Here is a 56,876-nt window from a genome sequence, read left to right on the forward strand (position 1 = left end):
AGGTGGGCGGCGGGGGCGACGGCCCGCAGGCCGGCGAGGGTCTGCGCGCCGCCCCCGGCCCCCCGCCCGCTCCCCGTGCGCCTGCTGTGCGCCCGCGAGTCTGTGGAAGGCTACCCGGGCCCCTGTCACTTCCCTTGCCCAACAGGCGAGTTGAGGAGCCAGCATGCCGCATGGACACGGCCCGCACGACGACCGGCAGCCCGGACACAGCGATCCCTCCCTCTACCGCACGCCCGCCGAGGCGATCGCCGCGCCGCCGGAGAAGCTCGCCTACGTGGCGGGCTTCGACCGCTCGGCGCAGCGGCCGGACGCGCTGATCACCGTCGACACCGACCCGGCGTCGGCGAGCTACGGGCGCGTGCTCAACTTCACCGACATGCCCGGGGTGGGCGACGAGCTGCACCACTTCGGCTGGAACGCCTGCTCCAGCGCGCTCGCGCACGCCGGCCACCACGACGCCGAGCGGCGCTACCTGCTGCTGCCGGGCCTGCGCTCCTCGCAGCTGCACGTCCTGGACACCCGACCGGACCCGGTCCGGCCGCGGCTGGTGAAGACGGTGGCGGCGGAGGAGCTGGCGGCCCGAGCCGGGTACTCGCGCCCGCACACCCTGCACTGCGGGCCGGACGGCGTCTTCCTGTCCTGCCTGGGCGCGGCCGCCGGAGGCGACGGCCCCGGCGGGGTCGCCCTGCTCGACCACACCACCTTCGACGTGCTGCGCCCCTGGGAGACCGAGCGCGGCCCGCAGCACTTCTCCTACGACGTGTGGTGGCACCTGGGCACCAACGTGGGCGTCACCAGCGAGTGGGGCACCCCGTGGATGGTCGAGGACGGCGTGGTGCCGGAGCTGCTGCTGGGCCGCAAGTACGGGCACGCGCTGCACTTCTGGGAGCTGGACTCGGGGCGGCACCTGCAGCGGATCGACCTGGGCGACCAGTACCAGATGGTGCTGGAGCTGCGCCCGGCCCACGACCCGCAGGCCGAGTGGGGGTTCGCCGGGGTGGTCACCAACGTGGAGGACCTCTCGGCCTCGGTCTGGCTCTGGTACCGGGACGGCGAGGCGTTCACCGCGCGCAAGGTGATCGAGATCCCCGCCGAGCCGGCGAAGGCCGAGGACCTGCCGCCCGTCCTGCAGCCGTTCGGCGCGGTGCCGCCGCTGGTCACCGACATCAACCTGTCGGTGGACGACCGCTGGCTGTACGTCTCCGCCTGGGGCACCGGCGAGCTGCTGCAGTACGACGTGGCGGACCCGTTCCACCCCCGCCTCACCGGATCCGTGCGGCTCGGCGGGGTGACGGCGCGCACCCCGCACCCGGCCGAGCCGGACCGCCCGTTGAGCGGTGCCCCGCAGATGGTCGAGATCAGCCGGGACGGGCGGCGGCTCTACCTCACCAACTCGCTGTACGGGGCGTGGGACGACCAGTTCTACCCGGACGGCGTCGAGCCGTGGATCGTCAAGCTGGACGCCGACCCGGAGCTGGGCGGGCTCACCGTGGACCCGCGGTTCTTCCCGCACGGTGAGGACTTCCGGGGGCTGCGGGTGCACCAGACGCACCTGGCGGGCGGGGACGCCTCCTCGGACTCGTACTGCTACCGGTAGGCGTACTGCTGCCGGTGGGCGTACTGCCACCGGTGGCGGGGGCGGGCGGACCGGGGCTCAGAGGCGGCTGAGCACCGGGTCGTGGTGGATCCGGGTGGACGGCAGACCGGAGGCGGCCAGCCGGGTGCGGACCTCGTCGACCAGGCCCGCCGGGCCGCTGACGCAGGCCAGGTGCTCGGACCAGTCACCGGCCCGGCTGACCGCCTCGGCCAGCCGCCCGCCCGGGCCCGCCGGACCGTCGGCGGTGTCGTCCGCGACCGGGATCAGCTCCAACCAGGGCTTGCGCCCGCCGAGTTCGGTGAGGGCCGGCCAGTCGTAGAGGTCGGCCCGGGCGCGGGCGCCGACGAACAGGTGGACCCGGCGACCGCGCGCGGGGTGCTCCACCAGCTGCTCGACGATCGCCTTCATCGGGGCGAGCCCGGTACCGCCGGCCACCAGCAGGAGGTCCCGGGTGTCGTCCTCGGGCATCAGCGTGCCGCGCGGCGGGCCGAGCCGCAGCCGCTCGCCGACGGCGGTGTGCTCGACCAGCGCCTCGCTCACCCCGCCCGGCCCGGTGCGGCGGACGTGGAACTCCAGCTCGTTGTCGGCGCGCGGCGCGCAGCCCATCGAGTACTGCCGCCAGGTGTGCGGCAGCATCGGGTGCTCGACGGTGCCGTACTGCCCGGCCCGGTACGGGTACGGCTCGCCGGTGCGCACCCGGAGCACGGCGAGGTCGGCGCGGCGGCGCTCGTGGCCGACGACGGTGGCGTGCCAGTACGGGGGTTCGGTGAGCGCCGACTCCGCGCCCGCCACCATGGAGCGGACGGCGAAGCGCAGCATCCGCACCCAGGCGGCCTCCAGTTCGTCGGTCCAGTGCGCGCCCGCCCGGAGCCGCAGCGCCTGGCAGAGCGCCTCCTCGAAGGCCTCGTAGTGGACCGGGCGCACGCCCAGCTTGCGGTGGTCGCGGCCGAGCTGGCCGAGCGTGGCGGCGAGCCGGTCGGGCCGGTGCAGGTGCTCGATCAGGTAGTCGAACATCCGCTCCAGGTGGACCTGCTGGAACTCCATGGACTCCGGGAACAGCCCGCGCAGGAAGGGGCGGCGGCGGAACATGAACGCGTAGAGGTGGTCGATCAGGTCGGCGAACGGGGTGACCAGGCCGAGACCGCCGAGGATCAGCCGCTGGTCGGCGGCGGCGTCGTGGTCCCGGGCGTAGGCCTCGTGCGCGGCCGGGGCGTCGTGCGTGCCGCTCGTGCCCGTGGCGCCGTGGGCGCCGTACGCACCGTGGGCGCCGTAGGCCTTCGCGGACGGCTGGGCGCCGGGGCGGGGGCCGGGAGCGCCGCCCGGGAGCGCGGGCGCTGCGGCGAAGGACGGCGCCGGCGCCAGGATCTGCCGACGCAGCCGCATGGCGTGGTGGCGCGCGATCAGCCGGTCGTACTCGGTGGTGCCGCTGGGGGTGTCCGTGTCCATGATCCGCAGCCTAACCAGCTGTCAGCAACCTTCTGGACGACGGCTGTTCACCGTCCGGACGGCCTCCGGGCCGATTTCGGGCAGGGGGTGGCCCGGATCGGCGACAGGTCCAGTAAACGGCCGCTCGCGGGATCCGGACAGGGCCGGTGGTCCCGGGTCCACCGGGACCACCGGACCGGGTGGGGCCCCGGGAAGAGGACTACCGACCTGTCGACGGACCGGGTCCGGGCTCCGGCGCGGATGCGGGTGCGGGTGCGGGTGCGGGCGCGGGTGTGGGTGCGGGTGTCCGCCCCTGTGCCGGGCCGGGTCGCTGCTCGGTGGCCGTCCAGCTGGCGAGCAGGCGCAGGCACTCGGCCGAGGCGGAGCCCGGATCCGCGTGGTAGGCGACCAGCACCTGGTCCGGGTCCCCCGCAGGGCGGAAGGTCTCGTAGCGCAGGGTCAGCGGGCCGACCACCGGGTGGTGCAGCTCCTTGAGGCCGTGGCCCTTGTCCCGGACGTCGTGCGCGGCCCACAGCCGGCGGAAGTCCTCGCTCTTCACGGACAGCTCGCCGATCAGCGAGGCGAGCCGGGGGTCGTCCGGGTCGCGGCCCGCGTCGAAGCGGAGCATCCCCACCAGGTCGGTCGCCTTGCCCTCCCAGTCCACGTACAGCTCACGGGCGGCCGGGTCCAGGAAGACCAGCCAGGCCAGGTTCCGCTGCTCCGGCGCGAGCGCGGAGACATCGCCGATCAGGGCGTTGCCGAGCCGGTTCCAGGCGATCACGTCGAGCCGCCGCCCGAGCACGTACGCCGGGACGCCCTCCATCGCGTCCAGCAGTTGCTGCAGTTCGGGCCGCACCTGCTGCGGACGCCGCGTGCGGGCCCGCCCCGCGCCCCGGCGGAGCGGCTGGGTGATCCGGCGCAGGTGGTCGCGCTCGGCGGAGTCCAGGCGCAGGGCGCGGGCGATCGCGTCGAGGACGGCCGTCGAGACGTTCTCGCCGTGCCCCTGCTCCAGCCGCACGTAGTAGGCCGTGCTCACACCGGCCAGCTGGGCCAGCTCCTCGCGGCGCAGCCCGGGCACCCGACGTCGGCCGCCGTATTCGGGCAGCCCGACGTCGGCGGGCCGCAGCCGCGCCCGGCGGGACCGCAGGAATTCGCTGAGCTCGGTGCGCTGGTCCATGCCAGCAGTATGGGCCCGAGTCCGGGGAGGCGGCGGTGCGGAGGGTGATACTGCCGATGGTAGGAACGGGGAACCTACGACGATCACTGGTCTGGCCGGGCGTGAACGGCGCGCCGAGCCTTGAGGCATGACGAACACGACGATCACCGACGCGATCACCGGCACGATCACCGACGCTGACGCCGAGGCCGCTACCGACGTCGACGCCGAGGTCGGCACCGAGAGCGCGGCCGGCGTCTCGACCGCCGGGGCCGGGCGGACCGAGGCCTACGCCGCCCCGGCCCCCGGGGCGCCGCTGGAGCGGACCACCGTGCCGCGCCGGGCGCTCGGCGCCCACGACATCCTCATCGACGTCCGCTACGCGGGCATCTGCCACTCGGACATCCACCAGGTCGGCGAGGAGTGGGGCCCGGGGATCTTCCCGATGGTCCCGGGCCACGAGATCGCCGGGGTGGTCGCGGCGGTCGGCGCCGGGGTCTCCCGCTGGTCGGTCGGCGACCGGGTCGGCGTCGGCTGCTTCGTCGACTCCTGCAGGGAGTGCGACAACTGCCGCGCCGGGCTGCAGCAGTACTGCACGGGCGAGGGCGGCACCGTCTTCACCTACAACGCCCTCGGGCGGGACGGCGCCCCGACGTACGGCGGGTACGCCCGCCAGCTGGTGGTCGACGAGCAGTACGCCCTGCGCATCCCCGACGCGCTGCCGCTGGACACCGCCGCGCCGCTGCTCTGCGCGGGCATCACGCTGTACTCCCCGCTCACCCACTGGGGCGCCGGGCCCGGCCGCAAGGTCGCCGTGGTCGGCCTCGGTGGCCTCGGCCACCTCGGGGTGAAGATCGCCCGGACCAAGGGGGCCGAGGTCACCGTGCTCAGCCAGTCGCTGCGCAAGCGCGAGGACGGACTGCGGCTCGGCGCCCACGACTACCGGGCCACCTCCGACCCGGCGACGTTCACGGAGCTGGCGGGCCGCTTCGACCTCGTGGTCAACACCGTCTCGGCCGATCTGGACCTGAGCGCCTACCTCGGACTGCTGCGGACCGACGGCACGCTGGTCCAGCTCGGAGCGCCGGAGAAGCCGGTCGGCGTGGGCGCGCACGCGCTTCTCACCGGGCGCCGGTCGATCGCGGGCTCGATGATCGGCGGGCTGCCGGAGACCCAGGAGATGCTGGACTTCTGCGCCGAGCACGGCATCGGCGCGGAGATCGAACTGATCCGGGCCGACCGGATCAACGAGGCGTACGAGCGCGTGCTGCGCAGCGATGTGCACTACCGCTTCGTCATCGACGCGACGACCATCTGACGCGGGGCCGTCCGGTCCGGACGGGCCCGTCCGGACCGGCCTGGTCCAGCCCGGCCCGGCCTGACAGCGCGCGTACGGCGCCCCGTCCCCGGTGCTCTCCCATCGCCGGGGGCGGGGCGCCGGTCCTGGGCCGGCCGTCGGCGGGAGTCGGGCGTCGGCCGTCGGCCGTCGGCCGTCGGGCGAGTCGCTCGCCGACGGGGGGTGCTCGCCGACGGGGGCGGTCGCGGCCGTGCCGGACGCGGGGTCTGCGTCGGGCGCCGGCCGTGACCGCCTCAGACGCCGGCCGGTCCGGCGGCCTTCCGGCGGGCCTGGCCCCGGCGCAGCAGGCGGCGGCGCGGGGGCTGGTCCGGTATCCAGCCGAAGGTGAGGCAGCTGCCGATCACGCCGAACAGCATGCCGATCAGGAAGCCGCCCAGGTTGGAGGTGAGCCAACTGCCCAGCGACGCCAGCACGGCGACGATCGAATAGAACAGCCGCTGGGCCGGGTTGAACAGGATCAGCAGGCCGCAGACCACCATGACCGTCGGGACGAGGTAGCCGGACAGCCCCTGGAGCCCGATGTGCAGGACGACGGGCAGCGGGGCGCGCAGGGTGAAGAGGATCTCCGCGCCGCCGAACAGGACCAGCACTCCGCCCCAGAACGGCCGCCGTCCCCGCCAGCCGCGCCAGGCCGGGCGGGCCCGGGCGGCGGTGAGCGCTCCGGCCCGGGCGGCCTGCGGCTCCGGCACCGGCGCGGCCTCGTTCACCGGCTCGGACCCGGTGGCCGGCGCGGGTTCGGAGGCCACCTGCACGGGCGCGGGGGCCGGCTCTGGCGCCGGGGCCGGCACGGGCGCCGGCTCGGGCTCGGCCACCGTCAGCAGCCCTCGGAGCTGAAGCTCAGCCGCAGGTTGGGCAGTTTGAAGGCGCCGGCCGTGGTGGCGTAGTTGTGCTGCCGCAGGTTGCGGATCTGAACGGTGTCGGCCTGTTGCCCGAAGACTCCGGGCAGGCCCTTGACGCCGGCCTTGGTGAACGTGCTCGCGTCGCCGCCGATCTCGATGTTCTTGAACTCGGCGTCGCCGGAGAGCAGGTCGGAGTCGGTGGTGAGGTCGGTGGCGGTCACGGGCGTCCCGGCGTCACCGGCCTTGATCAGTAGGTTGATGCCGCCGAGTTCGACGCTCTGGCAGAGCTTGGTGAGCGAGGCCTCCTTGATCGCGGAGACCGCGACCAGCACCTGCCCGCCGGTGTCCCCGGCGTTGGGGCTGTCCTCGATCATGTGGTCCAGGCTGCCGAACTGTTCGAAGCCGACGCCGTCCAGGCTGTCGGCGGTGACGGTGAACGGCATGCCGGAGATCGCGAACTGGGCGGCGAGCACGCCCTGCGCGGTCAGGGTCATCAGCACGGCGCCGGCGGCGACGGCGGGAACGGCCATCAACGCGGTGCGCTTCAGCCGGACCCGGCCTCTGCGCTGCACGGGCGTCTCCGCGGTGTCGGCGGTGCTCTCGGTGTGGGCGGCGTCCTCGGACGTGGCCATGTGCGCTCCCTCGGGTGATGGGGACGGGCAGTCACTGGCACGTTGTCCTGGCGCGGACAGCGTTCTGCGGCACGGCCGGGAGGGACCGCCCCTCGGCAGCGGGGCGGGCCGGTCGGCCGCAGTGGGTAACTGGGAAGCTACTGCCCAGTATTGAAGCGGGTCAATACGGGCGCACGAAGGATCATCGTCCGCTCCCGGCGGGTTCGCCCCACGGCGTCGGGTCCAGCGACAGACGGCGCGCCGCCTCGGCCGGACCCAGGAAAGGAGCCAGGCAGAAGAGGCTCAAGGTCGGCAGGAGATCAGGGAGTTCGGCGGTGCGGTCGTTGTCGATGCAACGCTGGAGGGTGCAGTAGACGCCGCCGACCACGGCGTCCACCATCGCCTCCGCCTTCACCCCGCCGGGGAGTTCGGGCACCTCGGCGAAGAACGCCCGGAAGCGGGTGAGGAGTTGTTCGCGCTCGCGGCGCCCTGCCGGACCGACCGCGTCCAGCTCGATGACCGCCATGGTCGCGAAGGCCGGCACCCCGGCCAGCAGACCGAGCATCGCCCGCAGCGCCTCGCGGATCCCGGTGCACCAGTCCGGCGCCGCCGCGAACGCGGCCGCCATCCGGCGGATCACCACCCCGGTGCCGTGCCGGTGGGCGGCGAGGAAGGCGTCCTCCTTGCCGGTGAACAGCTCGTAGAAGACCGGCCTGGTCACCCCGGCCGCACGGCAGATGTCACTCACCGTGGCGCGCTGGTAGCCGTGCTGCGCCACGGTGAGCACCAGGCCGTCGAGCAGGCGCTCGCGCTGGGTCGCGGCGACCACCCCCGGCGGCAGCCGGCTCGGGCCGCGCTTGATCGACCGGGCGGGGTCGCGCCCGGTGCGGGCGCCGGGCAGCAGGACGGTTTCGGCGTGCCGACGGGTTTCCGGGTTCATCGCCAACTCCTGTGTTTCTTCTTGACATTGACGTGACATCCGGTTTACAACACTGGCGGGTTTCCAATCTGCGGCGGACGCCGCCGGAAGCCCGCACGCGTTCCGACTGCTCAGTATGGCGAACGCATGCCCGGCGGTGGCAGCCGCCGACGTGCACCCTGCACCGCGGGTACCCTCGTGCCCCACCCTTGCTCCACCTCCGCTCCATCCCGCCGTACTCAGCCGTACCCGACCGCCTCCGGCCCGGCCGGCCGTGCGCGGTCGGTCCGGGCCGTGCCGTACCCGCCGCACAGCGTCGTGCCGCCGGTACCGCCGCCCGTACGGGCGGGCCCGTGGCGCCGGGCCCGCCGAGTCGCCGTCCGCGGTGCCCGTTCCGCTTCATCCCGTCGTGGTCACCCCGCGGCCGACGCCGCCGCGCGCACCCCCACCCCGACCGCGCGGGCTCCCCCACCCGACTCGCCCGGAGAGGCACACCCTCATGCGCATCCGCCGTACCCTCGGAACCGCGGCCCTCGCCGCCGCCGCGGTCCTGGCCGCCGGCACCGTCGCCCCCGCCCAGGCCGCCGCCCCCGCCGCCAACGCCGTCGCCGTGCTCACCCACACCTCGCTCGCCGGCCCGAACGTCTCCGTCGGTGACGTGCTCGTCGCCAACCTGGTGGCCGGTACCACCGCCAACTTCTACTCCAGCGCCACCGGAACGACCGGCATCAAGTGCGCCACCTCCGCGTTCTCCGCGACCGTCCTGACCAACCCGGCCGCCCCGGGGGTCGCCACCGAGTCGCTCAACACCCAGTCCTTCGGCTCCTGCACCGCCAACGTCATCGGCGTGACCGGCGTGCAGAGCATCACCGTCAACAACCTCCCGTACACCAACTCGGTCAGCGACGCCCCGGGCAACCCGGTCTCGCTCGACCCGACCTCGGCCGGACCGGTGCAGACCACCGTCGTGCTGAAGACCATCCTCGGCACCATCACCTGCGTCTACCGCGCCGCCGGCGGTCTGGCCGGCACGACCAACAACGTCGGCCAGACCATCGGCTTCAACGCCCAGGCGCTGCCGAAGTTCTCCGGTCCGAGCACCTGCTTCCCGGTCGGCTACTTCAGCGCCACCTACGGCCCGGTCCGGGACAGCTCGGTGGCCGGGAGCCCGGTCGTCTACGTCAACTGACGCCCCCGCGGCGCGGTTGAGTTGGCCCGGCCGGCGGTCCCCGACCGCCGGCCGGGCATGGCCGTGCCGTGCCGTGCCCCGTCCTGCCGTGCCCCTCCGCGCCCGGGACAGCGAAGTGACCCACCGGTAGGGTGCTGGCAACAGGCACCGGACGACGGGGATGTGGGGCACGCATGGGCGGCGAGGGCACGCAGTTCTTCGAGTCGGTGGCCGACACGGCCGCCCGGCTGGCCGAGGCCGGCTACCTGGCCTCCACCGACGTGGCGACCACCGTCTTCCTCGCCGACCGGCTCGGCAAACCGCTGCTCGTCGAGGGGCCGGCCGGCGTCGGCAAGACCGAACTGGCCAAGGCCGTCGCCGCCACCGGCCGCGCCCGGCTGGTGCGGCTGCAGTGCTACGAGGGCATCGACGAGGCCCGCGCCCTGTACGAGTGGAACCACGCCAAGCAGCTGCTGCGGATCACCGCCGGGCGCGACGAGGGCTGGGACCAGGCCCGTACCGACATCTTCGGCGAGGAGTTCCTGCTCACCCGGCCCCTGCTGACCGCCATCCGCGGCGACGAGCCGACCGTGCTGCTCATCGACGAGATGGACAAGGCCGACGTCGAGGTCGAGGCGCTGCTGCTCGAGGTGCTCAGCGACTTCCAGGTCACCGTGCCCGAGCTGGGCACCATCACGGCGAGCCGCCGCCCGTTCGTCCTCCTCACCTCCAATGCCACCCGGGAGCTCTCCGAGGCGCTGCGCCGGCGCTGCCTGTTCCTCCACCTCGGCTACCCGGAGGCCGAGCTGGAGCGCCGGATCGTCCGGCTGCGCGTCCCCGGTCTGGACGCCGCGCTCGCCGAGTCGCTGGTGCGGGTGGTCGGCGCGCTGCGGGCAATGGAGCTGCGCAAGGCCCCCTCGGTCGCCGAGACCGTCGACTGGGCCCGCACCCTGCTCGCCCTCGGTGCCGACACTCTGGATGAGACGGTCGTGCGCGCCACCCTCGGGGTGGTCCTCAAGCACCAGGACGACGTGCTGAAGGCCACGCAGAAGCTCACCGTGGCATGAGCGTTCCCCCGCAACCGGCGGACGGAGCCACGGCGACGGGTGGCGCGACAGGCGGTGGCACGGCGGTCGGCGGCGCGGCGGACGGCGGCGCGGCGGACGGCGGCGCGGCGGACGGCGGCGGCGCGGCATCGAGGGCGGGTGCCCCAGCGGCGGACCTCGCCGCCCGGCTGACCGGCTTCGTACGCGCCCTGCGCGGCCACGGCCTGCGGATCGGGCCCGCCGAGACGGTCGACGCCGCGGCCGTCCTGGACGTCCTCGGCCTCGCCGACCGCGAGCAGGTCAGGGCCGGGCTGGCCGCCGCCCTGCTGCGCTCCGACGGGCAGCGCGGGGTCTTCGACGCCGCCTTCGACCTGTTCTTCCCGCTCGGCGTCGGCGACCCCGAGAGCGTGCGCCGCGCCTCCGGCCCGGACGCCTCCGACCCCGCCCTGCGGGATCCGGCGGCGCCGGAGCCGGACCAGCCTGACCTCGCCCCGCTGGACCCGGCTCACCTGGACCTGGCCCGGCTGGACCCGGCTCACCTGGACCTGGCCGCCCTGCGCGAGGACCTCCGGGCCCGGCTCGCGGCCGCGCTCGCCGCCGACGACCGGGCCGCCCAGGCCCGGCTCGCGGGCGAGGCGGTCGCCGCCTTCGGCCGGTACGGCACCGCCGGCGGCTCCGGACGCCCCGGCAGCGACGGCTGGTCCGCCTACCAGACCCTCGGCCGGCTCTCCCCGGAAACCCTGCTGGCCCGGGTGCTCGCGGCGCTGCGCGCGGGCGCCGCCGGCCGGGCCGCCCCCGGCCCCGACGACCTGGCCGATCACCTCCTTCCCGACGAGATCCGCCGTCGTATCCAGGACTTCCGTGCCATGGTCGCCACCGAGGCCCGCCGCCGGGCCGCCGAAGTCCGCGGCACCGAGCACGTCGCCGAACGGGCCGTCGCGCCCAGCACCGACCGGATCGACTTCCTCGCCGCCGGGCGTGACCAGCTCGCCGAACTCCGCCGCACCGTCCACCCGCTGGCCCGCAAGCTGGCCACCCGGCTGGCCGCGCGCCGGCGCCGGGCGGCGCGCGGCCACATCGACCTGCGCCGCACCCTGCGCCGCTCGCTGTCCACCGGTGGCGTCCCGCTGCGCCCGGCCCACCGGTTGCGCCGACCGGCCCGGCCGGAGCTGGTCCTGATCTGCGACGTGTCCGGCTCGGTGGCGGGCTTCTCCGACTTCACCCTGCTGCTGGTCCAGGCGATGCGCGAGCAGTTCAGCAAGGTCCGGGTGTTCGCCTTCGTCAACCGCACCGCCGAGGTGACCGATCTGCTCACCCGCGGCGGGGGCGACCCGGCCGCCCTGGCCCGGCGGATCCTGACCGAGGCCAAGGTGACGGGCTACCACGGCAACAGCGACTACGGCTCGGCGCTCGGCGAGTTCGCCGACCACCACCTGGACGCCGTGGGCCCGCGGACCAGTGTGCTGATCCTCGGCGACGCCCGGAACAACTACCGGGATCCCCGTACGGCCGCCCTCCAGCGCATCGCCGCCCGCGCCCGCCGGGTCTACTGGCTCAACCCGGAGCAGCCCGCCCTCTGGGGCACCGGTGACTCGGCCGCCCCGGCCTACGCCCAGGTGGTCGAGATGCACTGCTGCCGCAACGCCCGCCGACTGGGCGAGTTCATCGCCCGGCTGCTGCCGGTCTGAGGCCGGCGGGTGGGGCGGTTCGGTCCGGTCGTGCGGTCCGGTGCGGGCCGGTGCGGACCGGACCGACGCGGGCCGGTGCGGGCCGGTGCGGACCGGACCGACGCGGGCCGGTGCGGACCGGACCGCCCTCCGGTGGTCTCAGCCGTCCATCAGCCGTCCAGGTGCCGGAGGAAGTCCAGCAGGGCGGCGGTGACCTCGGCCGGGCTCTCCTGCTGCGTCCAGTGCCCGACGCCCGGGAGGGTGACCCTCCGGTGCAGCTTGGGCGTCAGGTGTTCCAGCAGCAGCCGCATCCCGTCCTCGGGGATCAGGGCCGTGACCATGTCCCGCTCCCCGGCGACGTAGAGGGCGGGGACGTCCACCGGCCGACCGGCGAGCCCGGCGAGCAGCTCGTTGTTCCGGTCGATGTTGCGGTACCAGTTGAGGCCGCCGGTGAAGGCCCGCTCGCCGTGCTCGGCGTAGTCGGCGACGAAGGCCTCGATGTCCGCCTCCGACAGCCAGGCGGGCAGCTTCTCCGGGTCGACGGTGCCGTCCAGCAGCGTCTGGCCCTCACCGACCACCCACGCCCGCGGCTCCGCGCCGCGCGGGTTGTCGCCGGAGCCGCTGTAGAGCATCCGGCGGAAGGTCGCGTGCGGGTCCCGGGCGAGTTCGGCGTCGGCGACACCGGGACGCTGGAAGTAGATCTGGTAGAAGCCCTCGCCGAACCGCTCCCTGGCCTCGGCCAGCGGCGGCAGGCCGAGGGTCGGCAGCGGCGGGACGCTGAGTCCGGCGACGCCGCGCACCAGGTCGGGACGGAGGGTCGCGGTGGTCCAGGCGACCGGGGCGCCCCAGTCGTGGCCGACGAGCACCGCGCGCTCCTCCCCCAGCGCCCGGATCAGGCCGGTGACGTCGCCGACCAGGTGGAGCAGGGTGTAGGCGTCGACCGAATCGGGCTGCTCGCTTCGGGCGTAGCCGCGCTGGTCGACGGCGACCACCCGGTAGCCCGCCGCGGCGAGCGGGGCGAACTGGTGCCGCCAGGAGTACCAGCTCTCCGGGAAGCCGTGCAGCAGCAGGACCAGCGGCCCCTCCCCCTGCTCGGCGACGTGCAGCCGAACGCCGTTCACCTCGACATGACGGTGCGCGATCCGTCCGTACGCCTGCTTGGTCATGCGGCCCTCCTCGTCGACGACTCGTCACCCGGCCGAACCGATAGCGTCCGACCGTTCGCTTCCTTCCCTGCCCACCGGGGCGCCCGGGGAACCACGGCTACCGTCCCGCCACGGCGCTCTCCTCCTTCCTCTCCTCGCTCCTGTCACTCCTGTCCGGTGCCCGTGCGCCCGCCCGTCAGGGCTTCAAACGGTAGGCGTGCAGGATCGTCTGCTCGACCGCCGAGCCGTCCGCGTCCTGGGCGGTGACGCGCAGCGAGACGTCGGCCTCCCCCTGCGCGGGCGGGTCGACGATGATCCTGTGCGCACCCTGGCCGGCTCCGCTCACGGAGGCGTTCTGCCAGCTCGCACCGCCGTCGAAGGAGACCTCGGCGGTGAGCCGCGTCGTGGCGGGCGCGGGCGCGCCGCTCTGGCGCTCGACCCTGGCGGTGACCGTGTGCCGGTCACGCGGGGCCCGGCTCTCGGCGTCCACCGGGGCGCTCAGCCGGACCACGCCGATCGGCAGGGGTGCGGTGCGCACGGACCCGCCGGGACCGGCCGCGACGGGGCCGGAGCGGAAGGTCCAGGCGGCCTCGACGGTGCTGGAGAGCGCCCAGGCCTCGGCGCGGATCGCCTTGGCCGTCAGGCGGTAGGAGCCTTCGGTGGGCGGGACGGCGAAGGTCGCGGCCGGGGTGTCGGCGGCGCCGATCCGCTGACCGTCGCGGGCCAGTTCGAGCTGGACGGTGTCGTTCATCCGCAGCGGCAGCGGGGAGCCGTAGTGCCCGGGGGCGGCGTCGGTGAACAGCTGCGGGAAGACCGTCATGAAGTGGTCGCTGGTGCGGGCCATCGAGGCGGCGCCGTCCTTTCCGGCCGCGAGGCCCGGGCCGGTGACCGCGCCGTTCCACCACTCGACGCAGGACGCGCCGGCGTCGCAGGGGACCACGCCGCTCTGGGTGACGGCCGGCGGGAAGAGCTCCCCGCCGGGGCCCGCCTCCTGGCCGAAGTACGTCTCGCGCTGCTGCCCCCGGGTGGTGAAGTACTCGGTACGGGCGGCGGGCAGCGGGAAGGTCGGCTCGCCGTAGGTGAGCCCGCCGACGCCGTCGGCCTCGGCGTAGCTGCTCATCACTCCGCTGGTGCCGGCGGACTGGGCACCGTAGAGCGTGGAGACGGTGGCGAGGTCGGCCGGGGCGACCCGGAACGCCGGGTCCGGAAGGGCTCCCGTGGTGTGCAGGAACAGGTCGTAGCGGTCGGGCAGACGGCCGTCCTTGCGGGCCGGTCCGCTCTGCAGACTCTGCACCGAGAAGTCCACCGTGCCGGCGGCCGGCCTGGCACTCGGGATCACATAGAGGTTGCCGGGCGTGCCGAGGCTGAGGACCTCGCCGGCGCACGGGGTGCCCTTCGCGCTCCGGTAGCAGAAGGCGGCCGACAGCGAGAACGGCACGGCGTCCCGGTCCGGCACGGTGACGGTGATCTGCCGGCCCTGGCGGGCGTCGATGGAGAGCCGGCTGTCGCCACGCAGCTCCAGTTCGGGCTGGAGCAGCAGGGTGCCGGTGGTGGAGCGGCCGTTCCTCGCGGGGGTGACGAGCTTGCCGGCGAGGTTGTAGCGGCCCTCCGGGACACGGACGGTGGCGGTGCCGTCGGTGAACCGCAGCTCGTACGCCGCCCGGGTGTCGAGGTCGACGAGGTGGAGCTGGGAGCGGCCGGTCAGCCAGTCACCCGGCCCGAGCGGTGCTCCGTCACGGTCGACGGCCTGAACGGTGATCTCGTGGTGCACCGCCTCCCGGCTCAGGGCGAAGGCCGTGGTGACGGACGGCGCCGCCGGGCCGGCCTGCCCGCCGCCGGCGCCCGCGCCGGTGACGCCCGCGGTGACCCGGCCGCTGAGGGTGGCACCGGCGGCGACCGCCGCCGGGTCGACCGTGACGGTGGCCAGGCCGCTGCCACCGGCCGGGACGGTCAGCCGGGCCGGGGCCACGGTGAGCGCGCCGGCCGGTCCCGCGGAGCCGTCGGCGGCGGTGACCGAGCCGGCCAGGTCGAGGGTGACCGGCTCCGTGCCGGTGTTCCGGTAGGTGATGGTGCGGGTCACCGCGGGGCCGGTCTGCCGGTCGGTGAAGCGGATCCCGGTGGACTCGGCGGTGGCGAGGACGGTCTGCGCGGTGGCGCGGGCGACGTCCAGCCGGCCGGCGCCCTGCTGGTAGCTGCTCTGGTCGGCGGCGGGCCGCGCGGAGGAGGTGAGGGCCGCCTTCAGCTGCGGGCCCCTCCAGTCCGGGTGCTGCTGCAGCAGCAGGGCGGCGGCGCCGGCGGCGTGCGGGGCGGCCATCGAGGTTCCGGAGATGGCGGTGTAGTGGTCGCCGACCGGGTTCTGCCCGGTGGTGCCGGCGGCCCGGGCCGCGACGATGTCCGTGCCGGGCGCGGTGATGTCCGGCTTGACCGCGTGGTCGCCGGTGCGCGGCCCCTGGCTGGAGAGCGGCGCGAGCCGGTCGGCGCGGTCGACCGCGCCGACGGTGAGCGCGGCGTCGGCCGAGCCCGGGGAGCCGACCGTGCCGGCCCGGCCGCTGTTGCCCGCGGCGGCGACGAACAGCGTGCCGTACCGCTCGGAGAGCGTGTTGACCGCCTGGGCCATCGGGTCGGTGCCGTCGGTGGGCGCACCGGTCAGGCTGAGGTTGACGATCGGTGCCCGGGCGGCTGCCCACTCCATGCCCTGGAGCACCCACGACTCCTGGCCCCTGCCCTCGTCGTCGAGGACCTTGCCGACCAGCAGTTCGGCGTCGGGGGCGACGCCCTTGAAGCGGCCCTCGGCGGCGGCGCCGTCACCGCCGACGATCGAGGCGACGTGGGTGCCGTGCCCGTCGGCGTCCTTGACTCCGGTGGCCCCGCCGGTGAAGTCGGAGCTCTCGCCGATCGATCCGGCCAGGTCGGGGTGGCCGCCGTCGACGCCGCTGTCCAGCACCGCGACCTTGACGCCCCGTCCGGTGAGTCCGGAGCGCCAGGCCTCGGGCGCGCCGATCTGCGCGGTGGAGCGGTCCAGGGCTGCGCCGACCTTGCCGTCCAGCCAGATCTTCGCGACGCCCGGGGCGAGTTCGGCCGTCCCGGCGGGGTCCGGGGCCACGGTGGGGGCGGCGGCGGCCGGGCCGAGCCGCTGCCAGAGCTCCCCGGTGCGCGCCTTGTCGGCGCGCAGCGCCGTGCCGTGCACGCTCTCCAGCTCGCGCACGGCGGTGGCACCCGGCGGTGGAGCGGTGGCGGCGAGGCCGGCCGGGCCCTCCCCCGGCGCGCGGCCGACGATCAGCGGCAGCTCACGGCTGCCGCCGTCGTCGTAACCCTGGGCGATCAGCCCGGCGATGTCGAAGAGCCGCGGGTCGAGCCGGCCCGCGCGCAGCGGCTGGTCGGCGTCCTGCGGGACCAGGGTGAGGCTGCCGGGGACGCCCGGCACCCGGTTGAAGGCCATCCCCTCGCGGCCCGGGCCGGGCTGGACGCCGACCGGCGCCACCGTGCCGTCGGCGCCGACCCGGGCGGTGACCCGGTCGCCGGTGATCAGGGTGACCTGGACCAGCCTCCCCGGTCCGCCCGCGCCGCCCGGTACGGTGTCGGCGGGCGGGCCGGCCGGCCGCGCCCAGGCGGCCGGCGCGGTCACCGTCCCCACGAGTACCGCTCCCAGCAGAGCGGCCGTCAGCCGCCCCGTCCTCGATGTCCTGCGCATGCGCACCCGTCCCCTCCGGCGGGGCCCGGGTCGGGCCCGGTCCCCGCGTGTTCGGTCTGTCGTGGGGACCGACGGAACGGAGGACGGCGGAGGATGTCATGAGTCGTCAGGAAAAATCCCTCGAAAAAACTTCCCGAGCCGTGTCATCTCCGGGGCCGGTCCGTTCCGTCGGTGTGTGTACAGAGACGAACGGAGGCTTCCCATGCGCATCTCTGACCAGGACGAGTTCCGCGCCTTCGCGGAGGAGCGGCTGCCCGAGCTCCGGCGTACCGCTCACTGGATCTGCGGTGACTGGCACCACGCCGAGGACATCGCCCAGATCGCGCTGACCAAGATCTACGCGACCTGGGACCGCAGACACCGGATCGACAACCTGGAGGCCTTCGCCCAGACGGTGGTGACCCGCGCCAGCATCGACCACTGCAGACGACGATGGCGCAGGGAGCGGCCGGTCGAGACGCTGCCCGACTCCGCCGGGCCGCACACCGACCCGTCGCTCGGCCTGCAGGTCAGGACGGCCCTCAACGCCCTGCCGACGCGTCAGCGGGCGGTCGTGGTGCTGAGGTTCTGGGCCGACCTGGACATCGCGACGACGGCGAAGGCACTCAACTGCAGCGCCGGCACCGTCAAGAGCCACACCGCCCGGGCGCTCGCCAAGCTGCGCGAACTGCTGGGTGACGCCGATCCGTTCGAGCAGCTCACCGGCGCGCCCGGGCCCGCTCCCGCGACGCGCGCCCAGTGAGCGCATCCCTGAAGGAAGATCCGATGAACCCCGTGAAGGACACCCCGTGAGACACGACGACACCCACGAAGACCAGGAGCACATCCGCCTCCTCCTCGCGGCCGGGCTCGGCTCGGAACCGCCGCTGCGGGGCGGCACGGTCGAGGCCGCGATGGCCGCCGGCCGCCGCCGCAGCGGGGTCCGGAGGCTGGCGCGGACCGGAGCCGGTGCGGGCGTCACCGCCGCCCTCGCCACCCTGGTGGTGTGCCTCGCCTCGGCGGCCCCGGCAGGCGGGCCGGCGGTCGCCGCCGCCGGTGCGCCGGCCGATCCGCTGGCCGGCCCGGTGGCACTGGTCGGCGAGTCCGGCGAGACCCCGCAGGCGCTGCGGCCCGATTCCTTCGGGCCCGGCGCCGACCGGCCGACCGCCTGGACCAGCCAGCAGCTCGGGGCGACGCTCGCCGGCCTGCTGCCGGCCGGTGCCTCCGATGTCCGGGCCGGGGACATCGCCGGGCGAACCTTCCGGGTCGCCTGGAGCGGTGCGGCCGGCCCGGTGGAGTTCATCGGCGGCGCCGAGCGGACGGCGGACGCCCCGAAGGTGCCGCTCTGCGCCACGGTGGCCTTCCCGAAGATCACCCCGCCCCCCGGCCAACCCACACCCGAGGAGGTGCTGCCGGCCAACCGGTGCGAGCTGGTCGACCTGCCCGATGGCGCCCGCGCCGAGGCGGTGACGCTCACCTTCCCGCAGAGCGGGCGCACCTCGCAGTACGTCCGCGTGCTGCGGGCCGACGGCCGGACAGTCACCCTCCAGCAGTTCCCGGAGCGGCCGGAGGGCGCATTGGACCCGACCGCGCTGCTGGCGATCGCCAACGATCCGGCCTGGCGGTTCTGAGCTGCCACCTCCTGCCGGTCGGCGTCCGGTCGACCGGCGGCGGGCGCAAGCAGACAGCCGACGACGGTCGGCCGGTTGCGGCCGGGGGACGGGGCGCGGGCCCGCGTCCCGTCCCCCGGCCCCGGCTCGGTCCGCCCGCTTCAGCCCGCCCCGCTTCAGTCCGCCGTCGCCCGGGCCAGCAGCTCCCGGGCGTCCGCCAGGTCCTCCGCCGTGGGCGCGTCGTCCTGGGTGAGGCGGTGCCGCCAGTAGCCGCTGAACTCGATCGACGCCTTCGGCACGCCGCGTTCCTCGACCAGGTGACGGCGGAGCCTGCGGACCGCTGACGCCTCACCCGCCAGCCAGGCGAACGGCGTACCGGCCGGCAGGTCGGCGGTGGCCACGGCCTCGACCAGCCGCCGGCCGGGCGCGGCACCGTCACGGTGCAGCCACCGCACGGTCGTTCCGGCCGGGCCGGGCAGCGGCTGCTCCTCGGCGCGGTCCGCCACCTCGGCGAACACCATCGTCGCGGTGCCGTCGGGCAGGGCCTCCAGCAGGGTGCCGATCGCGGGCAGGGCCGACTCGTCACCCACCATCAGAACCCAGTCCGCCGCCGCGGCGGCGGACCCGATCGACACCGGGGAGGCGTACAGCGCGGACGGCCCCACCATGCCCAGGCGGTCCCCGGGCCTGGCCTGTTCGGCCCAGGCGCTCGCCGGACCGGTGTCACCGTGCAGCACGAAGTCGATCTCGAACTGCCTGGTATCGGGCCGGCGCCGGCGGAGGGTGAAACTGCGCATCCACGGCCGCTCCGCCTCCGGGATGGCCAGGTACGCCTGGTACCAGCCCATGGCGTCGTCGGTCCGCCCGGGCAGGACGGGGGCCTCCTGACCGGGACGGGGAAAGCAGAGTTTGACCTGCTGGTCGGGCGAGGTACCGACGCTCGCGTCCAGTTCATCGGCCTGGAAGGTGATTCTGGCCGTTCGAGGTGTGACCCGCGCGACCTCGATGACCTGGACGCAGGTGACGGGAAGGCTCATGGCTCAACCTCCGGTTTCGATCCCCCGTTGATACCTTATGCCGTAAAGAGTTCCTCGGAGCGAGGTTACCTTATGCGATAAGGAGTTCTGTCGTGACCGTCTTCGCCGGACAGGGCGACCCGCGCCGCTCCATGGCGCTGCTGTGGCGCGCCCCCGAGGACCCGCGACCCGGACGCAGCGGTCCCAAGCCCGGACTGAGTGTGGACGCGATCGTCCTCGCGGGGATCGCCGTGGCCGACGCCGACGGGATGGCCGCGCTCTCCATGCGCGCGGTCGGCGAACGCCTCGGCCGCACCGCCATGGCGCTCTACACCTACGTGCCGGGCAAGGCGGAACTGCTCGATCTCATGCACGACCGGGTGCTCGCCGAGCTGCCCGCCTCCGACGACCCGGCCCGGGGCTGGCGGCCTGCCGTCACCGCCTGGGCCGACGAGGCCCTCGCCTGCTACCTCCGCCACCCCTGGGTCCTGCAGATCTCCCAGGCCCGCCCCGTCCTCGGGCCCGCGGAGCTGGGTGCGATGGAGACCCTGCTGCGGATCCTCCAGGGGGCCCGCCTCGATCACCGGCAGCTGCGGGGCACGGTCGCGGCCCTGTGGCAGTTCGTCCGGGGATCCGCGCAGACCGCGGCGGAGGCCCGGGCCGCCGCGGCCGCCACCGGCGTGCCGGACGAGGAGTGGTGGCACGCCCGGGCCGCCCAGCTCGCCGACCTCGCCCCTGACTTCGCCGAGCGCTTCCCGCTGCTCACCGGCCTCGAACGGTCCGGCGCCGCCGAGGCCGGCACCGGGAGCTCCGCACCGGACCGCACCCGGGAGGCCTTCCACGCCGGGCTGACCGTCCTCCTGGACGGCATCGCCGCGGCGGCCGCCCGGAGCCGGCCGGCCGAACCATCCGGCGGCGAAGCCGGATCCGGTGCCGGAGGTGAGGCCTGACACCGTCCCGCGTCTCAGTCCCCGGCGCCCCCATCGCCCCCGTCGCCCAGACGGTCCAGGAAGGCGGTGCCGAGGGCGAGCAGGATGCCCAGTCCGACCATCGTGAAGTAGCCCGCCGTCCGGTGGCCGGCGGGGACGAGATAGCGGACGAAGCCGAACACGTGCAGGCCCCACAGGTGGTCGGCGAGCAGGCCGCTGACCCCGCCGACGATCAGGACGAAGCTCACGTAACCGAGGAGGTTCTTCATGGCCACGACGTTAGGCAGCCCGGTCCGGGGCGGGATCCGACTTTCGGCGCGACCGGGCGTCACCAAAGTCGCGCGTGCGCAGCACGGGCACGGCGGCGACGGCCGGGGCCGCGACGAGAACGAAGCAGAGCGCCAGTGGCAGGTGACCGACGAGCAGGCCCACGGTCGCTCCGCCCGCGACCGACCCGGCGTTGAGGGCGGTGTTCACCCAGGCGCCGGCGCGCGTGCGGGCCCCGGCGGCTACCGCCTCGTCCGCCACCAGGTAGGCGGTGGTGATGGCGGGTGAGACGAAGAGGCCGGCGAGCGCGACGGCCGCGGCGAGCACCAGGAGGTTCGGCGCGAGGCCCGCGGCGGCCAGCGTGAGGCCGAGGCCGGCCGTGAACAGCGGCAGCCGGACGGCGTTCGGCACCGGACCGTCCAGCGCGCCCAGCCCGAGGCCGCCGACCGCGCTGCCGACCGAGAGCGCGGCCAGGATCCAGCCGACCGCCTCCGGCCGGCCCTGCCCATCGGCGAAGGCGACCACCATGAGGTCGAGCGCGCCCAGCGCCAGCCCGGTCACGGCTGCCGCGAGCACCGCGCTCCGCAGCGCCCGTCCACCACCGAGCCGACCGGCCCGCCGCCCCCGGCGATCACCGGTCCCGCTCGCCCCGCTCCCCCCGGCCGCGCCGTCCGCGCCGACCGCGCCGACCGCGTCGTCCGCGCCGACCGCGTCGTCCCCCGGTTCACCCTGATCGCCGGCCCGGTCGCCATCCCAGCCGCCGGCCGGGTCGCCCGCCGCCGCGAGCGGCGAGGCGACCAGCAGCAGCGCGCCGGTGAGCAACAGGCCCGCGCCCGCGACGACGGCGCCGGCGGGACCGGTGAGCGGCAGCAGGACGCCGACCAGCACCGGTCCGCTGACGAAGAGCAGTTCCTCGGCGACCCCGTCGAGGCTGTAGGCGCGGCGGAGCAGCGCCGGGTCGGGGAGCAGCCGGCGCCAGAGCGTCCGCATCACCGGGCCGAGCGGCGGGATGCAGGCGCCCGCCGCGGCGAGCAGGGCGGCGAGGGCCACCGGTGCGGTACCGGGTCGCGCGGTGGCGGCGGCCGCCGCGAGCACCAGCACAGTGTGCAGCACGGCCATCGGCGGCAGCGCGCGCCGGGGGCCGTAGCGGTCGACCAGACCGGCCCTGACCGGGGAGAGGAGCACGTTGGAGAGACCGAACAGGGCCATCGCCATGCCCGCGGCGGAGTAGGAGCCGGTGGAGTCACGGACGGCGAGCAGCAGGGCGAGCGGGGCCACGCCGAAGGAGAGGCGGCCGAGCAGCGCCGCGGCGAAGGTACGGGCGGCGTACGGGGCGGCGAGCACGGCGCGGTAGCCGGGGCGCCCGGAGGAGGCGTGCGCGGACACGGAGTCGGAGGAGGGCATGAGGGAACGTTCCTCGGTGGAGGCGGGCCGTGGGTGCGAACACCCGGAGGAACCGCAGGCGTGCGGGGACACCGGAGCGCCGCGCCGACGGCAGGGGTCGGGACGCGGTCGCGGCGGGTCGGCTACGCACGAGGGACGAACATGGTTCCGTACCGTACCAGCGCGGGCCCGGACGGAGCAGCGGGCAGGGCGGGGCGGCGGTCGCCCGGGTACGTTCGCCGTGTGCAGCAGAGGTCACCCCACGTCAGCACGCGCGCCCGGGCCGGAAGGCCTGCGGCGGCCGGCGCCGTCGCCGCGCTGGTCCTCGCGGCCGGTTCGCCCGCCGCGCTGTCGGCCCCGCTTCCCGCCACACCGCCCACCGCCCGGCCCACCACTCCGCCGAGCGCCACCACGGCGGCCCCGCCCGCCTCGCCCGCCCCGACTGTCGCCCCCGCGTCCCCCACGCCCCCCGCATCCCCCACCTCCCCCGCGTCCCCGCCCGCCGTCCCCTTCTCGGCGGCTCCCGCCGCGACCGGCGCCCCTGCGGCGCTCGCCCCCGGCTCGGCGCAGGACGCGACCGCCGTGGTCGGCGGCGAGCGGCTGGGCCGGCCGACCGTCCAGGTGGCGCCCCGCGCCGGGGCTCCCGAGCTGCCCGCCGGGCTGACGGGACGCTCCTGGCTGGTCGCCGACGCCGCGACCGGCGCGGTGCTGGCGGCCCGCGACGCGCACCTCCCGCTGCCGCCCGCCAGCACGCTCAAGATGCTGTTCGCCGACACCGTACTGCCCAAGTTCGACCGTTCCCTGGAGCACCGGGTGACTCCGGCCGAGCTGGCCGGGGTCGGCGCGGGCAGCAGCCTGGTCGGAATCAAGGAGAACCTTCCGTACCGGGTCGAGGACCTCTGGCGCGGGGTCTTCCTCGCCTCCGGCAACGATGCCGTGCACGTCCTCTCCCACATGAACGGCGGGCTGGCGCACACGGTCGCGCAGATGCAGGAGCGGGCCCTCGCCCTCCAGGCCCGGGATACCCGGGTGGTCTCCCCGGACGGCTACGACCAGCCCGGCCAGGTCTCCTCGGCCTACGACCTCACGCTGTTCGCCCGGGCCGGCCTGCGCAACCCGGACTTCCGCAGCTACTGCGCGACCCGCACCGCGCGCTTCCCCGGCGGGCTCGACCTGACGACCGGGCAGCGGACCGCCTTCGACATCGCCAACACGGACCGTCTGCTGGGCAAGTACCCGGGCCTCATCGGGGTGAAGAACGGATACACCACCAACGCAGGTGCCACCTTCACCGGAGCGGCCGAGCGCGGCGGGCGCACCCTGCTGGTGACGGTGATGCACCCGGAGCAGCAGTCCAAGGTCTACGACGAGGCGGCGGCACTGCTGGACTGGGGCTTCGCGGCACTCGGCAACGTCGAACCGGTCGGCACCCTGGTGGAGGAGGCCGGCGCGTCCGCTCCGGCCACCGCGACCGGGGCACCGGCCTCCGAGGTGCCGCCCTCGGACGTGCCGGCCTCCGAGGTACTGCCCGACGCCATCCGGCAGGCCGACCACACCCTGGGCCCGGCCGGCTGGACGGCGACCGCCCTCTGCGCGGCGCTCGCGCTGTGGGCGGCGGCCCGGCTCCGCGTCCGCCGGCGCCTGCTCGCCCGCACCGCCGCAGCCGCCCCTCCCACGGCACTGCCCGCCACCCCGGCCGTCCCGCCACGCCCGAACTACGCCCCCTACACCACCCCGTACACCACGTCGCACACCGCCCAGTACGCAGCCACCACCCCGCACCCGCCCACCGCCACGGCCTCGCCCTCCACCGCCACCACCACCGCCACCGCCACCGCGCCGCGCGGTGCCACGGCGGTGGGCGGGTCCACGGCGGTGGGCGGCGGCAGCCGCCGCCGGCTCGCCCGCCGGGCCCGGGGCCTCGCCCGCACCGCCCGCACCCGGCTCACCTCCCCCGGCCCGCGCCGACCGCGCTGAAGCCCGTTGCAGAAGTCTGGGTGCGGGCAGGTCGGCGTGTGGTCGGGCCTGCTGGTTTCATGCGGTGCGGGCGAAGGTGTGGCCGACGCGGGCGCGTACGCGGCGGTGTTCGGCGATGTCCTCCTCCTGGGCCCGCGGCAGGGGCGGCCGGCGCGTCCGCGGTGGGGGACGACCAGGCCGGTGTTCGGGTACGCGCCGTCCGCGAGTGCGATGGTGCCCGCGCGGGTGGCGGGCAGGCCGGAGGCCCACCAGGCGTGGGCGTCGACCTTGTTTCCCGGCACGGGGCGGGCGGTGGCGGCCACGAGGCGGGTGCCGGCGTCGATGGCGACCTGCACGTTCGCGGAGAACCGGTAGGTGCGGCTGGACGCCGCGACGGTGCGGTCGCGGACCGGGACCGGGGTGCCGTCCACGATCCACAGCCGCTCGATGCCCGGCACCGGGCATCGAGCGGCTTCGAGGGCCAGGAACGGGCCGAGGCGCTGGACGATGCGGCACACCGTCGCCGCCGGGACCCCGAGCAGCGGGGCGAGCTGCCGCGTCGTGAGGTCGTGAGGTCGGTCCGGTAGTAGACGGCCAACAGCCGGATCCGGTCGAGCTTCAGGCAGCGTCGTCGAAGTGGGCCCCGGACGGTGGATCACGGTGCGGTGGTGCGTCGTCACGAGCCGGCCCCGATGCCGAGCGGGACCTCAGAGAGCCGCCGCTCCCCGGGCCCCGAACGGGTCGCCCGCAGGTCAACCGGACGGCGCCGTCCCGGGCGTGTCGGCTGCGACGGTTCGGCGGCGGCCGGGCACCAGTAGGGTCGTGCCCGATGGATACGCAACCGCACACGACAGCAGCCGGATCCTCCGGCAGGACGCCCGGTGCCGACGGCCGGATCGACATCGACGCCGACACCGTGCGCGCCCTGCTGCGGGAGCAGCACCCGGATCTCGCGGAGCTGGCGCTGCGTCCGGTGGAGGGCGGCTGGGGACATCGGATGTGGCGGCTCGGCGAGGAGCACGTGATCCGGATGCCGCGGGACCGGTACGCGCCCGTGAGCTTGCTGAAGGAGCTTCGGTGGCTGCCGGAGTTGGCGCCGCGGCTGCCGCTGCCCGTGCCGGTCCCGTGGCGGGGCGGCGTGCCGGGGGCCGGTTACCCGTACCGGTGGGCGGTGCTCTCCTGGGTCCCCGGTGAGCCGGCGGACCACGCGCCGATCGCCGTCGGGCACGGGCCGCGCTCGGCCGAGCTGCTCGCCGATTTCCTGCTCGCGCTGCACCGGCCGGCCCCGGCCGGTGCGCCGCAGGCCGATCCGCGCGGCGGCCCGCTCGCCCCGATCACCCCCGACTTCGAGCGGCGGGTGACCGAGTTCGAGGAGCGGCTGTACGAACTGGCGCCGGGCATCCGTGCCGACGAGCTGCGCGCGGTCTGGCAGGACGCGGTGGCCGCTCCGGTCTGGGCCGGGCCGCCGGTCTGGCTGCACGCCGATCTGCACCCGGCGAACGCCGTGGTGGTCGACGGGGCACTCGGTGGGATCGTCGACTTCGACGCCCTCGGCGCCGGCGATCCTGCGGGCGACCTCGCGGCGGTCTGGCTGCTGCTGCCGACCGGCGCCGACCGGCCCTGCCTCGAACGCTGGCTCGCCGCCCAGCCGGCCGAGGAACGGGACGCGGCCGAGGCGACCATCCGCCGCGCGCGGGGCTGGGCCGTGCTGCGCAGCCTGGTTCTGCTCGGCATCGGGCGGGCGGGACTGCACGGGCTGCCGGGCGGCAAGCCGACCTGGGGGCCGGCCGGGCGGGCTGCGCTGCACCGGGTGCTGGCCCACTTCCGGCACCCCGGCAGCGTGGGGTGCGCGCGCTGACGCCCGCACGGAGGGACCACGGCGGGAAGGCGGGCCGACCTGCGCGGGCGTCCTAGAATGCCCGGCATGAGCGCCGCCACCCCCCACCCCGACCCGCGCCGGCAGAAGCGGCTCGAACGCCTCGTCAGCCTCTCCTCCGGAAGCTACCTGCTGGTCACCACGTTCAAGAAGGACGGCACCGCCGTGCCGACCCCGGTCTGGGTGGTGCGCGACGGCGAGGCCCTCGGCATCTGGACCGTCGCCGACTCCTGGAAGGTCAAGCGGATCCGCAACCGCCCCGACGTCCTGGTCGGCCCCTGCGACGTGCGCGGCAAGCCGACCGGCGAGTCCCACCCGGCCACCGCCGAGATCCTCGGCCCCGAGCGCACCGCCGCCTACCGCACGCTGCTGCGCCAGAAGTACGGCCTGGTCGGCGTCGTCACCCTGCTCGGCAGCAGGCTGCGGCGCGGCGAGCGCGGCACCGTCGGCATCCGGCTCACCCTCACCGACGGCTGACCGGCCCCCGCCCACCGACCGGCTCACACCCCGTCACCGGCCGCACCCGACACCGGCCGCACCCGACAACGACTGCCCCCAGCACCGGCCGCATCAACCCCCTCCACCCCACCCGACCCGTCCGGTTCATGACAGCCAAAACGTTCTTCCGTTGTACGTCTGGTCGTCCGCCAGAGCGCGCGGTATGGCAACGGTGGCGCTGCTACAACACACAGCGCCCCACCATCAACTGCTCGCGCGTCAGGAGGACGCCTCATGCGGCGAACCGATCGAGTCCGGCTCCGTGCGCTGGCGGTGGCATCGGCCGCCGCCGTCGTGGGAGCACTCATAGCCCTGCCGGCCGGCACCGCGCACGCGGTGTCGCCGGACATCGTGATCAGCCAGGTGTACGGCGGCGGCGGCAACTCCGGCGCCCCGTACGCCAACGACTACATCGAGCTGTACAACCGCGGCACCGCGCCGGTCACGGTCACCGGCTGGACCGTCCAGTACGCCTCGGCGGCCGGCTCGTCGTGGTCGAAGACCACGCTGTCGGGCACCATCGCCCCCGGCGCCTACTACCTGGTGCAGGAGGCGGCCGGTGCCGGCAGCGGCTCCGTCCTGCCGACGCCCGACGCCACCGGTACGATCGCCCTGGGCGCCAACGCCGGCAAGGTCGCGCTGGTCACCAACTCCACCGCGCTGACCTGCTCCACCGGCTGCGCCGCCCAGCCCGGGGTGAAGGACTTCGTCGGCTACGGCACGACCGCCGGTTCCTCCGAGGGCTCACCGACCGGCAACCTCGCCAACACCACCGCCGCGGTCCGGGCGGGCGGCGGCGCCACCGACACCGACAACAACGCGGCCGACTTCGCCGTCACCGCGCCCACCCCGCGCAACTCCTCCTCCAGCGGCGGCGGGACCGGCACCCGCATCCGCGACATCCAGGGCGCGGCCCGCACCTCCCCGCTGGCCGGCCAGGCGGTCAGCGCCGTCCCCGGTGTCGTCACGGCGGTCGGCCCGAGCGGCTACTGGGTCCAGGACCCGCAGCCCGACGCCAACCCGGCCACCAGCGAGGCGGTCTACGTCTACACCGCGGGCGCGCCGGGCGTGGCCGTCGGCGACTCGGTCAAGGTCGGTGGCACGGTCAGCGAGTTCCGGCCGGGCGGCACCGGCGGCGCCACCAACCTCACCATCACCGAGCTGACCGCGCCCACCACCGCGGTCCTCGCCCACAACGCCGCGCTGCCGGCCGCCACCGTGGTCGGTGCGGGCGGCCGGGTCCCGCCGGCCGCGGTGATCTCCAGCGTCACCACGGGCGACGTCGAGACGGCCGGCGGCTTCCAGCCGGCCACCGACGGCCTGGACTTCTGGGAGTCGCTGGAGGGCATGCGGGTCCAGCTGAACAACGCCGCCGTGGTCGGCCCGAGCAGTTCCTTCGGCGAGATCCCGGTCGTCCCGCAGGGCTCCACCACCCGCACCCCCCGCGGCGGCATCCTGCTGCAGGCGGCCGACGGCAACCCCGAGCGGGTCCTGCTGGACGACGTGCTCGCCCCGACGCCGAGCGCCACCGTGGGCGACACCCTCGCCGGCGCCACCGTCGGCGTGCTCGACTACTCCTTCGGCAACTTCAAGCTGCTGGTCACCGCGACCCCGACCGTCACCCCCGGCGGTCTCGCCGCCGAGAGCACCGCCGCCGCGGCCGCCGGCGAGCTCGCCGCGGCGACCTTCAACGTCGAGAACCTCGCCCCGAGCGACCCGCAGAGCAAGTTCGACGGCCTCGCCGCGGCCGTGGTCGCCAACCTCCGCTCGCCCGACCTGATCGCCCTGGAGGAGATCCAGGACAACTCCGGCGCGACCGACAACGGCGTCGTCGCCGCCGACCAGACGGTGGCCAAGCTGGTCGCCGCGATCACCGCGGCGGGCGGCCCGGCCTACTCCTCCCGCCAGATCAACCCGGTGAACGACCAGGACGGCGGCCAGCCCGGCGGCAACATCCGCCAGGTGTTCCTCTACCGCACCGACCGGGGCCTGAGCTTCACCGACCGCCCGGGCGCGGGCCCCACGACCGCCAACTCGGTCGTCAACAACGCCGGCACGCCCGCCCTCGCCTACTCCCCCGGCCGGATCGACCCGGCCAACCCGGCCTTCAACGCCAGCCGCAAGCCGCTCGCCGGCGAGTTCCGCTGGAACGGCCGCCCGGTCTTCGTGATCGCCAACCACTTCAACTCCAAGGGCGGCGACCAGCCCCTCTTCGGCCGCTACCAGCAGCCGTCCCGCCCCTCCGAGACCCAGCGGCACGCGCAGGCCACGGTGGTGAAGACCTTCACCGACCAGATCCTCGCCGTCGACCCGAACGCGTCGGTCGTCGTCCTCGGCGACCTCAACGACTTCGAGTTCTCCCGGACCACCGACCTGCTGACCGCCGGCGGTTCCCTGGTCGACCTCCCCCGTACCCTCCCCCTCGCCGAGCGCTACACCTACGTCTACGAGGGCAACTCCCAGGTACTGGACCACATCCTCATCTCCCCCGCCCTCGCGGCCAAGGCGTACAGCTACGACATCGTCCACCTCAACAGCGAGTTCGCCACCCAGCTCAGCGACCACGACCCCCAGGTCGTCCGCATCCCGCTGCCCTAGCCGGACCCCGCCGGCCCAACGGCCCACCACCCCGCCGGTGACGGCGCCGGTCCCTCCCCCGAGGGCCGGCGCCGTCACCGGTTCCGGCACGCCACCGTCACCCTCACCGTCACCGTCGCCATCACCCGGCCGACGACGAGCAGGGCGGACAGGGCGGACAGGGCGAACGTCCACTTGGCGTCGCCCCGGGCGCAGCCCCGCCGCGTCGTACCCGTGCGGCCGCCGGATGACCGACAGCTGGTAGCGGTCGAGCGCCGCCGTCATCCCGGCGAACACCCACGCCCCGGCCGTGTCCGACCTCCGGCTCAGCTGACCCTTCACCATCAGCCGTGGCCTCGGCTCCCCCATGTCCGCCGCCCCTCAACGCCGTTCGACCGAGGCGCCGTCATGGCACCGCCGCGCCCGCGCCCGCCCCCCCCCGGGGCGGAACCGGGCACCGGGCGGGGGTATGTGATTCGGGTCATTCGGGGTGTTCGGGAACTCCCCGGGGTAGGCGAACGACTGGTGGAGGGTGAGTGGGATGTCGCCGGGTGGCCGGCCGTTGAGCGTATTGGCAGGGTTCGCCCTGCTGCTGGTGGTGGTGTTCGTCGTGGCCTTCGCGGTGGGGCGCGGGGCCGGGCCGGTGACGCCCGGGCTGACGCCCGGCGGCGGAGGCGGCGGCGCCAGGCCCGGCATGGGGCACGACATGGGGGCGGGCCGGTGACGTCCGTGACCGAGAGCGCGGGGAGCCCGGGGAGCCCGGGAGCCGGGGACACCGGCGCGCTGGTGAGCACCGATCTCGCGGTCGGCGGGATGACCTGCGCGGCCTGTGTGAGCCGGGTGGAGAAACGGCTGGCCCGGATCGAGGGCGTGAGCGCCGGGGTGAACCTGGCCACCGGACGGGCGCGGGTCCTGCACCCGGCCGAGGTGGGCGTCGGGGAGCTGGTCGCGGCGGTCGAACGGGCGGGGTACACCGCCGAGGTGGCGCCCGACGGGGTACCGGCGGCCGGTCCCGGGGCGGAGGAGGCCGGGGACCGGTGGCGGCTGCTGGTGACGGCGCTGCTGGCGGTGCCCGTGGTGGTGCTGTCGATGGTGCCCTCGCTGCAGTTCCCGGCCTGGCAGTGGGTCTGCTTCGGGCTCGCGCTGCCGGTGGTGAGCTGGGGATCGGCCGGGTTCCACCGCCGGGCCTGGCAGGGCCTGCGGCACGCCGCGGCCACCATGGACACCCTGGTGAGCCTCGGCGTGGTCGCGTCCTTCGGCTGGTCCGCGTACGCGCTGCTGTTCGGCGGGGCGGGCGCGATCGGCATGCGGATGCCGTTCTCGCTGACCGCGGACGGCGGCGGCACCGCGCACGTCTACCTGGAGGCGGCCGTCGGGGTGCCGCTGTTCGTGCTGGCCGGGCGGCTGCTGGAGGGGCGGGTGCGCCGGCGCAGCGGTTCGGCGCTGCGGGCGCTGGCCGAGCTGGGCGCCAAGGAGGTCTGCGTCCGCGATCCGCGCGGCGGCGAGGAGCGGCTGCTGCCGATCGATCAGCTGTTGCCGGGGCAGGAGTTCGTGGTCCGGCCCGGCGAGCGGGTGGCCACCGACGGCGTGGTGGTGGAGGGCGGCTCGGCGCTGGACCTGAGCCTGCTGACCGGCGAGTCGGTGCCGGTGGAGGTCGGCCCGGGCGACCAGGTCGCGGGCGCCACGGTGAACGTCGGCGGAGCGCTGGTGGTGCGGGCGACGGCGGTCGGCGCGGACACCCAACTGGCCCGGATCACCGCGCTGGTGGCGGAGGCCCAGGCCGGCAAGGCGCGGGCGCAGCGGCTGGCGGACACGGTCGCCGGGGTGTTCGTGCCCTGCGTGCTGACGGTCGCGGTCTGCGTGCTGGGCTTCTGGCTGGGCGCGGGCGCCGACCCGCAGGCGGCGGTGACGGCGGCGGTCGCCGTACTGGTCGTGGCCTGCCCGTGCGCGCTGGGCCTGGCCACGCCGACCGCGCTGCTGGCGGCGACCGGGCGCGGCGCCGAGCTGGGCGTGCTGGTGCGCGGGCCGGAGGTGCTGGAGAGCCTGCGCCGGGTCGACACCGTGGTGCTGGACAAGACGGGCACGCTGACCACCGGCCGGATGGAGCTGGCGGCGGTGGCCGTGGCCGTCGGCGCGGGGGTCGACGAGGACCGGGTGCTGCGGCTCGCGGGAGCCGTCGAGCACCGTTCGGAGCACCCGATCGGGCGGGCCGTCGTGGGGGCGGCCCGGGCCCGCTGCGGCTCCGAGCCCCTGCCGGCGGTGGCCGCCTTCGCGGCCACCCCCGGGGTCGGGGTGTCCGGCGAGGTCGAGGGCCGGCGGGTCCGGGTGGTCCGCCCGGACGACGCCGGCGGGCCGCTGCCGGAGGAGCTGACGCGGGCGCTGGCGGACGCCTCCGCGGCGGGCCGCACACCGGTGGTGGTGGAGCTGGACGGGCGGCCGTCGGCCGTGCTGGCGGTCGGCGACACCCTGCGCTCGGGCAGTTGGCGCGCGCTGCACCGGCTGCGCGGCATGGGCCTGGAGCCGGTGCTGCTGACCGGGGACGGGCCGGGCGCGGCCGGGGCGGTCGCGGCGGAGCTGGGCATCGAGCGGGTGCACGCCTCGGCCTCGCCGCAGCGCAAGGCGGAGGTGGTCGCGGAGCTGAAGGCCGCCGGGCGGACCACGGCGGTGGTCGGCGACGGGGTCAACGACGCCGTGGCGCTGGCCTCGGCGGACCTCGGGGTGGCGCTCGCCTCGGGCAGTGACGCGGCGATCGGCGCGGCCGGGCTGACCCTGGTGCGCGGGGACATCGAGGCGGTGGTGGACGCCGTCCGGCTGGCCCGGCGCACGCTGGCCACGATCCGGGTCAACCTGCTCTGGGCGTTCGGGTACAACGTGGTGCTGATCCCGCTGGCGGCGGTGGGGCTGCTGAACCCGATGCTGGCGGCGGTGGCGATGTCGCTGAGTTCGCTGCTGGTGGTGGGCAACAGCCTGCGGCTGCGGACCTGGCGGCCCGGACGGGGCGCGGCGGAGGGACGCGCGGGCGGCGGGCCGGGTGACGGCGAGCCGGGTGACGGCGGGTCATCGGGCGCGCCGCGGCGGGCGGCCCGGGCGCGGCGTTCGGCGGGTGCGGCGTGGTGAGCGGCGGGACGGAAGGCGGGCCGGGGATGGCGAGGCGGGTCGGGGCGGCCGGGCGGCCGGGGACGGTCGAGCGGCTGAAGGTGGTCGGGCCACCGGTGGCGGCGGCCGCGGTGGCGCTCGCGCTGCTCTCGGGCTGGACGGCGGTCGGCGGGGCCGGGACGGCGCGCCCGGTCGAGGTGCGACCGGGCTGGCTGCTGCTGCCCACGGCGGGCGGCGCACCGGCCACCGCCGCCTTCTTCACGATCCGCAACCCCGGCGACATACCCGACGAGCTCACCGCCGCCGGCTGGGAGTTCGGCGGAAGGGTGACGCTGAAGCGGCATCTGCACCAGGGCGCCTCGGGCCGGTGGGAACCGGCCGCGGCGCTGCCGGTGCCGGAGCGCGGGGAGCTGGTGATGTCCCCGGAGGACGCCGATCTGATGATCACCAATCCGCCGCCGCTGAAGGTCGGGCAGTGGGTGGAGTTCACCCTCAGCTTCCGCAACAGCCCGCAGCTGCGGGTCAAGGCGGAGGTCCTGCCGCCCGGCGGGCGGCGCGGCAGCGGCTGAACCGGGCCGGCAGGGCTCCGTAGGGGATTGTCGGTGGGTTCCGGTAGTTTGTGCCCATCCTGAGGAGGGCGCCGGGAAGAGGTGGCGCCCGAACCAAGGGTGCTGTGCTTGTCTTTGTCCTGCCGTCCTGCCGTCCTGCCGTCCTGCCGTCCTGCCGTCCTGCCGTCCTGCCGTCCTGCCGTCCTGCGGTTGAGCCGTCATTCGGCTCCGCCGTTCTGCCGTCGCGCCCTCGCGCCATCACTTCCAGGAGCGCTCCCATCAACACCGTGATACGCCGGTCCGCCCGCACCACCCTGGTCACCGCCGCCTGCGGCGCCGTCCTCGCCACCGGGCTCGCCGCGTGCGGCACCGTGCAGCAGCTCAGCGCCGCCGACAAGGTCTCCACCGCCTTCGACAAGCTCGGCCGGAGCAAGTCCTTCAGCGCCAAGCTGTCGGTCGACGCCACCGCCGAGCAGATCGAGGCCTTCGGGGCGGCCACCGGCGAGAAGATCGACAAGGAGACGGCGGCCGCTCTCACCGCCGTGAACCTGTCCGTCGCCTTCAGCGCGGACAAGCCGCTGAAGGACGTCCAGCCGTCCAAGGGCGCCAACGGCGAGGCCGCGAAGGCCGACCCGTCGCTCTCCTCCTCGGTCGCGCTCACCGGCAAGGGCGGGGCGTCGCTCTTCGAGCTGCGCCAGGTCGGCGACCGGGCCTACGCGCGGGCGGACCTCGCCGGCTTCGCCCGGCTCGTCGGCGAGGACGCCTCCGAGATCGACCAGCTGACCAAGAACCTGCCCGCGGCGCTGCAGGGCGCGCTGAAGGGCTCGTGGGTCTCCTTCGACGCGAAGCAGCTCCAGGAGCCCGGCGGCGCGGGCGGCACCGGGGCCTCCCCCGCCCCGACGCTGGACCCGAAGGCCGAGGAGGGCCTGACCGCGTCGCTGAAGGACATCCTCGACCACGACCTGTCCTTCGAGGACAAGGGGAAGCAGGACGGCAAGGAGCGGATCACCGTCACCGCCCCGGCCCGCAAGCTGACGGACGACCTGCTGAAGGCCTTCGCGCCGCTCGCCAAGGACGTCCCGAACCTCGGCAAGCTGCCGACGACCGCGCCGAAGGACGTGCCGGACCGCAACCTGGCCCTGGACCTCTACCTCGACGGCGGCGCGCTGTCCGCGATGACCTTCGACCTCGCCCAGCTGGAGGAGAAGCCCGCCCCGGGCAGCACCCTTCCGCTGCGGATCGCGTTCGGCAAGGACGCCCCGGCGGTCCAGGCACCCGCCGACGCCGCCACGATCAGCTCGGAGGAGATCGCCGGCCTGATGATCGGCGACTTCACCGCCGGGCTCGCCGCGGACGCCGCGGACGGCTCCGACGGCGCGGACTCCACCGCCCCCTGGGACGGCCCCGGCGACCCGGCCGAGCCGCTCACCGACGCCCAGGTGAAGGAGCTGACCGCCGGCGGCGCCATGAACGAGGAGCAGGTGCGGCTCTACAACAAGCTGGGCATGAGCTACCAGGACATCAAGGACCTCGCCGCCCTCGGTTCCTGACCCGTGAACCCGCCGCCGCCGGGCGCCCGTCTCCTCCACTGAGGGGGCTGCCCGGTCGGCGGGCGGCCTCGGCCCGTACCGACCGAGGAGTGTCCGTGAAGAAGATCAAGACCGCGGTGGCCGCCGCCGTGCTGGCCGGGGTCGCGGTGACGGCGACGCCCGCCGTCGCCTCCGCGGAGCCGATGCACTGCGTCAGCCCGACCTGGGGCGGGGAGTACCTCTGCGGCGGCGAGTACGGCCAGCCCGGCATCACGGAGTACGCCTACCGGGACGGGCGCCGCCAGGCGTTCGTCATCGGCACCGACCACGCCGTGTGGACGCGGTCGAGCAGCACGTCCGGCAAGAAGGGTTCCTGGACGTCGCTGGGCGGCTACCTGATCGGCGGGGTCGGCATCACCGCCTCCGACATGGGCAACGGCCGGTTCGAGATCGCCGCCAGGGGCACGGACGGCAACCTGTGGGCGCGGCGCCACGCCGAGAACGGCAGCTGGACCGCCTGGGCCCGGATCTCCTGACGCACGCGTCCGCCGGGCGGCCCGGGGGAAACCCCTCGGCCGCCCGGCGGTCCGGGTCGGAACGCCCCCGCTACGCCGTCGGCAGGTCGAGGACGTCCTCCAGCGGCCGGCGCGGGGTGGCGGCGCCGGGCGGGCCGTAACCCACCCGCAGCACCAGCTGGACGTGGCCGGGCCCTTCGGCGGGGTCGCGCAGGCGCCAGCGCAGATCGGGCCACTCGACCGCCTGGTGCCACACCGTCAGCCGCAGCCCGTGCACGGTCAGCAGCAGCCAGATCCGCTCCAGGGCCTGCCCGGTGCGCAGCCAGTCCGCCGGGCCGTCGCCGGCCGTCGAGAGCGTGCAGAGCTGGGGCAGGGCCTCGAACCGCTCGGACGGCTGCACCGGCCCCTCGTGGTGGGGCGGGCGGCCGGCGAACTCGCGCATCGGCACCCGGGCGTCGTGGTCCTGCGGGCCGAGCACGGCGTACGGCAGTCCGTCGGACGCGGCGGCTCCGCCCGCGTCCGGGCGCAGCCACGTGCGGGTCTCGGCCTGCCGCTCCGGGTCGTGGGCGATCCGGTCCTCGGCCTCCGCGGTGACCTCCAGCACCCGGCGCACGCCGGCCTCCTCCAGCACCGCGAGCACCACGCCCTCGTCCTGCGCGGCGGCGATCAGCTCGGCGACGACCGCCTCGGGGACGTCCCGGTTGGTGAACGGCCGGCGGCTGGAGTGGCGCTCGGCGATCGCCGGGTAGAGGTCGCGGCCGAACGGCCCGGCCGCCGGGGCGGCGCCCGTCCCGGCACCCTCACGGCCGGGGGTCCCGGCAGGGGCGGAGAGGTCGAGCACGGCCAGCAGCCGCGGTTCGGCCGGATCGGGGAGCAGCCGCACCGGGCCGGAGCGGCCCAGCCGGGCGGCGGCGACCCGGAGGTTGAACAGGGCGGCGCCCGCCGCGATGTGCAGCGCGGCGCCATTGGCGTCGGCGAGCGGGACGGAGCGGGCCGGATCGGCGAGCACCTCGACCCCGCCCCCGTCCGGGGTGGGGCGGAACCGCCACGGCTGGCTGTTGTGGAGCGAGGGGGCCGCGCCGCCGGCGGCGGCGAGCAGCCGCAGGTCGGCCGGAGTGAGGGCTGACTGGGTCATGATGTTCCTCTCCTTGCCTCGACGCCCCGGCGCCGGCCGCCCCGACACGGCGGGCGGACGGCCGGCCCGGCGGGGAGCGGCGGACGGACCTCCCGGTGCGGCCACGGGTCCCGGTACTCCCGAGCGTGCGCCGGGCCGGGCACCGGCGACAGGGTCCAACGGCCCGGATGCGGGGGCGTGTCCCGCCCGGGCGACGGCCGACGGTACGGCGGGCGGCTCAGTCGTGCGGAACGACCGCCACCGGTGCCTGGGCGTGGTGCAGCACGGCGTGCGCGACGCGGCCCAGCCGGGGACCGAGGTCGTGGGGGCGGCGCCGGCGGCCGACCACGACCAGGGCGGCGCCGACGGAGTCCTCGACGAGGGTGCGGGCGGCGCCGAGGCGTGCCTGCTCGACGACCTCGATGTCGGGGTGGCGCTCGCGGTGCGCGGCGAGCGCGGCGGCCAGGGACTTCTCCTCCGCCGCCTGGAGCTGGGCCATCTCGGTGCCGTTCGGCAGGAAGCCGACCACCGCGAAGGCGGGCGGCAGGTCCCAGCCGTGCACGGCGCGGATCCGGGCGCCGCGCAGCGCGGCCTCGCGGAAGGCGAAGTCGAGCACCGCGTCGTCGGGCGCGGTGGCCTCCACACCGACCACCACCTCGGCGGCCCCGGGCTCCCCGGCCGGCTCGGCGGCGGTCGCCGCCTCGGGCTCCGTCGGCCGGACGACCACCACGGGCACGGAGGCGCGCCCGGCCACCGCGATGCTCACCGAGCCGACCAGCAGCCCCTTGAAGCCGCCCAGCCCGCGCGAACCGAGGACCAGCAACTGGGCGTCCTCGGCGGCGGCCACCAGGCCGTCCACGGCGGCGTCCAGCACCACGTCGGTCCCGACGCTCAGCGCGGGGTAGCGGGCCTGGACGTCCTCGGCCGCCGTGGCCAGCATCCGCTGGGCGGCCACCGGCAGCTCCTCGGGGTCGGCGAAGGCGGCGCGGCCGTCGGTGAGCCACGGCCAGGCGTGCAGCAGCCGCAGCGGGGCGCCGCGTCGCAGGGCCTCCTCGGCGGCCCAGTGGGCGGCGGCAGTGCTCTCGGGCGATCCGTCGACTCCGGCCAGGACTGCGGGCGTCATGGGAGGTTCCTTCCGCTGCGGACCCGCCGGGTGGGCGGACCTCGGGGTGGCTGCCGGTCGGGGCCGGCCGGGTGCGCTGACGCACCGTCCGTCCCCTGTGACCACCCTGGTCCCGCGCGGGGCGGGCGGCCAGAGGCCGCAGGGCCCTTGGGCCAGGGTCCAAAGGCCCGTCGGGCGCCCGGGCGCGCCGCGCGCCCGGCGTGCGGGCGGGCGCGCGCGGCGCGCGGGCCGCCGTCCGCACCGGTCCGGCGCGTGCATGACCGACCCCGGCGTTCCGCGCACATGCCTGCGGCACTAACGTGAATCCGACAATCCGACCGGTCGGCCGACCGGATACGGACCCGGACCAGCAGCACGGAACCACGAGGAGGACGCCGGTGGGCGGCGCGGAGGACACGCGGACGGGCACCGGCGGAGACCAGCGCGGACGGGCGGACGGCGCCCCGCCGCCCGACTGCCCCGCCCACGTCGGACCGGCCACCCCCGGTACGGCCCCCGCCGTCGCGGCACAGGCGGTCACGGCACAGGCCGCCGCGGCGCAGGCGGTACCGGCGCGGACCGCGACGACGCCCGCCGCCGGCCCGCGGATCCCGCAGCTGCGCCTGGACGAGCTGCTGGAGGAGCTCCAGTGGCGGATCGACGCGGCGCGCGGCACCCGTGACCGGGTGCACAGCCTGCTGGAGGCGGTGCTCGCGGTCGGCCGCGAGCTGGACCTCTCCCAGGCGCTGCACCGCATCGTCGAGGCCGCCGCCGACCTGGTCGACGCCCGCTACGCGGCGCTCGGCGTGATCGGCGCGGACGGCTACTCGCTGTCGCAGTTCCTGACGGTCGGGCTCACCCAGGAGGAGATCGACGCGATCGGCCCGCCGCCGACCGGCCGCGGCATCCTCGGCGAGCTGATCCGCGACCCGCAGCCGCTGCGCTGCCCGGTGCTCTCCGAGCACCCGGCCTCGGTGGGCTTCCCGTCGAACCACCCGCCGATGCACACCTTCCTCGGGGTGCCGGTGCGGGTGCGCGGCGAGGTGTTCGGCAACCTCTACCTGACCGACAAGCGCGGCGGCCTGGACTTCGACGCGGACGACGAGGCGGTGATCTCGACGCTGGCGGTGGCCGCCGGGGTCGCGATCGACAACGCCCGGCTGTACGAGGAGGCGCAGCGCCAGCAGCGCTGGCTGCGGGCGAGCGCGGAGATCACCCGCAGCCTGCTGTCGGGCGCGCCCCGGCTGGAGGTCGTGGAGCTGATCGCGCGCCGGGCCCGGGAGATCGCGGGCGCCGAGCTGGCCGACGTCTCGGTGGCGCTGGCCGAGCCGGGCGAGCGGGCCGCCGAGCTGACCGTGGAGGTGGCCCTGGGCGGCCGGGCGGAGGCCCGGCTCGGGGTGACGGTGCCGGTGGACGGCACGCTGTCCGGCGCCGCGTACGCCTCGGGCTCGCCGGCCACCAGCGACGAGCTGGAGCACGACGGGCGCTTCCCGGCCGGGCCGCCCGGGCGGTTCACCGGGCTGGGGCCGGCCGTGGCGGTGCCGCTGGGCACCGGCGAGGGCTTCGGGCGCGGTGTGCTGCTGCTGGCCCGCGAGAGCGGGCACCCGCCGTTCACGGCCGAGGAGACGGGCCCGCTGCTGGGCTTCGCCGACCAGGCCGCGCTCGCCCTGGAGCTGGCCGAACGGCGTCGGGACGCCGAGCAGCTGACCCTCCTGGAGGACCGCGACCGGATCGCCCGGGACCTGCACGACCTGGCGATCCAGCGGCTCTTCGCGACCGGTATGACGCTGCAGAGCGCGGGCCGGCTGATCGAGAGCCAGAGCGCGGCCGACCGGGTGAGCCGGGCGGTCGCGGACCTGGACGAGACCATCAAGATCATCCGCTCGACGATCTTCGGCCTGCGCGCCCACAACGAGCCGGACCGGGGGCTGCGCGCCCGCGCCACCCGCGCCGTCGGCGAGGCGCAGGCCACCCTCGGGTTCGCGCCGCGGCTCAGCATGGAGGGCCTGCTGGACACCGACGTGCCGCAGGAGCTGGCCGAGCACCTGATGGCCGTGCTCGGCGAGGCGCTCAGCAACGCCGCCCGGCACGCCCGGGCGAGCCGCGTCGAGGTGGCGCTGCGCGCGGCCGGCGGGACGGTGACGCTCACGGTGACCGACGACGGCGTGGGCGTCCCGGCCGGCGGGCGCCGCAGCGGGCTGCGCAACCTCGCCGAGCGCGCCGACCGGGCGGGCGGCACCTTCGAGCTGCTCCCGGCCGACGGCGGCGGCACCCGGCTGGTCTGGCAGGCCCCGCTGGGCGTCTGACAGCGGCGCGGACCGGGCCTCGGGCCCCCTCGGGGCGCCGGGCCCGGCCAGAACGGGCCCCGGGCCGGGACGGGCCTCAGGCCGCGTCGGGCGTCAGGTGCCGGCCGACGACCAGTTCCGGGGCGATGCGGATCTCCGCGCGGGCGCCGGCGTCCGGGGACGGCGGGCGGACCTCGGCGCGGCCGAGGACGGTGACGCACCAGCCGGTACCGTCCGTGCCGTCCACCTCGTCGGCCTCGAAGGCGATCACCGCGCCCTCCACGGCGCGCGCCAGTTCGGAACCGGCCGTGGTGGAGAGCAGCACGCCGCCGAGCGCGTCCAGCCGGAAGCGGACCGGGAGGACGGCGGGCAGCGCGCCGACGGTGTAGACCACGCGGCCCACCCCGGTGCGGGCCAGCAGCTCCAGCGCCCGGGTCTCGTCGAGTTCGCGCGCCTGGCGGGGCTGCGGCCGGACCCGGGGCTCGACCTGCACGGACGCGGCTTCAGGATCGGCGTTCATACCAGCGATCGTCGCCCGCCGCGCCCGGACGGGGCGAGGGCCGATGGTCCCGCCGAGGGTCCCACCCGGCCTACGGCGAAAGGCCCTGGGGCCGGCACACCCACGCGGGGCCGGTGCGCGTACCCGGGGCCCGGGAACCCCTCGGGCCCGCCCGCCCCCGGGCAGCGGGCGCCCCCCGGGCAGCGAGCGGCCCCGGTCACCTCAGGCGGGCGGGCGACCGGGGCCGGGTCGGGGGCGACGGCGTCAGCCGCGCGGGCCGTGACCGAGGACGCGCGGGTGGTGGGCCGACCGGTCGGCGGCGGCCGACTGGCGCAGCTCGGTGGCGATCAGCGCCGCCTGCACCCGCCGCTCGACGCCGAGCTTGGCGAGCAGCCGCGAGACGTGGTTCTTGACCGTCTTCTCGGCGAGGAAGAGCCGCTCGCCGATCTGCCGGTTGGTCAGCCCCTCGCCGATCAGGGCGAGCACCTCCTGCTCGCGCGCGGTCAGCTCCGGGCCGCCGCCGGACGGCTGCGCGGGCTCGGCCTCGCTGCGCAGCCGGTTGAGCAGCCGGGTCGCGGCGCCGGGGTCGAGCATCGAGCGGCCGGAGGCGACGGTGCGCACGGCGGCGACCAGGTCGGTGCCGCTGATCTGCTTGAGCACGTAGCCCGCGGCGCCCGCCATCACGGCGTCGAGCAGCGCCTCCTCGTCGTCGAAGGAGGTGAGCATCAGGCAGGCGAGGTCGGGCATCCGGGAGCGCAGCTCGCGGCAGACGGCCACGCCGTCGCCGTCGCCGAGGCGCACGTCCAGGACGGCGACGTCCGGGCGCAGCGCGGGGATGCGGACCAGCGCCTGCTCGGCGGTGCCGGCCTCGCCGACCACCTCCAGGTCGGGCTCGCCGTCCAGCAGGTCGTGCACGCCGCGGCGCACCACCTCGTGGTCGTCCAGCAGGAACACCCTCACCGGTGCCGGCGTCCCGTTCCCGGCCGTCTCGCTCGCCATGTCGTGGCTCCACCCTCTCCGTGCCCGGCACACCACACGCCGGGTCCATCGCATCATGCCGTACCACCCGGGCCCCGCCCAGGGTCCAACGGCCCCATTGCGGTCCCCGGCGCCGCCGGTCCCCGGGGCTACGGGTCCTCGACGCTACCGGTCCTTGAGCGCGCCGAGCACCCGCTCCACCGCACCGAAGGCGACGGCGCTGTCGAGCGGGTTGGAGTAGGTGCGCGACCAGGTGATCAGCCCGCCGCGCACCCGGGCGAACACCACCATGTCGAGGGTGAAGCGCTTGCCGGTGGCCAGGACCTCGCCGTGCAGCCGGTACTCGGCGACGGCCAGCTCGGGGTCGGTGGTGCCGTGCACGGAGACGTGGTCCACGGCGTCGAAGCGCTGCATGGCCGCGCCGCGCCGCAGGTGCTCGACGAAGGCCTCCCGGCCGGGCTGCTGCGGGGGGACGCCGGGCAGCAGGTAGGGCAGTTCGAAGACGGAGTCGGTGGTGACCAGGTCGGCCACCGCCGGGTCGGGGCCCTTGCCCATGAGTTCGACGAACTGCCGGAGCACTTCGCTCGGCGCGGGGGTGGCGGTCATCGGACGCTCCTCTCGACGGGCCGGGTCCTCGCCCCGGTCGCCTGATTGATATCCGGACCTGCCACGGCTCAGCAAGGGTTCGGCGGAAGAACGGTGACGTTTCGTCAGGCGCGGGCCCGGCGGGCGTTGCCGAGTCCGATGAGCAGGAAGGCGGTGGAGACCGCGACCGCGCTGCCCGCCGCGGCGGCCAGGCGGGGCGCGAGCGGGCCGCCGCCGGAGAGCAGGATGGAGACGGCGCCGAGCGAGGCGATCGCCAGGCCGACCAGCAGCCAGCCGAGCAGGGCGCGCGGCGAGGGGCGCACCGGGGCGGGCGCCGGGTTCGGGTCGATCAGGGCCCAGCGCACGGCCTCCTCGCGCTGTTCGATGCGGCTCTGGAGGTGGGCGCGGACGCGCATCAGGACGCCGGCGACCAGGCCGGCGAGGGCGATCTCGGCGGCGGGCTGCCAGGCGGGGACGGCCAGCAGCAGGCCGCCGGCCATGGCCAGACAGGCCCACCAGGTCACGCAGGCGGCCGCGGCGGTGCGGGCCGATCGGGGGCGGTCCGCGCCGGCCTGGAGGTCGGCGATGGCGGGCAGGTACCAGACGCAGCCGGACGCGGTGATCGCGGCGGTGCCGATGGCCAGGACGATGTGGGACATGGTGACGGCTCTCCTCAAGCCTCGGGCGGTTCGGAGGGGGAGCCGCTCCCGCCCGCCCGGGGGCGACGCGCGGGCGGGAGCGGCGTTCTGGGGGTCGGGCCGTCAGCGGCCGTCGGCCGTCAGCCGTCGCCGTCCGGGCGGCCGGGAGCCCGGCCGTCGGAGGCGGCGGCGCCGAGTGCCCGGGCGCGGCGCGGCGCGGGCTCGTCGTACGCGGCGGGGATCACCCCGACCAGGTGCTTGGCGCGCTCGCCGTGGTGGTCCAGGTGGTCGCGGGCGGCGATCTCCGGGTGGTGCAGGTCGAAGGCCGGGGATTCGGAGCGGATCCGCGGCAGGGTGGTGAAGTTGTGGCGCGGCGGCGGGCAGGAGGTGGCCCACTCCAGGGAGCGGCCCCAGCCCCACGGGTCGTCGCTGGTGACCCGCTCGCCGTACTTGGCGGTCTTCCAGACGTTGTAGAGGAACGGCAGGAGCGACAGGCCCAGCAGGAAGGAGCCGATGGTGGACACCGTGTTGAGCGTGGTGAAGCCGTCGGCGGCCAGGTAGTCGGCGTAGCGGCGGGGCATGCCCTCGGCGCCGAGCCAGTGCTGGACCAGGAAGGTGGTGTGGAAGCCGATGGTCAGCGTCCAGAAGCAGATCCGGCCGAGCCGCTCGTCGAGCATCTTGCCGGTCATCTTGGGCCACCAGAAGTGGAAGCCGGCGAACATCGCGTAGACCACGGTGCCGAACAGCGTGTAGTGGAAGTGCGCGACGACGAAGTAGGAGTCGGAGACGTGGAAGTCGATCGGCGGGGCCGCGAGCAGCACGCCGGTCAGGCCGCCGAACAGGAAGGTGACCAGGAAGCCGACCGTCCACAGCATCGGTGTCTCGAAGCTCAGTGAGCCCTTCCACATGGTGCCGACCCAGTTGAAGAACTTCACGCCGGTGGGCACCGCGATCAGGAAGGTCATGAACGAGAAGAACGGCAGCAGCACTTGTCCGGTGACGTACATGTGGTGCGCCCACACCGTGACCGAGAGGCCGGCGATGGCGACGGTCGCGGCGATCAGGCCGGAGTAGCCGAACATCGGCTTGCGGCTGAAGACCGGGATGACCTCCGAGACGATGCCGAAGAAGGGCAGCGCCAGGATGTACACCTCGGGATGGCCGAAGAACCAGAACAGGTGTTGCCAGAGCATGGCCCCGCCGGAGGACGGGTCGAACACGTGCGAGCCGAACTTGCGGTCGCACTCCAGGGCCAGCAGCGCGGCGGCCAGCACCGGGAAGACCAGCAGCACCAGGACCGAGGTGAGCAGCACGTTCCAGCAGAAGATGGACATCCGGAACATGGTCAGGCCCGGGGCGCGCATGCAGATGATCGTGGTGATGAAGTTGACCGCGCCCAGGATGGAGCCGAAGCCGGACAGCGTCACGCCCATGATCCACATGTCGGCGCCGACGCCGGGCGAGTGGATCGCGTCGGACAGCGGCGCGTAGAGGAACCAGCCGAAGTCGGCGGCGCCCTGCGGGGTCGCGAAGCCGGCGGCCGCGATCAGCGAGCCGAACATGAACAGCCAGTAGGCCAGCATGTTCAGGCGGGGGAAGGCGACGTCGGGGGCGCCGATCTGCAGCGGCATGATCCAGTTGGCGAAGCCGGTGAACAGCGGCATCGCGAACAGCAGCAGCATCACCGAGCCGTGCATGGTGAACGCCTGGTTGAACTGCTCGTTGGAGAGGATCTGCGTCCCCGGCCGGGCGAGTTCGGCGCGCATGACCAGGGCGAGGATGCCGCCGATCAGGAAGAACCCGAACGACGACACCAGGTACATGGTGCCGATCGTCTTGTGGTCTGTGGTCGTCAGCAGCCGGACCAGGGAGGAGCCGGGTCGTTTGACCCGTGCCGCTCCCGGTCGGGCGGCGGACGGCGGCAGCGCGCTGTCGCCCTGTGCCTCGATGGCGCTCAAGGACGCACTCCTTCGAAAACTTCTGCGGATGGATGGCGATCCATGATCGGAACGCACCATCCGTGCGCCCTAGGGCCGTTGGACCCAGCGGGCCGGGGCCGGTGGGCCTCGGATCCGGGCCCCGGGGAGGGACCACTGTCCGCCCCGCCCGCGGGACCGGCCGGCCGGGCTCCGGCCCCGGCCGGGGGAATCACGAAAAACCGGCGCGGCCTGGAGAGTTGTCGTTCTCCAGGCCGCGCCGGCGGGGCGCGGAGCCGTTCCTCCGCGCCGGGGTCCCGGTGTGCCGCGGCCGCCCGTCCGGAGGGGGCGCGCGCGGTTCCCGGGACCCCCGGTCGGGGCCCGCGTCGGGGGCGGATCGATCGCGGGCCCGGGGTCAGGAGGCGGCGCCCGTGCCGGCGACGAGCCGGTAGCCGGCCACCAGGTCGGGCTGGATGGCCACCGTGTGGTCCATCGAGGCGTTCACCCAGGGGCTCAACAGGGCGCGGTAGCGGGCCAGTCGGGCGGGGTCGGTGACCGGGCGGGCGAAGCCGGTGACCACCACGCTCCAGCCGAGCCGGGTCACCGGGTCGATCGCGTCCGCCTCGTAGGCGACCACCACGCCGGTGTCCTCGCGACCCTGGGCGGCCGCGGTCAGGGCGGCGCCGTCGTGCGTGCGGATCACGATGGTGTCGTCGACCAGGAGGTGGTTCACCGGGCGGATCGCGGGCAGCGCCCGCACCGTGAACACGATCCGGCCGAACGGCGCGCCGCCCAGCAGCCTCAGCGCCTCGGCCCGTTCGAGCGGCACCAGTTCGCGCGGCGGCGCCTCCAGGGGCGTGCGGGGGCGTCCCACCGTCGCGGTGCGGCGGTTCTGCGGCTGCCGGCCGGCCGCGCGGCGCCGCTCGCGCAGCCGGCGGCGCACGGAGTCGTCGCTCACGAGGCGGCCGCGATCAGTCCGAGGCCGCCGTCGAAGCGCCGGTAGAGCACCCGGCCGCGTCCGGAGCCGGGCTGGGCGAAGAACAGGTAGGGCAGTTCGGCGGCGGCCAGCCGCGCGGCGGCCTGGTCCTCCGTCAGCTCCGGTGCCCCGCAGGGGCTGAGGGTCAGCGGGACGGCCGGGCGGGTCGGCGGTCCGGCGGCCACCGTGCGGGCCAGCCGGTAGCCGGTCGGGCCGACCCGGTAGACCACCGCGTCGGTCTCGGTGGCCGGGTCGGTGAACAGGTGGATGTCGTAGTCCATCGCGTCCATGGTCCGGGCGGCGGCGTCCGGCGAGCACCACACCAGCTGGGCCCGCTTGCGCCGGACGATGCGCGGCGGCCCGGCGGGGTCCGGGAGTCCGGCGCGCGCGACGGCGGCCGGCGGCCCGTCCGGCGTCCCGGGCGCGACGGTGGTCAGCAGCGCGCGGGTGCGGATGCGGCGCGGCCACGGCCGGGGCGTCCAGCCCGAGGTGACGGCGGCCATCCGCACGCGCAGGCCCTCGGTGAGCCGGTCCAGCGCCTCGCCGAGGTCGGCGGCGGCCTCCTGGACGCGGATCCGCCGGCCGTCCACCTCGGCGTTGACCTGGGTCAGCACACCCGCCCGGTCCGCGCCGCCCGGGGAGGCCGCCGCGCCGAGCGTCGCGACCCGCACCCGCAGGGATTCCACCAGGGCGTCCGCCCCGCCCACCACGGCGGCGATCCGGGCTCTCGCGTCGGCCGCGAAGCCCCGCGAAATCCCCTCGCACACCCGCACCGTGACCAACTCGCCCACCTCAGGCCTCTTCCCGTTCCGCCACACTCTGGTCCTGCCGCGCCGACCCGCTCCCGGCGGCCCCGTACTGCGGCGCGGCGATCACGATCCCTCCCCGGCACCCCGCCCACAAGGGCCGAACGGCCCCATCGGCCCGCGCCCACCGGCCCGGTCGTACCCGTCGCACCCCGGCACCCCGGGCCCGGCGCGGCCGTCGGGCCGTGGCATCATCGGCCCATGACGGCCCCTGAAGACCAGTCCGCGTACTGGAACTCCACAGGAACCACCAAGATCTTCGGCCATCCCCTGCACCCCGCCTGGACGGCGCGCCTCGCCCGGGACGCCGCCCTGCTGGACTACGGGTGCGGCTACGGCCGGCTCGCCGGCGAGCTGGCCGCGCTCGGCTTCACCGACATCGCGGGCGTGGACGTGGCGCCCGAGCCGGTCGCCCGGGCCCGCGCCGAACAGCCCGCCGCCCGCTTCACGGTCCTCACCGACCCGCCGCGCACCGGGTTCCCGGACGGCGGCTTCGACGCGGCCTTCCTGTTCGCCGTACTCACCTGCGTGCCGGACGACGCGGCGCAGCACGCCCTGGTCACCGAACTGCACCGGGTGCTGCGCCCCGGCGGCCTGCTCCTGGTCAGCGACTACCTGCTCCAGCCGGACGCGCGCAACCAGGAACGCTACCGGCACTCCGAGGAGCGCTTCGGCACCTTCGGCGTCTTCGCGACGAGCGACGGCGCGGTCTGCCGCCACCACACCCGGGAGCGGCTGCGGGAGCTGTTCGCCGGGTTCGAGCCGCTCGACGAGCGCGAGCCCGCGGTGTCCACCATGAACGGCCGGCCCGCGGTGGCCACCCAACTGCTCCTCGCCCGGCGGTAGTCGGCACGGGTGGTCCGCACAAGTGGTCCGCGCAGAGGAGACCGCCCCCGCCGAAGGGCGGGGGCGCGGCGGATCGTGCGGGCCGGCGTCACAAAGATGGGGGCCCGTCCCCCATGCCCCGGCGGCCGCCGCGGCGACAGGATCAGCGGTGAGGGCAGCGCCTTCGACGGCAGCGCGGCCCTCTCCCGGCATCGGAGGTGCGGTGGTGGCTGAGGTGGACGCCGTGCGCAGCACGCGCCTCGACGGGGGCGCCGGACCGGATCAGGGCCCGGTCGCAGCGGCGGTCCCCCCGGCCACACCGTTCCCGCACACTCCGATGCCCGGCGACTTCCCGGTACCACCACCCGCACCACCCGCACCGCCCACGGGATCCGCGCGGCCCGGACCGTCCGGGCCGCCGGAGCCGCCCCGGCCCCTCCCCTCCCCCGCCCAGACCCCCCGCTCCCACCCCGGCCGTCTCCGGTCCCCCCGTGCCGGCGGCCCCCCGTGGTGGGAGCGGGGCCTGACGCCGGGCCGGCCGCTGCCGGCCGCCCGCCCGGACTGGGCCGCCTTCACCGAGGCCGCCGTGGCGGCCGCGCCGGTGCGCCCGATGGTGCCGCGCGCCGCCTACCCGGGCCTGAGCGGCTTCGCGCTCGTGCTGCAGCCCTTCGCCGACCGCGCGCAGGTGCGGCTGCTGACGGCGCTCACCCCGGCCGTGCGCGCCGCCGACCAGCTGGGCCGGATCGACCTGACCGCGCTGCGCGCCGAGTTCACCGCACGGCTGACCGAGCGGCTGGCCCGGATCGCCGCGCGCACCCTCGTCCTGGAGCTGCACACGGCCCGCGCCACCGGGCGGCTGGCCGGCGGCACCCCGCAGGAGCGGTTCCGCTCGTTCCTCGCGCTCACCGCCCGCCGCGAGGGCCTGGCGGCGCTGCTGCGCGACTACCCCGTGCTGGCCCGGCTGCTGGCCCGGGCCTGTCTGGACGCCGCAGACGCCCACGCCGAGCTGCTCGACCGGTTCGCCGCCGACCGGCCCCTGCTGGTCGCCGGGCTGCTGCGCGGCCGCGACCCGGGGTCGCTGGTCGCCGTCACCGCCGGCGCGGGCGACCGCCACCGGCGCGGCCGGGCGGTCGCCGTGCTGCACTTCGCCAACGGCACCGCCGTCGTCCACCGGCCCCGCCCGCCCGCCGCGCACCGGCACTTCAACACGCTGCTCGGCTGGTACGGCGGACGGCCCGGGGTGCCCCGGCTGCGCGCGCTGGGCCTGCTCGACCGGGGCACCCACGGCTGGACCGAGTACGCCGAGGCCCGCCCCTGCCTGACCCACTTCGACGTCGAGCGCTTCTACCGGCGGCAGGGGGCGCTGCTCGCCCTGCTGCACGTCCTGGACGGCACCGACCTGCACTTCGAGAACCTGGTCGCCTGCGGGGACCAGCCGGTGCTGGTGGACGTCGAGACGCTGTTCCACCCGCCGGCGGGCGGCCCGGACGCCCGGCCCGCTAGCGCCGGGGACCCGGCGGCCCGCGCGCTCGCCGAGTCCGTGCACCGGGTCGGCCTGCTGCCGCAACTGCTGATCGGCGACGACGGCGCCGTGGACGTCTCCGGCATCGGCGGGGGCTCCACCGGGCGGCGGCCGTCCCCCGTCGACGGCGTGGACTGGACGGCCGCCGGCACCGACGAGATGCGCCTGGTGCGCCGCCCCCGCCCGTTCGGCGAGGCGCACAACCGGCCCCGGCTGGACGGCGCGCCCGTCGAACCGGCCGAGCACACCGAGTCGCTGGTCGCCGGCTTCCGCGCCGGGTACACCGCGCTCGTCGAGGGCCGGGACGAACTCACCGGCCCGCGCGGCCTGCTGCGCTGCTTCGCGAACGCCGAGGTGCGGGTGGTGCCGCGGGCCACCCGGGTCTACGCCCGGCTGCTCGACGAGTCGACCCACCCGGACGTGCTGCGCGAGGCGGGCGCCCGGCAGGCCGTGCTGGAGCTGCTGCGCACCGACGCGGTCGACGACCCGGGCCACCCCGGGCTGGCCGAGCACGAGATCGCCGACCTGTGGAGCGGCGACGTCCCGCTGTTCACCGCCCGGCCCGGCGCGCGCGACCTGTGGACCTCCGACGGCCGCCGGCTGGCCGGCGAACTGGCCGAGGCGGGGCTGGCCCGGGTCGAGGCCAAGCTCGCCGCGCTCGGCGCCGTCGACCGCAAGGACCAGGAGTGGATCGTCCGGGCGGCCATGGCGGGCGCCGCCGGCACCCCCGCCCACCGGCCCGGGCGCCCGGTGCCCGAGAACGTCTGGGCCACCGCTCCCGAGCCCGAACGGCTGCTGGCCGCCGCCCGGGGCCTCGGCGACCAACTGGTCGCGGCCGCCTACCAGGACCGCTCCCGCACCAACTGGCTCGGTCTCGAACTGCTCGCCGACCGCTACTGGCGGGTGCGGCCGCTCGGCGCGGACCTGGCCGGCGGCTACACCGGCACGGCGCTGTTCCTCGCCCAGCTCGCCGCGCTCACCGGGACCGGGCGCTACGCCGAGGTCGCCCGCCGGGCCCTCGCGCCGCTCCCCGGGCTGTTCGACTCGCTCGCCGCCCACCCCGACCACCCGGCCGCCGTCGGCTCCGGCGCCTTCGCCGGCCTCGGCGGCATCGCCTACGCGCTCACCGAACTCGCCCGCCTGCTCGACGATCCGCCGGTCGCGGCGTGGAGCGGCCCGGCGGTGGCGCTCACCGCGGCCGCCGCCGAGCGCGAGGACGACCCCGGCGTGCACAGCGGTACCGCCGGGGGGCTCGCCGCGCTGCTCGCCGTGCACGCGGCGGGCGCCGGTGGCGGCGGCGCGGCCGCGGTGAGCGCCGGCGCCGCACTGGCCGCCGCCGCGCGCTGCGCCGAGCGGCTCGCCGCCCGCCCCGCCCCGGCCGCCACCGGCTTCGCCCACGGCTCGGCCGGCGTCGGCTGGGCCCTGCTGCGCTACGCCCAGGCCGTCGGCGAGCCCGCCGAGGGCCCGCACCACCGGGCCGGGCTGGCCGCCCTGCACGCCGCCACCGCCGTCCGCTCGCGCGAGGGCTCCTGGTGCCGGGGGCGCCCCGGCGTGGCGCTCGCCGTGGTGGACAGCCCGCTCGCGCTCGCCGACCGCCGGCTCGCCGACTGGGCCCAGCGCGCCGTACGGAACACCGCGCGGGCCGCGCCGCTCGGCGACCACAGCCTCTGTCACGGCGAGTCGGGCGTGCTGGAACTGCTCGGCCGGCACGGACCCGCCGCCGGCCGTACCCCGTGGGTCCGCCGGGCCGGGGCACTGCTGGCCGCCGTCGACCAGGACGGCCCGCGCTCGGGCACCCCCGACCACGTCCCCCACCCCGGGCTGCTCACCGGCCTGGCCGGGATCGGGCACGGGCTGCTCCGCCTCGGCTTCCCCGACCAGGTGCCGCCCGCCCTGCTGCTGCGCCCGTGGGCCCCGGCCGCGGCGCGCCCCCGGCCGGCCGCCCCGACCGCCCCGCGCGGCGCCACCCGCCCGCGCAGTCCGGCCGCGCTCGGCTGACCACCCCGGGCGGGCCCGCCGCGTCCGCGCCGGCTCCGCCCGCCCCGCGCCCCCACGCACGCCCCTTCGCGCCCCCACGCACGAATGCGCGGCCCGCACCACCCGCCCCCGTCGTCCCGACCGAACCGGCGCCACCGTGCGGGCGTCCTCCCCACCGGACGCCCGCACCTGACGGACCGTCCACCACGCGACCACGAACGGAGTCCCGAACCATGCACGACCACGACGAGCGGGTCACCCCGCCGCACACCGCCGCCCGCCCCGGCGAGACGGCCGAGCACCCGGCCGGCGAGATCCGCCTGCGCCCGGGCAGCGGCCTGGGCCTGCGCTCCCGTCTGCTGGCCGGTACCGGCGGGGCCATCCCGCCGATCGTCGAGTTCCCGACGATGACCACGCCCTTCTGAGACCGGCCCGCCGCACCGCACCGCCCCCGGCCCTGAACGGCCGGACCGCTCCGCCGCCGAGGAACGGGCAGCCCCTCGGCGGCGGACCGGTCGGACCTGACGGGCCGAACCGACCGGACGGACCCGCCGCCCGCACCGCGGGTGCGCCCGCGCGGCCGGCGCGCTCCGCATGTGGTCGTACGGTAACCACCCGGTGGTGCCGCCGTGCCTGCTTCGTGACCGACTCACCACTCTTCAGAACGGATTGCCCGTCAAGTAGCCTGCGGCCATGCGGACCACGTCGTCGATCACCGTCGGCCGCGCCGCCGAGCTCGCACTGCTCGGCGGCGCCCTGGCCGCCGCCCGGCAGCAGGGCGGCGGGGCGGTCTTCCTGCTCGGCGAGGCCGGCATCGGCAAGTCCCGGCTGGCCGGCGAGTGCGCCTACCAGGCGTACGGCCTCGGCCTGCCGGTGCTGCGCGGGCGGGGCAGCTCGACCGGCACGGTCACGCCCTTCCGCCCGCTGATCGAGGCGCTCTCCTCGCGGTTCCGGGCCGCCGGACCGCCCACCGACCCCGAACTCGCGCCCTACCGCCCGGCGCTGGCACGGCTGGTCCCCGAGTGGCGGGACACCGCGGCGGCGGCCGGCGCCTACCCGGAGACGGTGGTCGAGCTGGCCGAGGCGCTGCTGCGGCTGCTGGCGGTGCTCGGCCGCGAGCAGGGCTGCGTCCTGCTGCTGGAGGACCTGCACGACACCGACGCGGAGACCGTCGCCGTCCTGGAGTACCTGGTCGACAACCTGGCCGGCCTGCCGGTGCTGCTGCTCGCCACGCTGCGCTCCGAACCGGGCCCCGCCCTGGACCTGGTGCGCGCCGCCGAGCGCCGCCGCGCCGCCGCCGTCACCGAGCTGCGGCCGCTGCCGCCCGCCGAGGTGGCCGCGCTGGCCGCCGCGATCCTGGAGGGCGAGGCCGGCGACCTGCCGGCCGCGCTGGTGGAGCACCTCACCCGCCGCGGCGACGGCTGCCCGTACCTGGTCGAGGAACTGCTCGCCGACCTGCTGGACTCGGGCGCGCTGCGCCGGGCCGAGGACGGCCGCTGGGCGCTCGCCGACGGGTCGCGCCCCGGGGTGCCCAGCACCATCGTGCGCAGCTGGGGCCGGCGCATCGACCAGCTCGACCCGCAGGTGCGGGACCTCCTGCTGACCGCGGCCACCCTGGGCAGCCGCTTCTCGGTGACCACCGTGCAGCTGATCACCGGTTACGACGACCGCACCCTGTTCAGCCACCTGCGCTCGGCCTCCGAGGCCAATGTGATCGTGCCGGACGGCGCCGCCCCGGACCGCTACGCCTTCCGGCACGCGCTGACCGCCGACGCGGTGACGGCCGCCCTGGCCCCCGCCGAGCGCGCCGCACTGGCCCGCCGGGCGGCCCGCGCGATCCTCCGCGCCGATCCCGAACTCGCCGAGGAACGCCGCCAGTTGGTCGCCTCACTGCTGCTGGCCGGGGGCGACCGGGCGGGCGCCGCGGTGCACTTCGCGGAGGCCGGCCGGCGGGTGCTGGAGGCGGGCGCGGCCGGGTCCGCGGTGGTCCTGCTGGAGCGCGCGTACGAACTCGCCGGGGACGCCGGACGGGCCGGCATCACCGAGCGGCTGCTGCCCGCGCTGGCCGAGTCCGGCCAGCTGGACCGGGCCTTCGAACTGGTCCGCACCCTGCCGCCGGTCCCGCCCGCGCCGCCCACCGGCGCCGCCCCGGCCGCCGAGCGCCGGATCGAACTGCACACCAGGCTCGCCTGGGCGGCGGTGATGGCCGAACGCGGCGCGGACGCGGCCGCCCAGGTGGCCGCCGTGCGCGCGCTGACGGCCGGCCGGCCGCGGCCCGAGCAGGACGCGGCGCTGGCCGTCGTCGAGGGCCACCTCGCGCTGCTGCCGGACCACGCGCCGCCCGTCACGCCCGAGGACGCCGCCGTGCCCAGCGCCGCCGGCCGCCTCGCCGAGGCCGAACGCCGGGCCCGGCGCGCCGCCGAGGTGGCCGAGCGCGCCGGGCTGCCGGTGGTCGCCTGCCAGGCCTGGCAGCTGCTCGCCCTGCTCGCCCGCGAACGCGGCTTCGACGCCGCCGACGCCTGCCTGGAGCGGATGCTGGCCGTCGCCGAGGCCAACGCCCTGCCGGTCTGGCGGGTCGAGGCGATGCTGCGGCTGGGCGCCAACGCCTTCATGCGCACCGGCGACGGCACCCGCCTGGAACGTGCCCGGGAGGCCGCCGCCGGGCTCGGCGCGATCGTGCTGACCCAGACCCTCGACGGCCTGCTCGCGATGAACGCGGTACTGCGCGGCGAGTGGCGCACCGCGCGCGCCACCGTCGACCGCTGCCTGGACGCCACCGCCCGGCTGCACAACCTCGCCGCCCACCGCTATCTGCTGCTCTCCTCCGCCACCCTGGCCGCCCACCTCGGCCGCACCCGGGAGATGGAGCGCGAGCTGGCCCGGTTCCGGCAGGCCGGCGGCGAGGAGTCCTTCCTGACGCCGCTGCGCTTCGGGCTCTGCCGGGCGGTCGGCGCGCTGCTCGGCGAGGACCGCGCGGCGGCCCGGGCCGAGCTGGACGCCACGCTGGCCTGGGAGGAGGAGCACCCCAGCGTGTTCTACCTGGCCGGCCGGCACGGGCTGCACCCGCTGCTGGAGGTGGTCGAGGGCCGCTGGGGCCGGGCCGAACTGGACCGGGCCGCCGCCGCGCCCGCCGCCGAACTGGCCTGGAACCGCCAGTTCCTGCGCTTCGCGGACGCGGTGGTGCTGGGCCGCGAGGGCCGTTCCGAGGAGGCCGTCCGGGCACTGGCCGAGGCCCGGCCGGGCGCCGCGGCCTTCCCGCTCGCGCACCACCTGGCACTGCGGCTCGCCGCCGAGACCGCACTCGCCGACGGCTGGGGCGAGCCGGTGGCCTGGCTGCGCACCGCCGAGGAGTACTTCCACCAGCTGGAGGTGCAGCCGGTGGCCGCCGCCTGCCGCACCCTGCTGCGGCGGGCGGGGGCGAGCGTCGCCCAGCACCGCGGCGGGCGCGACGCCGTCCCGGCGGACCTGCGCACCTGCGGGGTGACGGTCCGCGAGTACGAGGTGCTGGTGCTGCTCGCGGACCGCCCGGGCAACCAGGAGCTGGCCCGCAAGCTCTCCATCTCCCCGCGCACGGTGGAGAAGCACCTGGCCAACCTGATCACCAAGACCGGCCGGCGCGACCGCGCCGCGCTCTGCGCCCTGGCCGCCGAACTCCGCGCCGCCACGCCCTGAACGCGCGGTCCGTCAGGGCCGGGCGGCGCTCCCCGCCGGCGCCGCCGCGACCGGGCCCGGCGGGGCGTCGAGGCCGGCCGGCTCGGGCAGGCGCCGGGCGAGGGCCCAGGCCAGCGCGCACAGCGCGGCCAGCGGCGCGAGCGCGACCCGCAGCCCGGCGTGGTCGGCGAGCAGGCCGACCGCCGGACCGGCGAGGCCGCCGACGCTGACGGCGAGACCGAGGGTCACCCCGCTGGCGGTGCCGATCCGGCTCGGCAGGTAGTCCTGACCGAGCGTCACCTGGAGCGAGAACGGCACGTACAGGGCCAGCGAGATCAGCGCGGCGAAGCCGTACAGGGCGACCGGGCCTGGCACCAGCAGCAGTCCGGCGACGGCCGGCACGGCCGCCGCGTACGACAGCCGCACCGTCCGCACCCGGCCCCAGCGCGCGGCGCACCAGCCGCCGAGCACCGTGCCGACGGCGCCGCCCGCGAACAGCGTGAACAGCGCCGCCGTCCCCACCGCGGAGTCCTCGCGGCCGAGACGCTGCTGGGCGTAGAGGGCCACGAAGGAGCTGAGGCCGACGAAGACCACCGAGCGGCAGCCGATCACCGCCGAGAGCCGCAGGAAGGCGGACCGGTCGTCGCGCCGCCCGGCGCCCGCGCCCGCGGCGGCGGGCCCGGCCGCGGCGCGGGCGGCCAGCGCGCGGACCACCGGGGCGGTGAGCAGGGCCGCGGCGAGCGCCGGCACCGCCAGCCAGGGCGTCGCGCCCAGCCCGCCGGCCGCCAGCACCGGGCCGACCAGCAGCGGGGCGAGCGCGAAGCCGATGTTGCCGCCGAGCGCGAACCAGCCCATCCGGGTGTGGCTGTCGCCGCTCGCCGCGCGCGCCAGCCGCGCCGACTCCGGGTGGTAGGCGGCGACCCCGGCGCCGGAGAGCGCGACCGCCGCGCAGAGCAGCGCGTACGGGCCGAACAGCCCGGCCAGGCCGACCCCGATCCCGGTGGCGGCGGTGGCGGCCGGGATCAGCCAGGGCATCGCCCGGCGGTCGGTGAGCGCGCCGAACAGCGGCTGCACGATCGAGGAGAGCAGGGTCGCGGCCAGCACGACCCCGGCGGCGGAGCCGTAGTCGAGGCCGCGCCCGGCGACGAGGAAGGGGACCAGGGCGGGCACCACGCCCTGGTAGAGGTCGACGGCGGCGTGGCCGGCCGCCAGCACCGCGATCGGGGCGGCGCCGGACGGGGGGCGGGATCGGAGAGTGGTCACGGAAGCGATCCTCGGCCCGCCGGCGGGTGGCGGGCTTCCGATAAAGTGCCAGGCGATGCCGCATTCCCGCCAACCCCGTCCATCGGCCGATCTGACGGTCACCCGGCCGCTGCCCGCCGGTGCCACCGTCGCCGAGCACCGCCACGAGGCCCACCAGATCGTCTACGCGGGCCGCGGCGTGCTGGCGGTCACCACCGCCGCCGGCACCTGGGTCGCCCCGGCGACCCGGGCGCTGTGGATCCCCGCCGGTACCGGCCACCGCCACCGCGCCTACGGGCCCACCGTGCTGCACACCGTCGGCCTGCCGCTGGGGCACAACCCGCTGGGGCTGACCCGCCCGGCGGTGCTGGCGGTGGGCCCGCTGCTGCGCGAACTGCTGATCGCCTACAGCGGCCCGGGCACCGCGGGCACGCCGGAGGGGCGGCGGATGCTGGCCGTCCTGCTGGACCAGTTGCGCCGCGCCCCCGAGCAGCCGCTGCACCTGCCGGTGCCGCGCGACCCCCGCCTGGCGGCGCTCGCCGCCCTGCTCGACGCCGACCCGGCCGACGCCCGCACCCTCGGCGAACTCGGCCGGGCGGCCGGGGCCGGAGAGCGCACGCTGAGCCGGCTGTGCCGCGAGGAGCTGGGCATGACCTTCCCGCAGTGGCGCACCCAGCTGCGCCTGCACCACGCGCTGCGGCTGCTGGCCGAGGAGGTGCCGGTCACCGCGGTGGCGCACCGCTGCGGCTGGGCCTCGGCCAGCGCGTTCATCGACGTCTTCCGCCGCACCTTCGGCCACACCCCGGCCGCCCACCACCGCCGGTGACGGGGCCTACGGCAGCAGCCGCGCGATCTCGCCGATCTCCAGCGCCGCGTGCACGGTGCCGTCCGGGGCGACGGCGATGCCGTGCGGCTCGGCGCCCGCGACCGGCAGCGGGTGGCCGGCGTAGCCGCCGTCGGGGGTGAGGGAGCCGATCCGGCCGGCCGCCCACTCGGTGAACCAGACCCGGCCGTCGGGCCCGGCGGCGATCGCGTGCGGACGGGCGGCCGGGTCGGGCAGCGGATGCTCCGTCACCTCGCCGTCCACGGTGATCCGACCGATCCGGCCGCCGCCGAGGTCGGCGAACCAGAGCGCGTCGCCGCCCCGGGCGATGCCGACCGGTGCGGCGCCCTCGCCGGGCAGCGGGTGCAGGGTGATCTCGCCGTCCACGGTGATCCGCCCGATCGCCGGGGCCTGGTTGAGGGTGAACCAGAGCGCGCCGTCCGGCCCGGCCGTGATCATCGACGGGAAGGCGCCGGCGACCGGCAGCGGATGCTCCGTCACCTCGCCGTCCACGGTGATCCGCCCGATCCGGTCGGCGTTCAGCTCGGTGAACCAGAGCGCGCCGTCGGGGCCCGCCGCGATCCCGTACGGCCCGGACCCGTCCGGCAGGGCGTGGGAACGCACCTCGCCGTCCACGGTGATCCGGCCGATCCGGTGGTCGCGCATCCGGGTGAACCAGAGCGCGCCGTCGGGGCCGGCCGTGATCACCGAGGGCCCGCTGCCGGGCGCGTCCAGCCCGTACCGGGTGACGGTCCCGTCGGCCGCCAGCCGTCCGACCTCCCCGGCGTGCACCAGGGTGAACCAGAGGGCGCCGTCCGGCCCGACGGTGATCCCGTACGGCCCGGCCGCCGCGTCCGACACCACGATCCGTTCCACCGTCATCTTCCGTCCCGCCCCTCTCCCCGGCCCCGCCGGTGATCACCGGCGGCACCAGCGGAACTCTCCCCCACCCGGCCCACGCGGGCAAGTGGCTTTCGGGGCCGGCGCCTTGTCGGTGGCGTCGTCTAACGTCCCCGGCATGGGTGTCTATCTGGTGAGTGTCGAGGCCGACGAGTGGCTCGACGACGAGGTCTTCGGGGCGGTCGGGCGGGAGATCGACGCGGCGCTGGCCGGGCGCGGCCTGCCGCCGTTCGTCTGCCCGCCCGTGACGGGGTTCCAGGCGGGGTCGGGGTCGCACTTCGAGGAGAAGCTGTACCGCCCGATCTCCGGTTTCTCGGAGTTCTGCGGGGAACTGGCCGACGGGACGGTGGAGGCGCTGCTCGGCTGGGACGTGCTGCTGCCCGTCGAGCTGGACGCGCCGCTGGTGCTGCCGGTGGCGTGCGCGTACAACGACGTGACGGCGGTCGGCGACGCGCGCCGGACGCTGGCCGCCGCCCGGCGCGTGGCGGAGCTGCTCGCGCTGCCGCCCGGGATACCCGAGCACTGCGACAACCTGGAGATCGGCCTCTGGTTCGACCGGCACGCGAGCGCCGCCGCGGTCGGCTCGCCGGGCCGGTGGACGGAGGACCTGGACGTGGCCTTCTACGCCGCGCTCTTC

Annotated in this window: 45 protein-coding genes and 1 pseudogene (1 of these 46 running past the window's edge); 24 read left to right on the plus strand and 22 right to left on the minus strand. The window is 76.2% G+C overall.

Going from position 1 to position 56,876, the window contains the following annotated elements; all coding sequences use genetic code 11:
* The first annotated feature begins 163 nt into the window (after positions 1–163).
* Positions 164–1,597 carry a selenium-binding protein SBP56-related protein gene (locus tag ABT238_RS15570; RefSeq protein ID WP_350566527.1) on the plus strand — a complete coding sequence of 478 codons (1,434 nt, stop codon included), beginning with the start codon at positions 164–166 and terminating at the stop codon, positions 1,595–1,597.
* A 57-nt stretch (positions 1,598–1,654) separates the two neighbouring features.
* Here the strand turns inward: ABT238_RS15570 and ABT238_RS15575 are convergent, their stop codons facing one another.
* Positions 1,655–3,043, minus strand: a complete 1,389-nt coding sequence (locus ABT238_RS15575) for a globin domain-containing protein (protein WP_350566525.1) — start codon at positions 3,041–3,043, stop codon at positions 1,655–1,657.
* Between the two features lie 199 nt (positions 3,044–3,242).
* Positions 3,243–4,199: a helix-turn-helix domain-containing protein gene (locus ABT238_RS15580; RefSeq protein WP_350758520.1), complete on the minus strand. Its 957-nt coding sequence runs from the start codon at positions 4,197–4,199 to the stop codon at positions 3,243–3,245.
* 127 nt (positions 4,200–4,326) lie between these two features.
* Between ABT238_RS15580 and ABT238_RS15585 the strand changes: the two genes are divergently transcribed.
* Positions 4,327–5,496, plus strand: a complete 1,170-nt coding sequence (locus ABT238_RS15585) for an NAD(P)-dependent alcohol dehydrogenase (RefSeq protein WP_350758527.1) — start codon at positions 4,327–4,329, stop codon at positions 5,494–5,496.
* Positions 5,497–5,768: 272 nt separating this feature from the next.
* Here the strand turns inward: ABT238_RS15585 and ABT238_RS15590 are convergent, their stop codons facing one another.
* From ABT238_RS15590 to ABT238_RS15600, 3 genes are all read right to left on the minus strand, one after another.
* Positions 5,769–6,224, minus strand: coding sequence for a DUF6114 domain-containing protein (locus ABT238_RS15590; protein ID WP_350759534.1), 456 nt, complete (start codon positions 6,222–6,224; stop codon positions 5,769–5,771).
* Positions 6,225–6,349: 125 nt separating this feature from the next.
* Positions 6,350–7,006, minus strand: coding sequence for a DUF6230 family protein (locus ABT238_RS15595; protein ID WP_350566518.1), 657 nt, complete (start codon positions 7,004–7,006; stop codon positions 6,350–6,352).
* Between the two features lie 181 nt (positions 7,007–7,187).
* A complete protein-coding gene (locus ABT238_RS15600; protein ID WP_350566516.1) occupies positions 7,188–7,925 on the minus strand; it encodes a TetR/AcrR family transcriptional regulator in 738 nt (245 codons plus the stop codon).
* 478 nt (positions 7,926–8,403) lie between these two features.
* Here ABT238_RS15600 and ABT238_RS15605 point away from each other — a divergent pair, with 478 nt between their 5' ends.
* From ABT238_RS15605 to ABT238_RS15615, 3 genes are all read left to right on the plus strand, one after another.
* A complete protein-coding gene (locus ABT238_RS15605; protein ID WP_350566514.1) occupies positions 8,404–9,093 on the plus strand; it encodes a Tat pathway signal sequence domain protein in 690 nt (229 codons plus the stop codon).
* A 173-nt stretch (positions 9,094–9,266) separates the two neighbouring features.
* Positions 9,267–10,139 (plus strand): AAA family ATPase, encoded by an 873-nt coding sequence (locus tag ABT238_RS15610; RefSeq protein ID WP_350566513.1) that lies wholly within the window; start codon positions 9,267–9,269, stop codon positions 10,137–10,139.
* Positions 10,136–11,806: a vWA domain-containing protein gene (locus tag ABT238_RS15615; protein WP_350758542.1), complete on the plus strand. Its 1,671-nt coding sequence runs from the start codon at positions 10,136–10,138 to the stop codon at positions 11,804–11,806. The genes ABT238_RS15610 and ABT238_RS15615 overlap by 4 nt, the downstream gene beginning before the upstream one ends.
* Positions 11,807–11,955: 149 nt before the next feature.
* On the opposite strand, the gene ABT238_RS15620 is transcribed toward ABT238_RS15615, so the two are convergent.
* Positions 11,956–12,951, minus strand: a complete 996-nt coding sequence (locus ABT238_RS15620) for an alpha/beta fold hydrolase (RefSeq protein ID WP_350566509.1) — start codon at positions 12,949–12,951, stop codon at positions 11,956–11,958.
* A 175-nt stretch (positions 12,952–13,126) separates the two neighbouring features.
* On the minus strand, positions 13,127–16,621 hold the full coding sequence (locus tag ABT238_RS15625) for a S8 family serine peptidase (RefSeq protein WP_350566507.1): 3,495 nt from the start codon (positions 16,619–16,621) through the stop codon (positions 13,127–13,129).
* Between the two features lie 202 nt (positions 16,622–16,823).
* Here ABT238_RS15625 and ABT238_RS15630 point away from each other — a divergent pair, with 202 nt between their 5' ends.
* Together ABT238_RS15630 and ABT238_RS15635 are read left to right on the plus strand one after the other, a co-directional pair.
* Positions 16,824–17,363, plus strand: coding sequence for a SigE family RNA polymerase sigma factor (locus tag ABT238_RS15630; RefSeq protein WP_350566505.1), 540 nt, complete (start codon positions 16,824–16,826; stop codon positions 17,361–17,363).
* 46 nt (positions 17,364–17,409) lie between these two features.
* Positions 17,410–18,231 (plus strand): hypothetical protein, encoded by an 822-nt coding sequence (locus ABT238_RS15635; RefSeq protein WP_350566504.1) that lies wholly within the window; start codon positions 17,410–17,412, stop codon positions 18,229–18,231.
* Between the two features lie 155 nt (positions 18,232–18,386).
* Here ABT238_RS15635 and ABT238_RS15640 read toward each other — a convergent pair whose 3' ends face one another.
* Positions 18,387–19,247, minus strand: coding sequence for a siderophore-interacting protein (locus ABT238_RS15640; protein WP_350758552.1), 861 nt, complete (start codon positions 19,245–19,247; stop codon positions 18,387–18,389).
* Between the two features lie 92 nt (positions 19,248–19,339).
* Between ABT238_RS15640 and ABT238_RS15645 the strand changes: the two genes are divergently transcribed.
* Entirely contained in the window at positions 19,340–20,176 is an 837-nt protein-coding gene (locus ABT238_RS15645; RefSeq protein ID WP_350571885.1) for a TetR/AcrR family transcriptional regulator C-terminal domain-containing protein, read from the plus strand.
* Between the two features lie 14 nt (positions 20,177–20,190).
* Here the strand turns inward: ABT238_RS15645 and ABT238_RS15650 are convergent, their stop codons facing one another.
* Positions 20,191–20,424 carry a hypothetical protein gene (locus ABT238_RS15650; RefSeq protein WP_350758561.1) on the minus strand — a complete coding sequence of 78 codons (234 nt, stop codon included), beginning with the start codon at positions 20,422–20,424 and terminating at the stop codon, positions 20,191–20,193.
* Positions 20,425–20,434: 10 nt separating this feature from the next.
* Entirely contained in the window at positions 20,435–21,826 is a 1,392-nt protein-coding gene (locus ABT238_RS15655; protein ID WP_350758568.1) for an MFS transporter, read from the minus strand.
* Between the two features lie 222 nt (positions 21,827–22,048).
* Here ABT238_RS15655 and ABT238_RS15660 point away from each other — a divergent pair, with 222 nt between their 5' ends.
* Entirely contained in the window at positions 22,049–23,782 is a 1,734-nt protein-coding gene (locus tag ABT238_RS15660) for a D-alanyl-D-alanine carboxypeptidase family protein (RefSeq protein ID WP_350758572.1), read from the plus strand.
* A 66-nt stretch (positions 23,783–23,848) separates the two neighbouring features.
* On the opposite strand, the pseudogene ABT238_RS15665 reads toward ABT238_RS15660, so the two are convergent.
* A pseudogene (locus tag ABT238_RS15665) lies at positions 23,849–24,386 on the minus strand (transposase); the annotation flags it as partial.
* Positions 24,387–24,590: 204 nt separating this feature from the next.
* On the opposite strand from ABT238_RS15665, the gene ABT238_RS15670 reads away from it, so the two are divergent.
* The 8 genes from ABT238_RS15670 (at position 24,591) to ABT238_RS15705 (ending at position 34,421) form a co-directional block, all read left to right on the plus strand.
* A complete protein-coding gene (locus ABT238_RS15670; RefSeq protein WP_350758577.1) occupies positions 24,591–25,619 on the plus strand; it encodes a phosphotransferase in 1,029 nt (342 codons plus the stop codon).
* A gap of 66 nt (positions 25,620–25,685) precedes the next feature.
* A complete protein-coding gene (locus ABT238_RS15675; RefSeq protein ID WP_350758581.1) occupies positions 25,686–26,114 on the plus strand; it encodes a PPOX class F420-dependent oxidoreductase in 429 nt (142 codons plus the stop codon).
* 255 nt (positions 26,115–26,369) lie between these two features.
* Positions 26,370–28,733, plus strand: a complete 2,364-nt coding sequence (locus ABT238_RS15680) for a DUF8508 domain-containing protein (RefSeq protein ID WP_350758587.1) — start codon at positions 26,370–26,372, stop codon at positions 28,731–28,733.
* A gap of 541 nt (positions 28,734–29,274) precedes the next feature.
* Positions 29,275–29,436, plus strand: coding sequence for a hypothetical protein (locus ABT238_RS15685; RefSeq protein ID WP_350571899.1), 162 nt, complete (start codon positions 29,275–29,277; stop codon positions 29,434–29,436).
* Between the two features lie 89 nt (positions 29,437–29,525).
* On the plus strand, positions 29,526–31,829 hold the full coding sequence (locus tag ABT238_RS15690; protein ID WP_502891434.1) for a heavy metal translocating P-type ATPase: 2,304 nt from the start codon (positions 29,526–29,528) through the stop codon (positions 31,827–31,829).
* Positions 31,830–31,855: 26 nt separating this feature from the next.
* On the plus strand, positions 31,856–32,377 hold the full coding sequence (locus ABT238_RS15695; RefSeq protein WP_350758595.1) for a copper chaperone PCu(A)C: 522 nt from the start codon (positions 31,856–31,858) through the stop codon (positions 32,375–32,377).
* A gap of 266 nt (positions 32,378–32,643) precedes the next feature.
* A complete protein-coding gene (locus ABT238_RS15700) occupies positions 32,644–33,906 on the plus strand; it encodes a hypothetical protein (RefSeq protein WP_350758606.1) in 1,263 nt (420 codons plus the stop codon).
* 95 nt (positions 33,907–34,001) lie between these two features.
* Positions 34,002–34,421 (plus strand): DUF8189 domain-containing protein, encoded by a 420-nt coding sequence (locus ABT238_RS15705; protein ID WP_350571905.1) that lies wholly within the window; start codon positions 34,002–34,004, stop codon positions 34,419–34,421.
* Between the two features lie 70 nt (positions 34,422–34,491).
* Here ABT238_RS15705 and ABT238_RS15710 read toward each other — a convergent pair whose 3' ends face one another.
* Both ABT238_RS15710 and ABT238_RS15715 read right to left on the minus strand, forming a co-directional pair.
* The gene (locus ABT238_RS15710) at positions 34,492–35,535 is read right to left on the minus strand and encodes an Acg family FMN-binding oxidoreductase (RefSeq protein ID WP_350758612.1); all 1,044 of its coding nucleotides are present in this window, start codon (positions 35,533–35,535) and stop codon (positions 34,492–34,494) included.
* Between the two features lie 217 nt (positions 35,536–35,752).
* The gene (locus tag ABT238_RS15715) at positions 35,753–36,637 is read right to left on the minus strand and encodes a universal stress protein (protein ID WP_350571909.1); all 885 of its coding nucleotides are present in this window, start codon (positions 36,635–36,637) and stop codon (positions 35,753–35,755) included.
* Positions 36,638–37,224: 587 nt separating this feature from the next.
* Between ABT238_RS15715 and ABT238_RS15720 the strand changes: the two genes are divergently transcribed.
* Positions 37,225–38,922, plus strand: a complete 1,698-nt coding sequence (locus ABT238_RS15720) for a sensor histidine kinase (RefSeq protein WP_502884404.1) — start codon at positions 37,225–37,227, stop codon at positions 38,920–38,922.
* A 76-nt stretch (positions 38,923–38,998) separates the two neighbouring features.
* Here ABT238_RS15720 and ABT238_RS15725 read toward each other — a convergent pair whose 3' ends face one another.
* The 7 genes from ABT238_RS15725 to ABT238_RS15755 form a co-directional block, all read right to left on the minus strand.
* Positions 38,999–39,421 (minus strand): pyridoxamine 5'-phosphate oxidase family protein, encoded by a 423-nt coding sequence (locus ABT238_RS15725; RefSeq protein ID WP_350571911.1) that lies wholly within the window; start codon positions 39,419–39,421, stop codon positions 38,999–39,001.
* A gap of 243 nt (positions 39,422–39,664) precedes the next feature.
* On the minus strand, positions 39,665–40,399 hold the full coding sequence (locus ABT238_RS15730) for a response regulator (RefSeq protein WP_350571912.1): 735 nt from the start codon (positions 40,397–40,399) through the stop codon (positions 39,665–39,667).
* Positions 40,400–40,543: 144 nt separating this feature from the next.
* Complete coding sequence (locus ABT238_RS15735) at positions 40,544–40,984, minus strand: nuclear transport factor 2 family protein (protein WP_350571913.1); 441 nt, start codon at positions 40,982–40,984, stop codon at positions 40,544–40,546.
* 104 nt (positions 40,985–41,088) lie between these two features.
* Entirely contained in the window at positions 41,089–41,622 is a 534-nt protein-coding gene (locus ABT238_RS15740) for a hypothetical protein (protein WP_350571914.1), read from the minus strand.
* Positions 41,623–41,741: 119 nt separating this feature from the next.
* Entirely contained in the window at positions 41,742–43,559 is a 1,818-nt protein-coding gene (gene ctaD, locus ABT238_RS15745) for an aa3-type cytochrome oxidase subunit I (protein WP_502884401.1), read from the minus strand.
* 373 nt (positions 43,560–43,932) lie between these two features.
* Positions 43,933–44,391: a pyridoxamine 5'-phosphate oxidase family protein gene (locus ABT238_RS15750; RefSeq protein WP_502884405.1), complete on the minus strand. Its 459-nt coding sequence runs from the start codon at positions 44,389–44,391 to the stop codon at positions 43,933–43,935.
* An 80-nt stretch (positions 44,392–44,471) separates the two neighbouring features.
* Positions 44,472–45,284, minus strand: coding sequence for a sigma 54 modulation/S30EA ribosomal C-terminal domain-containing protein (locus ABT238_RS15755; RefSeq protein WP_350758630.1), 813 nt, complete (start codon positions 45,282–45,284; stop codon positions 44,472–44,474).
* A 216-nt stretch (positions 45,285–45,500) separates the two neighbouring features.
* On the opposite strand from ABT238_RS15755, the gene ABT238_RS15760 reads away from it, so the two are divergent.
* From ABT238_RS15760 to ABT238_RS15775, 4 genes are all read left to right on the plus strand, one after another.
* The gene (locus tag ABT238_RS15760; protein ID WP_350571916.1) at positions 45,501–46,145 is read left to right on the plus strand and encodes a class I SAM-dependent methyltransferase; all 645 of its coding nucleotides are present in this window, start codon (positions 45,501–45,503) and stop codon (positions 46,143–46,145) included.
* Between the two features lie 565 nt (positions 46,146–46,710).
* On the plus strand, positions 46,711–49,644 hold the full coding sequence (locus ABT238_RS15765) for a type 2 lanthipeptide synthetase LanM family protein (protein ID WP_350758638.1): 2,934 nt from the start codon (positions 46,711–46,713) through the stop codon (positions 49,642–49,644).
* A 212-nt stretch (positions 49,645–49,856) separates the two neighbouring features.
* Positions 49,857–50,048 (plus strand): hypothetical protein, encoded by a 192-nt coding sequence (locus ABT238_RS15770; RefSeq protein WP_350566280.1) that lies wholly within the window; start codon positions 49,857–49,859, stop codon positions 50,046–50,048.
* Between the two features lie 268 nt (positions 50,049–50,316).
* Positions 50,317–53,295, plus strand: a complete 2,979-nt coding sequence (locus ABT238_RS15775; RefSeq protein ID WP_350758644.1) for a helix-turn-helix transcriptional regulator — start codon at positions 50,317–50,319, stop codon at positions 53,293–53,295.
* 12 nt (positions 53,296–53,307) lie between these two features.
* On the opposite strand, the gene ABT238_RS15780 is transcribed toward ABT238_RS15775, so the two are convergent.
* Positions 53,308–54,537 (minus strand): MFS transporter, encoded by a 1,230-nt coding sequence (locus ABT238_RS15780; protein ID WP_350566276.1) that lies wholly within the window; start codon positions 54,535–54,537, stop codon positions 53,308–53,310.
* Between the two features lie 55 nt (positions 54,538–54,592).
* Here ABT238_RS15780 and ABT238_RS15785 point away from each other — a divergent pair, with 55 nt between their 5' ends.
* Positions 54,593–55,342 carry an AraC family transcriptional regulator gene (locus ABT238_RS15785; RefSeq protein ID WP_350758652.1) on the plus strand — a complete coding sequence of 250 codons (750 nt, stop codon included), beginning with the start codon at positions 54,593–54,595 and terminating at the stop codon, positions 55,340–55,342.
* A gap of 6 nt (positions 55,343–55,348) precedes the next feature.
* Here the strand turns inward: ABT238_RS15785 and ABT238_RS15790 are convergent, their stop codons facing one another.
* Entirely contained in the window at positions 55,349–56,221 is an 873-nt protein-coding gene (locus tag ABT238_RS15790; protein ID WP_350566272.1) for a Vgb family protein, read from the minus strand.
* A gap of 136 nt (positions 56,222–56,357) precedes the next feature.
* Between ABT238_RS15790 and ABT238_RS15795 the strand changes: the two genes are divergently transcribed.
* Positions 56,358–56,876 carry the 5' portion of a hypothetical protein gene (locus tag ABT238_RS15795; protein ID WP_350566270.1) on the plus strand. The gene runs 54 nt beyond the window's last position, so 519 of the gene's 573 nt are visible here — the first part of the coding sequence; it begins with the start codon at positions 56,358–56,360; its stop codon lies off the right edge, out of view.

Source organism: Kitasatospora sp. NPDC001527 (assembly GCF_040298605.1).
Lineage (GTDB): Bacteria > Actinomycetota > Actinomycetes > Streptomycetales > Streptomycetaceae > Kitasatospora.

Bases quoted from the DNA above. Each gene is read 5' to 3' on its own strand.
- ABT238_RS15730 (WP_350571912.1), bottom strand. From the start codon at position 40,399: ATGGCGAGCGAGACGGCCGGGAACGGGACGCCGGCACCGGTGAGGGTG.
- ABT238_RS15760 (WP_350571916.1), top strand. From the start codon at position 45,501: ATGACGGCCCCTGAAGACCAGTCCGCGTACTGGAACTCCACAGGAACC.
- ABT238_RS15675 (WP_350758581.1), top strand. From the start codon at position 25,686: ATGAGCGCCGCCACCCCCCACCCCGACCCGCGCCGGCAGAAGCGGCTC.
- ABT238_RS15695 (WP_350758595.1), top strand. From the start codon at position 31,856: ATGGCGAGGCGGGTCGGGGCGGCCGGGCGGCCGGGGACGGTCGAGCGG.
- ABT238_RS15585 (WP_350758527.1), top strand. From the start codon at position 4,327: ATGACGAACACGACGATCACCGACGCGATCACCGGCACGATCACCGAC.
- ABT238_RS15680 (WP_350758587.1), top strand. From the start codon at position 26,370: ATGCGGCGAACCGATCGAGTCCGGCTCCGTGCGCTGGCGGTGGCATCG.
- ABT238_RS15775 (WP_350758644.1), top strand. From the start codon at position 50,317: ATGCGGACCACGTCGTCGATCACCGTCGGCCGCGCCGCCGAGCTCGCA.
- ABT238_RS15735 (WP_350571913.1), bottom strand. From the start codon at position 40,984: ATGACCGCCACCCCCGCGCCGAGCGAAGTGCTCCGGCAGTTCGTCGAA.
- ABT238_RS15710 (WP_350758612.1), bottom strand. From the start codon at position 35,535: ATGACCCAGTCAGCCCTCACTCCGGCCGACCTGCGGCTGCTCGCCGCC.
- ABT238_RS15670 (WP_350758577.1), top strand. From the start codon at position 24,591: ATGGATACGCAACCGCACACGACAGCAGCCGGATCCTCCGGCAGGACG.
- ABT238_RS15580 (WP_350758520.1), bottom strand. From the start codon at position 4,199: ATGGACCAGCGCACCGAGCTCAGCGAATTCCTGCGGTCCCGCCGGGCG.
- ABT238_RS15790 (WP_350566272.1), bottom strand. From the start codon at position 56,221: ATGACGGTGGAACGGATCGTGGTGTCGGACGCGGCGGCCGGGCCGTAC.
- ABT238_RS15650 (WP_350758561.1), bottom strand. From the start codon at position 20,424: ATGAAGAACCTCCTCGGTTACGTGAGCTTCGTCCTGATCGTCGGCGGG.
- ABT238_RS15575 (WP_350566525.1), bottom strand. From the start codon at position 3,043: ATGGACACGGACACCCCCAGCGGCACCACCGAGTACGACCGGCTGATC.
- ABT238_RS15725 (WP_350571911.1), bottom strand. From the start codon at position 39,421: ATGAACGCCGATCCTGAAGCCGCGTCCGTGCAGGTCGAGCCCCGGGTC.
- ABT238_RS15615 (WP_350758542.1), top strand. From the start codon at position 10,136: ATGAGCGTTCCCCCGCAACCGGCGGACGGAGCCACGGCGACGGGTGGC.
- ABT238_RS15640 (WP_350758552.1), bottom strand. From the start codon at position 19,247: ATGAGCCTTCCCGTCACCTGCGTCCAGGTCATCGAGGTCGCGCGGGTC.
- ABT238_RS15655 (WP_350758568.1), bottom strand. From the start codon at position 21,826: ATGCCCTCCTCCGACTCCGTGTCCGCGCACGCCTCCTCCGGGCGCCCC.
- ABT238_RS15605 (WP_350566514.1), top strand. From the start codon at position 8,404: ATGCGCATCCGCCGTACCCTCGGAACCGCGGCCCTCGCCGCCGCCGCG.
- ABT238_RS15630 (WP_350566505.1), top strand. From the start codon at position 16,824: ATGCGCATCTCTGACCAGGACGAGTTCCGCGCCTTCGCGGAGGAGCGG.
- ABT238_RS15570 (WP_350566527.1), top strand. From the start codon at position 164: ATGCCGCATGGACACGGCCCGCACGACGACCGGCAGCCCGGACACAGC.
- ABT238_RS15600 (WP_350566516.1), bottom strand. From the start codon at position 7,925: ATGAACCCGGAAACCCGTCGGCACGCCGAAACCGTCCTGCTGCCCGGC.
- ABT238_RS15770 (WP_350566280.1), top strand. From the start codon at position 49,857: ATGCACGACCACGACGAGCGGGTCACCCCGCCGCACACCGCCGCCCGC.
- ABT238_RS15715 (WP_350571909.1), bottom strand. From the start codon at position 36,637: ATGACGCCCGCAGTCCTGGCCGGAGTCGACGGATCGCCCGAGAGCACT.
- ABT238_RS15595 (WP_350566518.1), bottom strand. From the start codon at position 7,006: ATGGCCACGTCCGAGGACGCCGCCCACACCGAGAGCACCGCCGACACC.
- ABT238_RS15625 (WP_350566507.1), bottom strand. From the start codon at position 16,621: ATGCGCAGGACATCGAGGACGGGGCGGCTGACGGCCGCTCTGCTGGGA.
- ABT238_RS15620 (WP_350566509.1), bottom strand. From the start codon at position 12,951: ATGACCAAGCAGGCGTACGGACGGATCGCGCACCGTCATGTCGAGGTG.
- ABT238_RS15740 (WP_350571914.1), bottom strand. From the start codon at position 41,622: ATGTCCCACATCGTCCTGGCCATCGGCACCGCCGCGATCACCGCGTCC.
- ABT238_RS15690 (WP_502891434.1), top strand. From the start codon at position 29,526: ATGACCTGCGCGGCCTGTGTGAGCCGGGTGGAGAAACGGCTGGCCCGG.
- ABT238_RS15610 (WP_350566513.1), top strand. From the start codon at position 9,267: ATGGGCGGCGAGGGCACGCAGTTCTTCGAGTCGGTGGCCGACACGGCC.
- ABT238_RS15785 (WP_350758652.1), top strand. From the start codon at position 54,593: ATGCCGCATTCCCGCCAACCCCGTCCATCGGCCGATCTGACGGTCACC.